This is a genomic window from Pseudoalteromonas arabiensis, assembly GCF_001550155.1.
GTDB classification, from domain to species: domain Bacteria; phylum Pseudomonadota; class Gammaproteobacteria; order Enterobacterales; family Alteromonadaceae; genus Pseudoalteromonas; species Pseudoalteromonas arabiensis.
Genome location: NZ_LRUF01000018.1, coordinates 1 through 57,671 on the forward strand (window position 1 = coordinate 1; position 57,671 = coordinate 57,671).

General features: G+C 40.9%; 54 protein-coding genes (1 of these 54 running past the window's edge). 23 read left to right on the top strand and 31 right to left on the bottom strand.

Annotated features, from left to right (window positions below):
* Nucleotides 1-236: 236 nt before the first annotated feature.
* A complete protein-coding gene (locus tag PAARA_RS07445) occupies nt 237-770 on the top strand; it encodes a gamma carbonic anhydrase family protein (RefSeq protein WP_062568427.1) in 534 nt (177 codons plus the stop codon).
* Here PAARA_RS07445 and PAARA_RS07450 read toward each other — a convergent pair.
* Together PAARA_RS07450 and aroE are read right to left on the bottom strand one after the other, a co-directional pair.
* On the bottom strand, nt 767-1,021 hold the full coding sequence (locus PAARA_RS07450; RefSeq protein WP_062568428.1) for a DUF1488 family protein: 255 nt from the start codon (nt 1,019-1,021) through the stop codon (nt 767-769). The genes PAARA_RS07445 and PAARA_RS07450 overlap by 4 nt on opposite strands.
* Nucleotides 1,018-1,842, bottom strand: coding sequence for a shikimate dehydrogenase (gene aroE, locus PAARA_RS07455; protein ID WP_062568429.1), 825 nt, complete (start codon nt 1,840-1,842; stop codon nt 1,018-1,020). The genes PAARA_RS07450 and aroE overlap by 4 nt, the downstream gene beginning before the upstream one ends.
* Nucleotides 1,843-1,883: 41 nt before the next feature.
* Between aroE and PAARA_RS07460 the strand changes: the two genes are divergently transcribed.
* Together PAARA_RS07460 and PAARA_RS07465 are read left to right on the top strand one after the other, a co-directional pair.
* Nucleotides 1,884-2,315 (top strand): group II truncated hemoglobin, encoded by a 432-nt coding sequence (locus PAARA_RS07460; RefSeq protein ID WP_062568430.1) that lies wholly within the window; start codon nt 1,884-1,886, stop codon nt 2,313-2,315.
* A gap of 76 nt (nt 2,316-2,391) precedes the next feature.
* On the top strand, nt 2,392-3,984 hold the full coding sequence (locus PAARA_RS07465; RefSeq protein WP_062568431.1) for a methyl-accepting chemotaxis protein: 1,593 nt from the start codon (nt 2,392-2,394) through the stop codon (nt 3,982-3,984).
* Between the two features lie 57 nt (nt 3,985-4,041).
* On the opposite strand, the gene hemF is transcribed toward PAARA_RS07465, so the two are convergent.
* The 6 genes from hemF to PAARA_RS07495 all read right to left on the bottom strand — a co-directional run bounded on the left by hemF (nt 4,042) and on the right by PAARA_RS07495 (nt 8,949).
* Nucleotides 4,042-4,992: an oxygen-dependent coproporphyrinogen oxidase gene (hemF, locus tag PAARA_RS07470; protein WP_062568432.1), complete on the bottom strand. Its 951-nt coding sequence runs from the start codon at nt 4,990-4,992 to the stop codon at nt 4,042-4,044.
* Between the two features lie 2 nt (nt 4,993-4,994).
* Nucleotides 4,995-5,567, bottom strand: coding sequence for an L-threonylcarbamoyladenylate synthase type 1 TsaC (tsaC, locus tag PAARA_RS07475; RefSeq protein WP_420806952.1), 573 nt, complete (start codon nt 5,565-5,567; stop codon nt 4,995-4,997).
* A 28-nt stretch (nt 5,568-5,595) separates the two neighbouring features.
* Nucleotides 5,596-6,165 (bottom strand): DNA topoisomerase family protein, encoded by a 570-nt coding sequence (locus tag PAARA_RS07480; RefSeq protein ID WP_062568434.1) that lies wholly within the window; start codon nt 6,163-6,165, stop codon nt 5,596-5,598.
* Between the two features lie 71 nt (nt 6,166-6,236).
* On the bottom strand, nt 6,237-6,710 hold the full coding sequence (locus PAARA_RS07485; protein ID WP_062568435.1) for a DUF494 family protein: 474 nt from the start codon (nt 6,708-6,710) through the stop codon (nt 6,237-6,239).
* Nucleotides 6,703-7,800 carry a DNA-processing protein DprA gene (gene dprA / locus PAARA_RS07490; protein ID WP_062568436.1) on the bottom strand — a complete coding sequence of 366 codons (1,098 nt, stop codon included), beginning with the start codon at nt 7,798-7,800 and terminating at the stop codon, nt 6,703-6,705. The genes PAARA_RS07485 and dprA overlap by 8 nt, the downstream gene beginning before the upstream one ends.
* Before the next feature lie 30 nt (nt 7,801-7,830).
* On the bottom strand, nt 7,831-8,949 hold the full coding sequence (locus PAARA_RS07495; RefSeq protein ID WP_062568437.1) for a LysM peptidoglycan-binding domain-containing protein: 1,119 nt from the start codon (nt 8,947-8,949) through the stop codon (nt 7,831-7,833).
* 118 nt (nt 8,950-9,067) lie between these two features.
* Between PAARA_RS07495 and def the strand changes: the two genes are divergently transcribed.
* From def to trkA, 4 genes are read left to right on the top strand one after another with little or no spacing between them, the layout of a single operon-like run.
* The gene (gene def / locus PAARA_RS07500; RefSeq protein ID WP_062568438.1) at nt 9,068-9,577 is read left to right on the top strand and encodes a peptide deformylase; all 510 of its coding nucleotides are present in this window, start codon (nt 9,068-9,070) and stop codon (nt 9,575-9,577) included.
* 20 nt (nt 9,578-9,597) lie between these two features.
* On the top strand, nt 9,598-10,551 hold the full coding sequence (gene fmt, locus PAARA_RS07505) for a methionyl-tRNA formyltransferase (protein WP_062568439.1): 954 nt from the start codon (nt 9,598-9,600) through the stop codon (nt 10,549-10,551).
* Nucleotides 10,544-11,830, top strand: a complete 1,287-nt coding sequence (gene rsmB, locus PAARA_RS07510; RefSeq protein WP_062568440.1) for a 16S rRNA (cytosine(967)-C(5))-methyltransferase RsmB — start codon at nt 10,544-10,546, stop codon at nt 11,828-11,830. The genes fmt and rsmB overlap by 8 nt, the downstream gene beginning before the upstream one ends.
* Nucleotides 11,831-11,842: 12 nt before the next feature.
* Nucleotides 11,843-13,219: a Trk system potassium transporter TrkA gene (gene trkA, locus PAARA_RS07515; protein WP_054563775.1), complete on the top strand. Its 1,377-nt coding sequence runs from the start codon at nt 11,843-11,845 to the stop codon at nt 13,217-13,219.
* A 72-nt stretch (nt 13,220-13,291) separates the two neighbouring features.
* Here the strand turns inward: trkA and PAARA_RS07520 are convergent, their stop codons facing one another.
* From PAARA_RS07520 to PAARA_RS07565, 10 genes are all read right to left on the bottom strand, one after another.
* Complete coding sequence (locus PAARA_RS07520) at nt 13,292-13,510, bottom strand: EF-hand domain-containing protein (RefSeq protein ID WP_062568441.1); 219 nt, start codon at nt 13,508-13,510, stop codon at nt 13,292-13,294.
* An 81-nt stretch (nt 13,511-13,591) separates the two neighbouring features.
* Entirely contained in the window at nt 13,592-13,807 is a 216-nt protein-coding gene (locus PAARA_RS07525) for an EF-hand domain-containing protein (RefSeq protein WP_062568442.1), read from the bottom strand.
* Nucleotides 13,808-13,955: 148 nt separating this feature from the next.
* On the bottom strand, nt 13,956-14,168 hold the full coding sequence (locus tag PAARA_RS07530; RefSeq protein WP_062568443.1) for an EF-hand domain-containing protein: 213 nt from the start codon (nt 14,166-14,168) through the stop codon (nt 13,956-13,958).
* Between the two features lie 67 nt (nt 14,169-14,235).
* Nucleotides 14,236-14,448, bottom strand: coding sequence for an EF-hand domain-containing protein (locus PAARA_RS07535; RefSeq protein WP_062568444.1), 213 nt, complete (start codon nt 14,446-14,448; stop codon nt 14,236-14,238).
* A gap of 67 nt (nt 14,449-14,515) precedes the next feature.
* A complete protein-coding gene (locus tag PAARA_RS07540) occupies nt 14,516-14,728 on the bottom strand; it encodes an EF-hand domain-containing protein (protein ID WP_062568445.1) in 213 nt (70 codons plus the stop codon).
* Between the two features lie 480 nt (nt 14,729-15,208).
* Complete coding sequence (locus PAARA_RS07545) at nt 15,209-15,862, bottom strand: flagellar brake domain-containing protein (protein ID WP_062568446.1); 654 nt, start codon at nt 15,860-15,862, stop codon at nt 15,209-15,211.
* A gap of 31 nt (nt 15,863-15,893) precedes the next feature.
* Nucleotides 15,894-17,345: a TrkH family potassium uptake protein gene (locus PAARA_RS07550; RefSeq protein ID WP_062568447.1), complete on the bottom strand. Its 1,452-nt coding sequence runs from the start codon at nt 17,343-17,345 to the stop codon at nt 15,894-15,896.
* 89 nt (nt 17,346-17,434) lie between these two features.
* Nucleotides 17,435-18,058 carry a YigZ family protein gene (locus PAARA_RS07555; protein WP_062568448.1) on the bottom strand — a complete coding sequence of 208 codons (624 nt, stop codon included), beginning with the start codon at nt 18,056-18,058 and terminating at the stop codon, nt 17,435-17,437.
* A 56-nt stretch (nt 18,059-18,114) separates the two neighbouring features.
* Nucleotides 18,115-19,437 (bottom strand): Xaa-Pro dipeptidase, encoded by a 1,323-nt coding sequence (pepQ, locus tag PAARA_RS07560; protein WP_062568449.1) that lies wholly within the window; start codon nt 19,435-19,437, stop codon nt 18,115-18,117.
* Between the two features lie 88 nt (nt 19,438-19,525).
* On the bottom strand, nt 19,526-21,412 hold the full coding sequence (locus PAARA_RS07565) for a transglycosylase SLT domain-containing protein (RefSeq protein WP_062568450.1): 1,887 nt from the start codon (nt 21,410-21,412) through the stop codon (nt 19,526-19,528).
* Nucleotides 21,413-21,607: 195 nt separating this feature from the next.
* On the opposite strand from PAARA_RS07565, the gene fadB reads away from it, so the two are divergent.
* Entirely contained in the window at nt 21,608-23,767 is a 2,160-nt protein-coding gene (gene fadB / locus PAARA_RS07570; RefSeq protein ID WP_062568451.1) for a fatty acid oxidation complex subunit alpha FadB, read from the top strand.
* Between the two features lie 5 nt (nt 23,768-23,772).
* Nucleotides 23,773-24,939, top strand: a complete 1,167-nt coding sequence (gene fadA, locus PAARA_RS07575) for an acetyl-CoA C-acyltransferase FadA (protein WP_062568452.1) — start codon at nt 23,773-23,775, stop codon at nt 24,937-24,939.
* 68 nt (nt 24,940-25,007) lie between these two features.
* Here the strand turns inward: fadA and PAARA_RS07580 are convergent, their stop codons facing one another.
* Nucleotides 25,008-26,972: an RNA-binding domain-containing protein gene (locus PAARA_RS07580; RefSeq protein ID WP_062568453.1), complete on the bottom strand. Its 1,965-nt coding sequence runs from the start codon at nt 26,970-26,972 to the stop codon at nt 25,008-25,010.
* 141 nt (nt 26,973-27,113) lie between these two features.
* Between PAARA_RS07580 and tusA the strand changes: the two genes are divergently transcribed.
* Nucleotides 27,114-27,353: a sulfurtransferase TusA gene (gene tusA, locus PAARA_RS07585; RefSeq protein ID WP_062568454.1), complete on the top strand. Its 240-nt coding sequence runs from the start codon at nt 27,114-27,116 to the stop codon at nt 27,351-27,353.
* A 73-nt stretch (nt 27,354-27,426) separates the two neighbouring features.
* Here tusA and PAARA_RS07590 read toward each other — a convergent pair whose 3' ends face one another.
* The 7 genes from PAARA_RS07590 to dnaA all read right to left on the bottom strand — a co-directional run bounded on the left by PAARA_RS07590 (nt 27,427) and on the right by dnaA (nt 37,115).
* Complete coding sequence (locus tag PAARA_RS07590) at nt 27,427-27,876, bottom strand: early set domain-containing protein (RefSeq protein WP_062568455.1); 450 nt, start codon at nt 27,874-27,876, stop codon at nt 27,427-27,429.
* A gap of 61 nt (nt 27,877-27,937) precedes the next feature.
* Nucleotides 27,938-30,007 carry a glycine--tRNA ligase subunit beta gene (gene glyS / locus PAARA_RS07595; protein ID WP_062568456.1) on the bottom strand — a complete coding sequence of 690 codons (2,070 nt, stop codon included), beginning with the start codon at nt 30,005-30,007 and terminating at the stop codon, nt 27,938-27,940.
* 8 nt (nt 30,008-30,015) lie between these two features.
* The gene (glyQ, locus tag PAARA_RS07600) at nt 30,016-30,915 is read right to left on the bottom strand and encodes a glycine--tRNA ligase subunit alpha (RefSeq protein WP_062568457.1); all 900 of its coding nucleotides are present in this window, start codon (nt 30,913-30,915) and stop codon (nt 30,016-30,018) included.
* A 142-nt stretch (nt 30,916-31,057) separates the two neighbouring features.
* Complete coding sequence (gene gyrB, locus PAARA_RS07605) at nt 31,058-33,484, bottom strand: DNA topoisomerase (ATP-hydrolyzing) subunit B (protein ID WP_062568458.1); 2,427 nt, start codon at nt 33,482-33,484, stop codon at nt 31,058-31,060.
* Between the two features lie 12 nt (nt 33,485-33,496).
* On the bottom strand, nt 33,497-34,591 hold the full coding sequence (gene recF / locus PAARA_RS07610) for a DNA replication/repair protein RecF (RefSeq protein WP_062568459.1): 1,095 nt from the start codon (nt 34,589-34,591) through the stop codon (nt 33,497-33,499).
* Between the two features lie 6 nt (nt 34,592-34,597).
* Nucleotides 34,598-35,701: a DNA polymerase III subunit beta gene (dnaN, locus tag PAARA_RS07615; protein ID WP_062568460.1), complete on the bottom strand. Its 1,104-nt coding sequence runs from the start codon at nt 35,699-35,701 to the stop codon at nt 34,598-34,600.
* Between the two features lie 13 nt (nt 35,702-35,714).
* Nucleotides 35,715-37,115 (bottom strand): chromosomal replication initiator protein DnaA, encoded by a 1,401-nt coding sequence (gene dnaA / locus PAARA_RS07620; RefSeq protein ID WP_062568461.1) that lies wholly within the window; start codon nt 37,113-37,115, stop codon nt 35,715-35,717.
* Between the two features lie 505 nt (nt 37,116-37,620).
* On the opposite strand from dnaA, the gene rpmH reads away from it, so the two are divergent.
* The 4 genes from rpmH to yidC all read left to right on the top strand — a co-directional run bounded on the left by rpmH (nt 37,621) and on the right by yidC (nt 40,226).
* Nucleotides 37,621-37,755, top strand: a complete 135-nt coding sequence (gene rpmH, locus PAARA_RS07625) for a 50S ribosomal protein L34 (RefSeq protein WP_045980711.1) — start codon at nt 37,621-37,623, stop codon at nt 37,753-37,755.
* A 7-nt stretch (nt 37,756-37,762) separates the two neighbouring features.
* Complete coding sequence (gene rnpA / locus PAARA_RS07630; RefSeq protein ID WP_062568462.1) at nt 37,763-38,185, top strand: ribonuclease P protein component; 423 nt, start codon at nt 37,763-37,765, stop codon at nt 38,183-38,185.
* A gap of 128 nt (nt 38,186-38,313) precedes the next feature.
* Nucleotides 38,314-38,586: a membrane protein insertion efficiency factor YidD gene (yidD, locus tag PAARA_RS07635; protein WP_054554794.1), complete on the top strand. Its 273-nt coding sequence runs from the start codon at nt 38,314-38,316 to the stop codon at nt 38,584-38,586.
* A gap of 8 nt (nt 38,587-38,594) precedes the next feature.
* Complete coding sequence (gene yidC, locus PAARA_RS07640) at nt 38,595-40,226, top strand: membrane protein insertase YidC (protein WP_062568463.1); 1,632 nt, start codon at nt 38,595-38,597, stop codon at nt 40,224-40,226.
* Between the two features lie 56 nt (nt 40,227-40,282).
* Here the strand turns inward: yidC and PAARA_RS07645 are convergent, their stop codons facing one another.
* Both PAARA_RS07645 and PAARA_RS07650 read right to left on the bottom strand, forming a co-directional pair.
* Entirely contained in the window at nt 40,283-41,488 is a 1,206-nt protein-coding gene (locus PAARA_RS07645) for a PepSY-associated TM helix domain-containing protein (RefSeq protein WP_062568464.1), read from the bottom strand.
* A gap of 9 nt (nt 41,489-41,497) precedes the next feature.
* Entirely contained in the window at nt 41,498-43,645 is a 2,148-nt protein-coding gene (locus PAARA_RS07650) for a TonB-dependent siderophore receptor (protein ID WP_062568465.1), read from the bottom strand.
* 209 nt (nt 43,646-43,854) lie between these two features.
* Here PAARA_RS07650 and mnmE point away from each other — a divergent pair, with 209 nt between their 5' ends.
* Nucleotides 43,855-45,219 (top strand): tRNA uridine-5-carboxymethylaminomethyl(34) synthesis GTPase MnmE, encoded by a 1,365-nt coding sequence (mnmE, locus tag PAARA_RS07655; RefSeq protein ID WP_062568466.1) that lies wholly within the window; start codon nt 43,855-43,857, stop codon nt 45,217-45,219.
* 176 nt (nt 45,220-45,395) lie between these two features.
* Entirely contained in the window at nt 45,396-46,529 is a 1,134-nt protein-coding gene (locus tag PAARA_RS07660) for a tyrosine-type recombinase/integrase (RefSeq protein ID WP_062568467.1), read from the top strand.
* A gap of 449 nt (nt 46,530-46,978) precedes the next feature.
* Here PAARA_RS07660 and PAARA_RS07665 read toward each other — a convergent pair whose 3' ends face one another.
* Nucleotides 46,979-49,522 carry a S8 family peptidase gene (locus PAARA_RS07665; protein WP_062568468.1) on the bottom strand — a complete coding sequence of 848 codons (2,544 nt, stop codon included), beginning with the start codon at nt 49,520-49,522 and terminating at the stop codon, nt 46,979-46,981.
* A 12-nt stretch (nt 49,523-49,534) separates the two neighbouring features.
* Nucleotides 49,535-50,485 (bottom strand): AAA family ATPase, encoded by a 951-nt coding sequence (locus PAARA_RS07670; protein ID WP_245219925.1) that lies wholly within the window; start codon nt 50,483-50,485, stop codon nt 49,535-49,537.
* Nucleotides 50,486-51,478: 993 nt separating this feature from the next.
* Here PAARA_RS07670 and PAARA_RS07675 point away from each other — a divergent pair.
* Nucleotides 51,479-52,345 carry a phage integrase N-terminal domain-containing protein gene (locus PAARA_RS07675; protein ID WP_062568470.1) on the top strand — a complete coding sequence of 289 codons (867 nt, stop codon included), beginning with the start codon at nt 51,479-51,481 and terminating at the stop codon, nt 52,343-52,345.
* Between the two features lie 69 nt (nt 52,346-52,414).
* Here the strand turns inward: PAARA_RS07675 and PAARA_RS20525 are convergent, their stop codons facing one another.
* A complete protein-coding gene (locus PAARA_RS20525) occupies nt 52,415-52,564 on the bottom strand; it encodes a hypothetical protein (protein ID WP_006793968.1) in 150 nt (49 codons plus the stop codon).
* A gap of 285 nt (nt 52,565-52,849) precedes the next feature.
* On the opposite strand from PAARA_RS20525, the gene PAARA_RS07680 reads away from it, so the two are divergent.
* The 6 genes from PAARA_RS07680 to PAARA_RS07705 form a co-directional block, all read left to right on the top strand.
* Nucleotides 52,850-53,050, top strand: coding sequence for a hypothetical protein (locus PAARA_RS07680; protein WP_024601501.1), 201 nt, complete (start codon nt 52,850-52,852; stop codon nt 53,048-53,050).
* A 28-nt stretch (nt 53,051-53,078) separates the two neighbouring features.
* Nucleotides 53,079-53,441 carry a hypothetical protein gene (locus tag PAARA_RS07685; RefSeq protein ID WP_245219926.1) on the top strand — a complete coding sequence of 121 codons (363 nt, stop codon included), beginning with the start codon at nt 53,079-53,081 and terminating at the stop codon, nt 53,439-53,441.
* Nucleotides 53,442-53,909: 468 nt separating this feature from the next.
* A complete protein-coding gene (locus PAARA_RS07690; RefSeq protein ID WP_062568472.1) occupies nt 53,910-55,604 on the top strand; it encodes a DUF927 domain-containing protein in 1,695 nt (564 codons plus the stop codon).
* Between the two features lie 63 nt (nt 55,605-55,667).
* On the top strand, nt 55,668-56,006 hold the full coding sequence (locus PAARA_RS07695) for an excisionase family DNA-binding protein (RefSeq protein ID WP_062568473.1): 339 nt from the start codon (nt 55,668-55,670) through the stop codon (nt 56,004-56,006).
* An 80-nt stretch (nt 56,007-56,086) separates the two neighbouring features.
* Entirely contained in the window at nt 56,087-57,283 is a 1,197-nt protein-coding gene (locus PAARA_RS07700) for a phospholipase D family protein (protein WP_062568474.1), read from the top strand.
* A gap of 286 nt (nt 57,284-57,569) precedes the next feature.
* Nucleotides 57,570-57,671 carry the 5' end (the start) of an isocitrate lyase/PEP mutase family protein gene (locus PAARA_RS07705; protein ID WP_062568475.1) on the top strand. It continues 639 nt past the right edge of the window, so the window shows 102 of its 741 coding nt (coding positions 1-102); it begins with the start codon at nt 57,570-57,572; the stop codon falls past the right edge of the window.

A 57,671-nucleotide genomic window follows, 5' to 3' on the forward strand; every position in this document is an offset into this window, starting at 1 on the left:
TGTTCAGCGTCTTTCGTTGCTGCCCGCCGTGTCAGTGGGGTCGCATTATAGGGAGATGGATTTTTTACGCAAGCACTTTTTTCAATAAAATTTAAAAAAAACTGCTGTTCGCTCAGCTTTTGAACTAAACACCCTAAAACTGGGTGTTTTGCAGTCAATTTAGGCCTGTTTTGGTGTATTTATTTGCTTCGCTGTTACACTAGACTGAGCACATTTTAAAATTAAAAGGTGAATTTATGACTATCCGTTCTTATAAAGGGATCACTCCGACATACGATAATAGTGTTTATATTGATGAGTCATCGGTTTTAGTCGGTGATATTTCGCTTGGTAAAGATTCAAGTGTATGGCCTCTTGTTGCTGCGCGAGGTGATGTTAACTATATACGTATTGGTGAACGTACGAACATTCAAGATGGCAGTGTTTTACATTTAACACGTGCCTCTAAGTCAAACCCCGATGGTTACCCTCTTATTATTGGTAATGATGTCACTGTGGGTCATAAAGTTATGCTACACGGCTGCCAACTTGGTAATCGTATACTTGTTGGGATGGGTGCAATTGTGATGGACAACGCTATTGTTGAAGATGATGTGATCATTGGTGGTGGTTCGCTGGTACCACCTAACAAGCGTTTAGAGTCTGGCTACCTCTATGTAGGTAGCCCAGTTAAGCAGGCTCGCCCTTTAACAGAGCAAGAGCGCGCCTTTTTAAAAATATCAGCAGATAATTATGTTCAGCTTAAAGATGAATACTTAGTAGAGGGCTAAAACACCTCGGTTAATTCAATTTGCCCTGCCGAGTTATACTGCTGATCTTCGATCAGTTGCTCGGCGAGCTCTTCATAATCGAAACGATAAGATTCAAAGTAATTAACCGCACTGCTTTGATCAGCAAAATCATACTTGCTGGTATCAATAACACACTCCACCATCAAGCCACTTACTTGAGCAAAGAACAGCAACTGCTTTTCTTCTGGCTTAAATTCGAATCGGTCGATAAATTGGATAGCTTGATTCACGCTACTTCTCCTGCTTTAAGCGCGGTAACAACGGGGATGATTTCTGGCATTTTATTGCGCCATACAAAATAAGCTTGTGCCGCTTGGCCAACCAGCATGCCACAACCATCGAGTGTTAAACATGTCGAGTTAATCGACTTAACCCAACTGATAAATGCCGTATCGTCATCCGCGTAAAACATATCGTAAGCACACTGACACTTAGCAACATACTCTTCTGCTATACCTGGCAAGTCGCCAGTAACACTGCTTGAGGTAGAGTTAATAACCACGTCATAGTTGTTTGCTGGGATATCAGTTAAAGCAAAGCCTTGCACATCTATTTCACCATTAAAATGACTCGCTAGTGCCTTTGCTTTTTCAGCGGTACGGTTGGCTATTGTTAAGCTTCCGATTTGCTCATTCAATAATGGCTGAATGACACCTCGCGCCGCCCCCCCCGCTCCAATAAGGAGTACTCGCTGCCCTTTTAAGGTGACATTGTTGGCTACAAGATCTTTAACAAGCCCTACACCATCGGTGTTATCACCGAGTAAGCGGCCATCTTCGAGTTGTTTAATAGTGTTTACTGCTCCAGCTATTTTCGCTTGCTCTGTTAGTTCATCGACCATAGCAAACGCCTGCTCTTTAAATGGCAAGGTGACATTAGCGCCTTTACCACCCGTAGCGAAAAACCCAGCGACAGTTTTTTCAAATGCATCTGTTGGTGCTAAAATGGCGTTGTATTGTATTTGCTCGTTTAATGATGCAGCAAATTGTGCGTGTATTGCGGGTGATTTCGAATGTTTGATTGGATTTCCAAAAACCGCGTATTTGTCCATAGTGAAGCAACCTCTTCGCCCTGTAGAGCTTTATTAATATTATGATTAAACGACTTTTTTCTAAATCGAAACCAACGCCTGAAACACCTACTCCAGAAAAAACACCTTACGAAATTATCGGCGGTGAAGCAGGCGCTCGCGCAATTGCAAATCGATTTTACGACATAATGGCCACAGATGAATACGCCAAACCATTATATGATATGCATCCTCAGCCTTTAGATAGAATTCGCCAAGTATTCTTTGAATTTTTATCGGGCTGGCTAGGCGGCCCTGACCTTTTCGTTGAAAAATATGGTCACCCAATGCTAAGAAAGCGTCACATGCCTTTCCCTATTGATCAAGACCTACGCGATCAATGGATGCATTGCATGAATAAAACGCTCGATATCGAAATTGATAACCCACTACTTCGCGAAGGGTTAAGACAATCTTTATCGCAACTCGCCAGTCATATGATCAATCAACATTAAGCTTGAGTTATATCAATGTATGCTTTTTCTAAATAAAGATAATACTCTTTCCTTAGTTTAGAAAAAGCGTCGTTGAATGAAGTCTATCCAATTTAAAATTTATGCCTTGTTGGCACTGACAGGTGTCTTGGTATTATTTGCCAGCATATTTAGCAGCGCCCAGCAACAACACGAATTAGCGCAAGATACTGTTGAAAGCAACATAAAATTACTTGCCGATAATTACTTTGATTCTATTAACACCATGATGCTCACAGGCACCATGGCAAACCGTGAAATTCTTAGCAACAAGCTTAGAAGCCATCCAAATATCAAAGATGCACATATTATTCGCAGCCCCATTGTTAATAAAATTTATGGACCAGGCAATGCCAATCAAGTTGCCACAACCGATACCGAACAAGCGGCACTGGCAGGTACAGAAGCATTATATATAGATAACAACAGTACGATGACCTATCTTAAACCTATGTTTGCTAGCAGTGACTATAAAGGCACCAACTGTTTAGGATGCCATCAAGCGCAAGAAGGCGATGTGCTTGGGGTCGTTAAAATCAGTTATTCATTAGCCGATATTGAACATGAAGTATCACAAAATACGTTAATGAACACTTTACTGTTAGCAACTATATTCATAACTGCGTTCTCCTTATTAGCAGTCATGTTTAGAAAAGTATTTATTAAACGCTTGAAGATGATTAGCCATACGATGCACTTGGCAACCACAAACAAAGATTTGAGCCTTAAAGTTAATGATGATAATAACGATGAACTTAGCTCACTCGCCACCAGCTTTAATCACATGATTGGTGCGTTTAAAGATAATATTGCCCAAGTATCACACTCATCAAAAGTGTTAATCCATTCAGCGGAGAGTATATACACTTCAGCAGATGCCACTGAGCAAGCCATAATACAACAAAAGCAAGGTACTGACTCCGTTGCAGCCGCAATAAATGAACTTGAAAGTTCATCAAGTGAAGTTAAAAATACAACGCATTTTGCATCTGAAAAATCAGAACACAGTAATCAACTTGCACAGCAAAGCTTGCAAGTTGCAGAGCATACCGAACATAGCATTAACCAACTTGCGACAGATGTCCGTGCAGCCGCAGATCAAGTCTCTGAACTTCAGGCGCAAACTTTAGAAGTCGGTAAAGTATTAGAAGTGATCAGTAGTATTGCCGAGCAAACTAACTTACTTGCACTCAATGCTGCTATTGAAGCTGCGCGAGCAGGCGAAGCCGGTCGTGGTTTTGCAGTAGTAGCAGATGAAGTTAGAACGCTTGCGAATAGAACCCATGACTCCACGGATGAAATTCGCCGAACAATAGATAAGCTACAGAGCGAAGCGGCACAAACAGTTAGCACTATGAATAATTCATGTGAAGAAGCTGATGAACGTGCTGTACAAGTTAAGCAAGTTGCTAAAGCCTTGCGTGATATTTCTTTGCAAATGAGTGAAATAAATCAACTCAATGTACAAATAGCCGATGCCACCGAGCAACAAAATCTTGCCGCAGAAGAAATAAATAGGAGTGTGGTCGCTATCAGTGATAACGCAGAGCATTCGTTGGTTGATGCTCATGAAAATCAAAAAGTCAGTGAAGAGCTCTTATCATTAGCACGCTCTTTAGATGAGCAAGTTAGACGCTTTAAATTTAACTAGATAAAATACTTGAACGTGCAGGTTGTCACCTTTATATAAAGTGACAACCTAAGCACTTTAAAGCTGCCATTCACGCGCAACTAACTCAGATTCCTCTGTATTTAGCCATTCTTGCGGTCTTAAGTAATATTGATAAAGCTTTGCTTCAGGGCTATTTTCAACAGGGGTATAACTATACTCCCAACGAGCGAGTGGCGGCATAGACATTAAAATCGATTCTGTCCGTCCACCAGTTTGTAGACCAAATAAAGTACCACGATCCCACACTAGGTTAAATTCAACGTAGCGGCCACGGCGGTAAAGCTGAAAATCTCGTTGCTGCTCTGTAATTGGCGTATTTTTACGACGCTCAATTATAGGTAAGTAAGCATCTAAAAAGCCATTTCCAACAGCTTGCATAAAAGCAAAACTCTGCGCAAAACCGAGCTCGTTTAAATCATCAAAGAATAAACCACCTACCCCACGTGTTTCGCTGCGGTGCTTTAAATAAAAATACTCATCACACCATGTTTTATACTTATCGTACACATCTTCACCAAATGGCTGACATAAGTCACTTGCTACTTGATGCCAATGCTGTACATCTTCGAACACCGGATAAAAAGGTGTTAAATCAAAACCACCTCCGAACCACCAAATTGGCTCCTCGCCTTCTTTTTCAGCAATAAAGAAACGCACGTTAGCGTGGCTAGTTGGAATGTGTGGGTTATTAGGATGGATCACCAATGATACACCGCAAGCATGAAAACTACGACCAGCGAGCTCTGGACGATGCGCGGTTGCAGAGGCTGGCATTGAAGCGCCAAACACATGCGAGTAATTTACCCCGCCCTGCTCAATGATATTGCCACCTTGAATAACGCGAGTACGACCACCACCGCCTTCAGCTCGTTGCCAATTATCTTCAACAAACTTTGCTTTGCCGTCAGTATTCTCAAGGCCCGCACAAATTGTGTCTTGTAAAGCCATTAAATAGGTTTTTACTTGTTCGAGTAGCTCGCTTTGCATGGTTATCCTCTGAAAACTTTTCCGGTCATTGCGTCTTTAATTACACTGGGGTTCACGTTCCCACCAAGCGGCTCATCAACATAAAAATCGACGCTATCAGCAAATTCGCTTTTTGCTTGCGTGATACTCATTACTGTTGGTCGGCCAGTTAAATTTGCACTTGTTGAAACCAGTGGTTTGCCGAATTGCTGGCACAGTTTTTTTACCGTTGGATGGTTCGTTACACGCACAGCAATAGTATCAAACTGACCCGTTAACCATTTTGGTGTCTGCTTTGCGGCTGGCATTACCCATGTAATCGCCCCTGGCCACTGCGAGAAGATATCTGCCCGTTTATCCATTGGGATTTTAGCATCATCAACATACTTTAATAACTGACCATAGTTATCAGCAATTAAAATTAAGCCTTTTTCAATTGGCCGCTGCTTAATTGCTAAAAGCTTTTCTACAGCTGCTTGGTTATCAGGATCACAACCAAGACCAAATACAGCTTCAGTTGGATAAACAATCACACCGCCTTGGTTTAAGGCTTCAATAGGATTAGCTGGTTGAGCAACAGGATCGGACAAGAATATCTCCTAACTATAATAGGGAACGAATATGTTAAGACTCTGCAAGCTTATGCATACAGGCTTTTTGTGGGCATTGTAACACAACGCCCGATGCAGTTTTCTTCTCTGTCATTATAGGCCAATCACAAGCGGGACACGTCTTAGACACAGGTTTGTTATTAAGGGTATATTTGCAACGAGGATAACAGTCGCATGAGTAGAATGTTTTACCAAATTTATTGCTACGGGAAACCAACTTGCCTTTTTTGCATTTTGGGCAGCTAGGAAGCACCTCTGTATTACTAGGCTCTTCATCATGCGCAATATAATGGCAATCAGGATACCCTGTGCAACCAATAAACATGCCATAGCGGCCATTTTTAATCACCAATGGCTTGCCACACTCAGGGCATGCACTGTCTTCGAGTACTTTAATTTGCTGACTATCATGATGAGCCAAAGGACGAATAAAATCACACTTAGGGTAGCTTGCACAGCCTAAAAAAGGCCCTGACTTTGAATTTCGCATGACCAATTCAGAACCACATTTAGGGCAAACCTCATATTCTTTCTCTAATGCGTGTTTATCTGCAGAAAAAAGAGAATGATCGATTTTACTCATAAGGTTCCTGTTAGGCTGGCTAATTTTCGCCTAATATACCCAAACTCAACAAAGATACAAGCAAAGTCGAACTAATGAAGCACATCAGCGGGCTCATCAAAGATCAAATCTTCCATTTGTGCATATGCTTGCTCAGATCCTGGCACATTAAACAGCACCATTAACACCACCCATTTTAAGTCCTCAAGTAAAATAAACGGTTTATCAAGCGCGCATAATCTATCTATTACCATTTCACGCGTAATGCTATTTATGACGCCTATTTGCTCAATAAACATTAAAAAGCCGCGGCACTCCGTGCAAAGCATTTGGCATTCACTGTCGGTATAAATACGCATAGCATGTTGCGGCTGCGCGTTTAGGTACGGATACACGTCACTTTGCTGCAAGTCAGCCAATTGCTCAAGCCAGTCAAGTGCTTTATAAATTTCAGGTTTATTAAACCCTGCTCGAACCAACTCATCAGTAAGCTCGTTTTCTTCAGTAAAAATTTCAGCTTCACTATGGATATAGTTTTCAAAAAGATACATGAGGATGTCAAACATATTTATGTCCTCCAAGTCTTATATAGCCATCTAGCACTCGCTCTACTTTATCTGCGAGCTCTAGGTCAAGTAACCGAGCTTGTACTTCATCAACAGGTAACTGAGTGCGTTGAGTAATAACATCGACACTTGTTACCTCAAATCCTATACTTTGAAACACAGGGCAGTCGTGTTCTTCGATGATAGGCTCTTCTGTTATATATAGACTGTTTTCACAAAAAAAGCTCACTTCATCAAGAATATCACTTATATTTTCGACTAATTTAGCACCTTGCTTTATCAAAAAATGGCTAGCTTCTGAAAGCGGGTTTTTAATTGAGCCGGGCACTGCAAAAACATCCTTATTTTGCTCAAGTGCATAACGTACCGTGACTAAAGAGCCGCTTTTTATTTGTGCTTCGACAATTAAAACACCAAGTGAAAGACCTGATATTATTCTATTTCTACGGGGGAAGTTCGCTGCATTAGCAGCTGTACCAGGCAAGAACTCCGATATAAGCAATCCGCGTTCTGCTACCTGTTTTGTCAATAGTTTATGACGCTTAGGGTAAGCAATATCTAACCCTGTACCAAGCACAGCAATGGTTTTTCCAGAACCAGCCAGAGCCCCTTTATGAGCGGCACCATCAATGCCAAGTGCCATACCAGAAGTAACTGTGATGCCAGCACAACTTAATTGATGTGCAAACTCAGCTGCGATCTCGAGCCCTGTAGGAGTTGCATGTCGGCTGCCAACAATCGCAACTTGTGGTGAAGTTAAAAGCTCAATATTCCCCATACAGAATAGTAATAAAGGTGCACTGGCAATTTCCTTTAACTGTGCGGGATAGTGATCATCAAAGTAACAAATGGTGGTTATTTGGTAAGCATGAATAAGTTCTTCGTAGTAAGCGACTTTTTGCCAATCGGTATTAGCGAGATTATCAGCTTGGTTTTTTGTTAAACCTAAATTCTGCAGCTGTGTACTTGTAAACGAAAAAAGCTCACTTAAGACGTGGTTTTGGGCCAATGCTATAAGGCTTTTAATTCCCAGCCCTTTACATAAATAAAAGGCAAGCCAATGAGATAGCTTGCCTGAAATCTGTTCCATGCTCCCTCCTTAGAGCATCCTGAGTGTGGGTTAGTTTATGACAGCATAGTCACCAACTCGAATAGGATGCTGATTTTTCACAATCAATGCATAGCTCACGTTATCGTATACCTTAAACACCATGAGTTCGCCTACTTTCTCTTTAGGCATGTGCCATACCTTGCTATCTTTGTCTGCTTCCACACCAAAATACTCATTAGTATCCGTGATTAGCTTCTCAAGACTCGTTGAGTCTTCACGATAACGAGGGCCACTTCGACCATCAAACACCTCTGGAGATTGACGTTCAATATCAAGTACAAAACCAGGCTTGACCTGTTCTGCACCTAAATTTAAAACAACAATATCCATGGTGCTAAATTCTCGCAGCTCATTTGCTGACGCGATAATTGTACCGTTAAGCTCACCTTCTGGACGTTTCATATTGAAATAGGCTGGTAACATTTGTCCGTCCATTGCAGGCATTAAGAAATCATTCGGTTTAATTTCTTGTTTTACCATCTCAATCTTAACGGACGCTGGTACACCATGTTCAACATCACCACTTCTAAAGGCACGTACAATTGCAACTAATTCAGCTTTATTGGCTAACACTTCATTTGTATTAGGGTCTACTAACTCATTTCCTTTACGATAAACGCCATATGCTTCATTTAAATTTAAATTACCTTTCACATAAAGAATATGACCCATGGTATTCATTTTTGTATTCACACTGGCACCTAAAATATATGGCTTATCTGCCATAACCTGATGACCGATTGCTTGCTCGTAGGTCAAATATGGGCGCAGCAGTTCAAGGGGTAATGTGGGTACAGCCTGTTTACCTTTAGGTGTAATACGCCCTTCTGGAGAGAGTTTTTTATACCGGCTATTTTTAACTAAACGCGGTTTTCCATCTTGATCATAAATTAAAGTAAGCGCATCACCTGGGTATATCAAATGAGGATTGGCTATTTGAGGATTCATTTGCCATAACTCTGGCCATTGCCATGGATGATTAAGATATATGCCTGATATATCCCAAAGCGTGTCCCCTTTTTTTACAACATATTGTTTTGGAGCATCTTTTTTTATTGTTAACACATCAGCTGCTGCTGAAAATGCACAGCTAATGGCTAATAAAGCCGCAACTAACGGATATTTCATTTGGCTTCCTAGTGTTGTTTTTAGATTATTATCAACCAAAACCTGTTAAAGGTGAACACGAATGGCTAAAATAAAAGCATACAATACCCTAAATGAATCACAAGTGTAAAAGGTAACTATGGCTAGGTTAGATGTTTTAAGATTTCCGGATGAGCGTTTACGTACAATCGCGAAAGAAGTACCAGAAGTAAACGATGATGTTCGTCAAATCGTCAAGGACATGCTTGAAACTATGTATGACGAGAACGGTATCGGCTTAGCAGCAACGCAAGTAGATATCCACCAGCGAATTGTGGTGATCGATGTCTCAGAAGAGCGCGACCAACCGCTAGTACTAATCAACCCAGAAATCACCAAGAAAGATGGCTCAACGGTGAGTGAAGAAGGTTGTTTATCTGTGCCTTATTCTTATGCGAAAGTTGACCGTGCAGAAACAGTGACTGTTAAAGCACTGAATGAAAATGGTGAGGAATTCAGCCTAGACGCTGACGAGCTCTTAGCGATTTGTATTCAGCATGAGCTTGATCACCTAAAAGGCACTCTATTTATTGATTATTTATCGCCTCTAAAGCGCCAACGTATCCGTAAGAAGCTTGAGAAAGAAGCGAAGCTGGCAGCTAAATCATAAATCAATCAATAGGAATACCTGTGACACAACCATTACGTATTATTTTTGCTGGTACGCCGGATTTTGCTGCGCGCCACTTACAAGCCTTAATAGACTCCGAGCATGATATTGTTGGTGTTTATAGCCAACCAGATCGCCCTGCAGGCCGTGGCAAAAAGCTTAAAGCCAGTGAAGTAAAAGAACTCGCACTTGCTCACGATTTACCCGTATTTCAACCGCAGTCATTAAAATCTGATGAAGCACTTGCAGAGCTTACCAGCCTGAACGCAGATATTATGATTGTGGTGGCATACGGCTTACTGCTTCCAAAAGCGATTTTAGATGCACCGCGCTTAGGCTGCTTAAACGTGCATGGCTCTATTTTACCGCGCTGGCGTGGTGCTGCACCGATTCAACGCGCGATTTGGGCTGGCGACAGTGAAACTGGTGTAACAATAATGCAAATGGACGAGGGCTTAGATACCGGCGATATGCTGCACATCAGCCGCTGCCCTATTGATAACACAGAAACCAGTAGTTCTTTATACGATAAACTGGCTGCACTTGGACCTGATGCTCTGATCAGTACCATAAATCGTCTCGCTGCAGGTGAAATCACCCCAGAAAAGCAAGATGACGCACTAGCAAATTACGCCAAGAAGCTATCAAAAGACGAAGCTAATATTGATTGGTCAATGGATGCTGTGCAAATTGAGCGTAATATCCGTGCCTTTAATCCATGGCCTGTTTGCTTTACTGAAATGGCAGGACAAACGGTAAAAATTTGGCAAGCAGACGTTGTATCGCAAACTGCACAAGCAGGTAAAATCATTGCTGCTGATAAGCAAGGTATTACCGTTGCCTGCGGGCAAGATGCACTTAAAATCACCCTTCTTCAACCACAAGGTAAAAAACCAATGGCTGTCAGTGACTTTTTAAATGGTCGCAGTGATTGGGTAGAGCCTGGTTCAGTATTAGGTCAAAGCAATGAGTAATGTAAGAGCACTGGCTGCTGAAACTCTCTACAACGTGGTCGATAAAGGCGCGTCGCTTAATCAAGAACTGCCTTTTGCAAGCCAAGGTTTATCACCGAAAGATAAAGCCCTACTGCAACAAATTTGCTATGGTGTGCTGCGCTATTTACCTAGTTTAGAGAATTATTGCCAGCAACTTTTAGATCAACCGCTAAAAGGCAAGCGCCGTATTTTCCAGTTTTTGTTGTATGTGGGTATTTACCAACTCCAACATATGCGTGTACCGCCTCATGCGGCAATCAGCGAAACAGTTAATGCGCTTCAGCAAATGCGTGCACTGGGTTTAAAAGGCCTGATTAACGCTATTTTACGTAGTTTCCAACGTGAACAAGCTGAGCTTGAAGAAAAAGCGCAGCAAATTCCGGTTTGCAAATTTAACCACCCTGGTTGGTTTATCAAACAAGTAGCCGCGGCATACCCTGATAACTGGCAAGAAATTCTTGAAGCGAATCAGCTACAAGCACCTATGTGGTTACGGGTCAACCAAGCGCAATACAGCACTCAAGAATACAGCGAGATGCTTAAAGCGAATGATATTGAGCATACCCTTAATGCTGACTTTCCTGATGGTATTAAACTAGCTAAACCGTGTGATGTATACGCATTACCAGAATTTGATACCGGAGCCTGTTCTGTACAAGATGCTGCGGCACAATTAGCTGCACGCTTTTTAGAGCCACAAAATGATGATGTCATTTTAGATGCGTGTGCTGCACCTGGTGGTAAAACGTGCCATATTCTAGAGCTTGCCGATGCCGATGTATTAGCACTTGATAGCGACAGCGAACGCCTAGAACGTGTTAAACAAAACTTAGTGCGTATTGGTTTAGCTGCCGATCTACAATGTGCCGATGCTTCACAACCGCATATCTGGTGGGATGAGCAGCAATTCGACCGTATCTTGCTTGATGTGCCTTGTTCCGCTACCGGCGTTATTCGTCGTCACCCTGATATTAAATGGTTACGTCGTGCATCTGATATTGAAGATCTGGCTAATTTACAAGGCGATATCCTAAATAGCATCTGGCCTCTACTTAAGCCAGGTGGTACGTTAGTTTATGCGACCTGCTCTGTATTACCGCAAGAGAACCAACAACAAGTTGCTAAGTTCCTTGCCAATAATCAAAGTGCTGAACACATACCTCTGCATGAAAACGATACGCCTGCGTTACCTGGCCTACAATTACTGCCTGGTGAAAGTGACGGTTTCTATTATGCAAAGCTAGTTAAAAAACACTAATAAGAACACGCTATGAAAATAATCATACTCGGTGCCGGACAAGTTGGTGGCACATTGGCAGAAAACCTCGTAGGTGAGCAAAATGAGATCACCGTTGTTGATATCGACGGTAACCGTTTGCGAGAGCTACAAGATAAGTACGACTTACAAGGTGTTACTGGCCACAGTGCGCATCCCGATGTATTGCGCCGTGCAGGTGCAGAAGACGCCGATATGATTATTGCCGTAACCAGTTCTGATGAAGTGAACATGGTTGCTTGCCAAGTTGCTTATAGTATTTTTAACACGCCAACCAAAATTGCCCGTATTCGCTCAGAGCAATACTTAAAGTACCGTGAAAAGTTATTCCATAACGATGACTTACCTGTTGACCACTACATTGCTCCAGAAGCACTCGTTACTAAGTATATTCGTCGCTTAATCGACTACCCGGGTGCTTTACAGGTATTACAATTTGCCGATGGCATGTTATCGCTGGTTGCGGTGAAAGCCTATTACGGTGGTTTGCTGGTGGGTTATGCGCTTTCAGCCTTGAAAGAACACATCCCGAATGTCGAAACCCGTGTCGCGGCTATTTACCGTCAAGGTAAAGCGATTAAACCGCTTGGCACCACGGTTATCGAAGCAGACGATGAAGTGTTCTTTATCGCTGCAACAAAGCATATTCGCGCAGTCATGAATGAGCTTCAAAAACTCGAACGTTCATACAAAAAAATCATGATTGCCGGTGGTGGTAATATCGGTGCGGGCCTTGCGCGTTCACTTGAGAAAAACCACAGCGTTAAGCTGCTTGAGCGCAATAAAGAGCGCGCAGCCCAGCTTTCTGAAATGCTTGATAATACAGTAGTATTTTGTGGCGATGCCTCAGATCAAGAGCTGTTATCTGAAGAACATATTGAGCAAGTGGATGTATTCATCGCAGTGACTAACGACGATGAAGCAAACATTATGTCTGCGATGCTGGCAAAGCGTATGGGCGCACAAAAAACCATGGTGCTTATTCAGCGTGGTGCCTATGTTGACTTAGTACAAGGTGGTGAAATTGATATTGCTATTTCACCTCAGCAAGCCACTATATCGGCGCTGCTAACACACGTTCGCCGTGGTGACATCGTTAATGTTTATTCGTTACGTAAGGGCGCAGCAGAAGCCATTGAGGCTGTCGCTCACGGTGATGAGCATACTTCTAAAGTGGTTGGCCGAGCAATTGCTGATATTAAGCTACCAGCAGGCACAACCATTGGTGCTATTGTGCGTAATGATGATGTACTGATTGCTCATGATGATACGGTGATTCAATCGGGAGATCATGTGATTATGTTCTTAATCGACAAGAAACACATTACTGTTGTTGAAAAGCTATTCCAAGTAAGCGCTATATTCCTTTGACTTTTGGCATAAAAAAAGCAGCAAATCTTAACGATTTAGCTGCTTTACGACTCTTGAAGTGAAAAAACTTAACTATTGAATCTGTGCAAATTCTTCTTTAGAAAGCTCACCATTGCCATCTGTATCTAGCTCTGGGAATAGTTTCTCTAGTTGCACATTTGCTGATGCTTCTTCTTTACTGATAACACCATCACTGTTAGTGTCAAACGTTGAGAAGCTTACACCTTGTGCAAATGCCGCTGATGAAGTTGCTAGCGCTAAAATTGCAAGTGTTGTATTGATCTGTTTCATAATAATTACCTTCATTTTTTAAGAGTGAAATCCGTTTCTGAGATCCCTGTTTAATGGAAACTGGTTAATTGCGAGTTTGTTTTACTCTGCTTCTGAAAATTCGGCTTCAGTGAGTACGCCATCGCCGTCTACATCAAGGGTTTTAAATTGCGCCATGATGTTAGCATCGACAGATGCTTCGCTTTGACTGATAACACCATCTCCGTCTACATCTAATGTATCGAAATCTGTGCCTGCAAATGCTGCTGACGAAGAGGCTAATGCGATAAGTGCTAGTGCTTTGTTAACTGTTTTCATAATCATAATCCTTCAATATCTACTCAAAAAAGTGTTAGCTGATCACACTCTCCTTGCTATCCTTTATCATGGATTTCCTTATCCATTTAGGTTGTCTTTGGCAACTCAGAACTAATCAGCTAAATTAATGGGTTTACTAAATACATCATTAAGCTTTAGAGAACTCTTCTTTTGATAACTCACCGTTACCGTCTGTATCAAGTTCTGTGAAAATACTCATTAACTCTGCATCAACTGATGCTTCGCTTTGGCTGATGGCACCGTTTCCATCCACATCTAATGTGTCAAAATCGCTCATTGCAAATGCTGCAGATGAAGATACAAGTGCGACTAGTGCTAATGTTTTATTTACTGTGTTCATAATGTTATTCCTTCAAAGTGTGTTGTCTTGTGTAGAAAATCCTTTTCAGAGCTTCCCTACTGTAAAATTATGCTTTTGCGAATTCTTCTTCAGAAAGTTCGCCGTTACCGTCTGTGTCTAATTCTTTAAACTGACTCATTAAAGTTGCATCAACTGACGCTTCACTTTGGCTAATTACACCATCGTCGTTAACATCAAGTGTTTCGAAATCTGTCGCTGCAAATGCTGCAGATGAAGATACAAGTGCGACTAGTGCTAATGTTTTATTTACTGTGTTCATAATGTTATTCCTTCAAAGTGTGTTGTCTTGTGTAGAAAATCCTTTTCAGAGCTTCCCTACTGTAAAATTATGCTTTTGCGAATTCTTCTTCAGAAAGTTCGCCGTTACCGTCTGTGTCTAATTCTTTAAACTGACTCATTAAAGTTGCATCAACTGACGCTTCACTTTGGCTAATTGCACCATCGTCGTTAACATCAAGTGTTTCGAAATCTGCCGCTGCAAATGCTGCTGAAGAAGATACTAGAGCTAAAAGTGCAAATGTTTTGTTTACTGTTTTCATAATCACTATTCCTTCAATGTTGTCTTAACTGTGTTAGAGGTGTGAAACTTCTAATCACTTTTCTCTGTGTTCGCTAAGACTATTTCAACTTCGATGCCAAAGTTTAAAATCCCTTAATTTTCATTAAGTTAAAGCGAATTTGGTGATTTTACGTGGGAAATGAGCTAATTTTCTGTTGCTTTTTAGCAACACACATAAAGCTTAAAAAATTATTTCTTTATTAATCATGAAGTTAAAAAACATAAAACAGAGACATTGAGTGAAATTAGCTACCTAAACACTAAAAATGTTCGAACGTGAGTCTAAACCTTGTATGAACGGTGAAAATAATTAAAATAAATAAAAATATTTTTTAAATTTAACTAGCTGATTTATTTGAACTTTTAATAATTTACGAAAATTTTTTTAGTTTATTTTCAATAAAAGTATAAAAAACAACCGCTTTGTTGCAAAACGGCGGATCAGGGAAAGTGAATGGCTTCAATCAAGTACTGAAAAGTCTATCAGGTGCTCTTTCATGAATGACTTCATTTGTTCTTCACCTGTATTTAACTGAAGTCCTAGTTGGTAGCTAGACGCATTTTTACGAACACTGCACACCTTTCCAGCAAATTCATGCTTATTGAGTACAAGGTTACAGCTCTGTTCTTTTAAAAAGCTGAGATCGACATCACTTTTAATATCAAACTGTACGCCTGTAAGGGAGATATCCTTAATGAGTCCTTGGTATTTCTGCTCATCGGTGTTTAAACAAGCACTGAAGAGTGTTGGAATACGGGTTTCACTGCGAAGACTGAATAACTGAACGTGTTTCGGAAAGTCTAAAAATATTAAACGATACGGGTGTGAAGCGACGGCCTTAATTTGTTGGCGAAATGCAATCACCTGCCCACCGCCACTTTCGAGCACTGCGCGCACAATGACCATCACACCTTCTTTGATCAACTCGCCACTATTAATTAATCGCCTTGCTGAGGGGTAATTAAGAATAATATGTTGTTCGTTGAGTAAACCTATAAACTCCGTTTTAACTCGCTTACTATCTATCGGAGTGATTATCTCAACATCAACAATACTACCCGCAGGTATATAAGCGAGCTTATCTAAATTACGCTGTAGCTGTGTCTTTGCCATTCATTAAGTCCTTTTAAATATAAACGGCTCACTAGCCACGCCAGAATGTTGGAGTGAACAATACCAGTAAGGTAAATATTTCAAGACGACCAAATACCATTGCGATGGTCAATAACCACTTAGCAGTATCGGATATCGCCCCATAATGGGCGGCAACTTCACCCAAGCCAGGACCTAAATTATTTAGACACGCTGCGGTTGCTGAAAACGCACTAATGTTATCCATACCTGTGCCCATTAGTGCCAACATGATAATCACAAACACTAAAGCATAGGCTGAGAAGAATCCCCAGACAGCTTCTACCACTTTATCTGGAAGTGCTTTGCGGCCTAGTTTAATTGAATAAATTGCACGCGGATGTACAAGACGATTAAGCTCACGAATACCTTGTAAGTAAAGTAAGAACACACGCACAACTTTCATTCCACCACCGGTAGACCCTGCACAACCACCAATAAAGCTTGAGAATATTAATAAAATAGGCAAAAACAATGGCCATGCAGAAAAGTTATCGGTAGCGAAACCTGCGGTAGTACTCATTGACACGGCTTGAAACATAGCTTGATCTAATGTTTCGTCACCATCTGCATAAATGTTATTAGATGACAGCACAGTAAAGCAGACAATCACTAGAGCGAGCTGAATAAGTAAGAACACTTTAAATTCAGGGTCACGTAAATAAACACGAATACTGCGCGAGGATACCGCCGCATAGTGCAGCGAGAAATTTATTGCTGCAATAAGTAAAAACACCACACATATAAAGTTAATCAGTGGACTATCAAACTGCCCCATAGACGCATCGTAAGTAGAGAAACCACCAATAGCAATCGTTGAGAAAGCATGACAAATAGCATCAAACCAGTCCATTCCCGCTCCCCAATAGGCAAGCGTACATGCGATAGTCAGTGACACATAAATGTACCAAAGGTGTTTGGCGGTATCGGCAATGCGGGGCGTCATTTTTGAATCTTTAACTGGGCCAGGAGTTTCGGCACGATACAGCTGCATACCACCAACCCCAAGCATGGGTAACACAGCAACAGCAAGTACGATGATCCCCATACCACCAAGCCACTGTAGTTGTTGGCGATAAAAAAGCACTGATTTTGGTAGGTACTCAATCCCAGTTAACACGGTTGCCCCTGTCGTTGTAAGGCCTGAAAATGCCTCAAACACAGAGTCAGCTAACGACAAACTTGGCTCTTGTAAAAAAACTAAAGGCACAGCCGCAAAGCTGCCAAGTACCAACCAGAACAACACCACAATTAAAAATCCTTCGCGCGCTTTTAAATCGCCCCGCTCATGGCGGTTTGGATAATACGCTGCTAAACCAATCACAACACTAAAAATAAACGCAAGAACGAACGGCACACCACCACCATCTTTATAGATTAAAGATACCAGTGCTGGCGGCACCATGGTGATACTAAATAAAGCCACCAGCTGGCCTAGAATTTTTATTATGGTACGAAATTGCATCTGTGCGTATCGCTTTTTAAATATCTGATTTAGCTATTAGAGTTTATTGTCTTACAGGCTTAACTGTAAGTAAACGCTGTATGTTTATTTCATGGTGTATCTTTTTTAACGGCGAACTCAACGGCACCATGTGTTAACTCATGTATCTCTTTGATTGCCAGCTCTACTTGGCGACTATCTATTTGGATTTTCCAAGCAATATTTTCAGCAAACTGTTTTTCTATATTCAATACTTGATATTGGCTTTTCAATAACTGCTCTATAGCTCCCTGAGCACTGTAATCACTGTAGCCGACTAACTCAACGCTCGGTACTTTGGTGATTGTTTTAAGCTCACGCATGGCATTGTTTAAACTCCCGCCATAAGCACGCACGAGTCCACCGGTACCCAGCTTAATACCGCCAAAATAACGCGTTACAACAGCGGTGATCTCACCAATTCCAGACCCCGCCAGCACATTTAGCATTGGTTTTCCTGCGGTGCCATTAGGTTCTCCATCATCTGAAAAGCCATATACATGGCTACCACCTGGGTTTCCTGCAACATGTGCCCAACAGTTGTGACGCGCATCACTGTATTTATTTTGGATCTCTTTGATGAATGCTTTTGCTGACTCTAAGTTAGGAGTATGGGCAATATGCACAATAAATGTACTTTTTTTAATTTCTTCTTGGTAAAAAACAGGCTCTGCCGGATATTGATATTCAGACATATTCTTCTATCTAAAAAAATGGGGCCATTTGGCCCCTCTTGTTAATCTTGTTTTTATTAGTCTAGATGTAGATCACGGGTCATGTTTTCTAGGCTATCATCATGAACGATAATATTATCTTCAATACGGATGCCGCCGAATGGTTTAAGCGCTTCAACTTTTTCCCAGTTAATAAACTGTTTATTATCGGTTTGCGCAAGGTCACCCAGTAACGATTCAATAAAATATAAACCAGGTTCAATAGTAAAGACTTGGTTCTTTTCGATTAAACGCGTGCAACGTAAGAACGGGTGCCCTTCAGGTGGTGCTTGATGTGCACCTTTATCATCCGCCATAAAGCCACCCATATCATGAACTTGTAAACCTAGGTGATGGCCAAGACCATGCGGGAAGAAGGTTGATGTTATACCGCGCTCAACAATTTCAGCCGCCGATAGCTTCACAATATTAAAGTCGCTCAACACCTGCGCTACACGCTGATGACAGTCCAAATGCAATTCGCCATATAACATACCTGGTTTTAATGCTTTACCTAAAGCAATTTGATGCTCCGTCATGACCTTAATTAAGTCGCTAAACTCACCCGACTGATTAAAATCATAAGTACGCGTGATATCAGCTGCGTAGCCGTTAAAATTTGCACCAGCGTCAATTAGGAATGAGCGATGTGTCTCTGGCGCTTTAGGCTCAAAGTGCGTGTAATGTAAGATTGCACAGTTTTCATTAAGCGCAACAATATTACCGTATGGCATTTCATTTTCACTTTGACGCGTCGCCATTAAGTAAGCCTGTTGAATATCAAATTCAGAGCCACCTGCAAAGAAAGCATCACGTGCCGCTTTATGACCATCGACGGCAATACGGTTAGCTTGACGCAAACACTCAAGCTCGTATTGTGTTTTATATGCACGATGAAAGTGCAAATAGTTCATAACTGGCTCTGGGTTCATAATACTAAAGCCCAGTGCTTGCGCTACGTCTAAATATTCACCAATATAGGCAAATTTTGCCTTATCGTAAGGAAGCAGTTTTTCTACCTGATCTGGCTGTACTAATAATTCAATATCAAAATACTCAGCCCAAAAATCACGAGGCTCATCAGGTACTTTATGCCAAAAATCAACTGGGCGATAAAATATCAGCTTTGGCTTAGATGCACCGTCTACAACTATCCAACAATGAGGGTTATCAATTACAGGTAACCAAGCTTTGAATTGCGGGTTAACCTTAAACGGGTAGTACATATCATCTAAAAACTGGCGCTTTGCCTGACCAGAGTGAATAACAAGGCCTTCTAAACCTTCACGCTCTGTAATTGTACGCGTGCGCTGTTGCAAGGTTGCAATATGTTCGGCATATAACACCGCTAATTTATCCATAGTAAACCCATATAAGTAAATTCGACTTAGTCGCAGTCTATCATAGTCGACCTTAACGCCCAACACAGGGTATTAAGGTCAATTAGTATCAGCCGCCCATTTTCATATCTAAAATTGGCGCAAGCACATTACCATCTCGCCCTAAGCGCGTATGGTAAACTTGCCTGTAAGCAAATACATTCTTCACGTAGTTACGTGTTTCAGTATAAGGTATAAGCTCAATCCATAACTCCGCAGGCATTGCTTGTTCAGGGATCCAACGTTTAATTCGATGATAACCTGCATTATAAGAAGCGGTGGCTAATATTTCGTTGCCGCGATTTTTCTTTTTTAAATACTTTAAGTATTCACTCCCTAAACGAATGTTCGTTTTAGGGTGAAACAACTTTCTACGCGAAACAGTACTTCTATTAATGTATTTAGCGGTGCTCGGTAATAGTTGCATTAAACCATAGGCATTGGCATGAGAGCGGGCGTCAGGCGCAAATGAGCTTTCACGACGTGAAATTGCAATACTCCATGCCATGTCTATATGATTACGGTTACTATAGCTCTCAAATACATCTTTAAACGCAAATGGGAAACGCAAATCAACATAATCCCATTCTTTAATTTGTGCCAAGGTATAAATAGTGCTGTCATACCAATCAAGCTCAGCAGCAAGCATTGATGCCGCGAGCTTTTCTTCTTTGGTTGATGTACCTGTTAAGTAATTCCACTCCCTGCGAGCTGACGTGTAGCGCTCAAGCTCATAAAGTGCACGCGCACGCTTAAAGCCTGGTGCATTTGCGACTTCTAGTTGGAGCTTATCAGAAATTTGCAACTGTTGATTATTTAAACTAACCGGAATACCTAATCGAGCAGATGCTAAAAAGCCGTAATAATCGCGCTCTTTGGCAACTTTTTGCCAAAGAGTGCGGGCATCTTCAACTTCGCCACGCTGATTTAAGCTATATGCTAACCAATATTGCTGACCTAGGCTTAGGTTTTCTTTACCAGTAAAAAACGCCACGATACCAGACCAATCTTGCAGTTCGAGCATATTAGCAAGCTGCCACTGCATTAACTTCGTTGTTTGACGCTCTTTAGGCACCTTATTTAACCAAAAGCGAGCTTGTTTATGCCCGCTTGAGGCAAGCGATAGTGCAAAGTTGTAGTACACATCCGCTTTTTGTTCTTCCGTGTAAACAAACATTTTTTCAAGCTTTTCCCATGCTCGAAGCGCTAACTCTTTATCACGCCAAACTAAGCGTTTCACCCCGTATAATGCTATTTGCCCTTCTTTGGCTGTCTTTTTCTTGAAGCGATATAAACCAGCCGAAGCACTCGGGTCTTTGCGTACTTTTAAATATAAATCAGCCAAGTACTGCTCATCTTTAGGGAGTAATGACTTTAGGTAAGGCAATAAGCTTGACGTACCCCCTTCTGCAGCGAGAGAAACTCGTTGCCAAATGCGTTCTTGTGTTTGATAACCTTCTTTTTTCCAAAGTGAAAAAAGTGTGTCGCATTCTTTTGGTTGAGAATGCCCTACCACCCATAAATCACTAACTTGATTCATTATTGCTTCTTTAGGCGCACCTAAGTCCAATTGAAAGCTTAAATAAGGACAAGTCAATTCGTTATTACTGGTCTCTCTGTAATTACGAATATAAGCGGCTTTTTTATTGTTCTGTTTTAAGTAGTTAAGCCATGCTTTACGCACAGGCCACTCTAATGGCGTATTACGATAAACATTAAGATAGTTTTCTATTTCTGTTTGATGCTTCAAACTTGGGTTTCGTTGCCAATAGGCTTTTTCGACGTAAGGCTTTAGCGGGTGGTCTAATCCATTGGCCGCCTCTTTCATATCGTCATAATCACCGTATCGCGCCTTTTTTTCTGCTTTTAAAAAAGCGTCATGTTTGTCGTTGGCTTCAGCTGCAAAAAAAGGAAAAAGTAATGCGGCAGCTGTCCAACCAAGGAGTTGTTTTTTCATGATGACCTTTAACAAAAATTAAAGAATTAATAACAAAAAACTTCTTCTACACCTTAGCACCAAACCAGCTATATTTTAACCAATAGCGATAAAGCGCAGTAAATTTTTCGTTGCATTTTCATTTTAAAGCAAGCACACTGATTGAAATGCAAACTCATCGTACCAGTCTTAGTTAATAAACTAGGGAGAATAATAATGTTATATAAAAGCGATTCATTTGAAGTTGCTTTCATCAAGGACAACATCGCCGAGTTTAAGTTCTGTGCAGACGGCTCAGTAAATAAACTTTCGCAGCAAACCTTGCAAGATTGCGCTTTAGCATTAAAAGAATTGGCAACAAACTCAGATATCAAAGGCATGGTGTTCACCAGCGATAAAGATCATTTCATTATCGGTGCCGACATTTTCGAATTTTTACCTACTTTCACTAAACCGCAAGAAGAATTGGTTGCATGGATCAAAAATGCAACTGACGTTTTTGACGCGATTGAAGATTTACCTTTCCCAACGCTAAGTGCTGTAAACGGCATGGCGCTTGGCGGCGGGTGTGAGTGGGCACTTGCTACCGATTATCGCGTTGCTAGCTCTAACGCTAAAATTGGCCTACCTGAAGTTAAACTAGGCATTATGCCTGGTTTTGGTGGCACAGTTCGCCTTCCACGCCTTATTGGCGCTGATAATGCGATGACATGGATCACTACAGGTAAAGAAAACCGCGCTGCTGATGCCCTAAAAGTAGGAGCATTTGACGCGGTAGTTAGTGCTGACAAACTTTTAGAGTCAAGTATTGCAACACTTGAGCAAGCAATAGCTGGCAAGCTAGATTGGCAAGTAAAACGACAAGTAAAATTACAGCCACTGAAAATGAACCGTGTTGAGCAAGGTATGAGCTTTGCGATGGCTGAAGGCATGGTAATGGGTAAAACGAAAGGTCACTACCCAGCACCTGTTATGGCTGTAAAAACAATCAAAGCTGCAGCAAACTGTGAACGCGCTGAAGCAATGGCAATTGAAAACGCTAACTTTGCTAAACTTGCAGCAACAAGTGAAGCTGCCGCGCAAACAGGTATTTTCTTAGCTGACCAATACATTAAAGGTAAAGCGAAGAAGCAAGCTAAACACAGTGAACTTGAGATCAAACAAGCCGCAGTATTAGGTGCAGGTATTATGGGCGGTGGTATTGCTTACCAATCGGCTTATAAAGGCACGCCTATTATCATGAAAGACATCAACCAAGATGCACTTGATTTAGGTATGGGTGAAGCATCTAAGCTACTAGGTAAGAAAGTACAACGTGGCCATATGGCGATGGATAAGATGGTTGCCACTTTAGGCAAGATCAAACCAACGCTAAACGATGCAGACCTACAAAGCGCTGACATTGTTGTTGAAGCCGTGGTTGAAAACCCTAAAGTGAAGCAAGCCGTTCTTGCGGGTCTTGAAAAAGACTTACCAGCAGGCACTATCCTAACTTCAAATACCTCAACAATTCGTATTGACGAGTTAGCGTCTGCACTTGAGAAACCAGAAAACTTCTGTGGTATGCACTTCTTTAACCCAGTGCCAAAAATGCCACTAGTAGAAATCATTCGTGGTGAAAAAACATCAGAAGCAACAATTAATGCGGTTGTTGATTACGCATTAAAACTGGGCAAATCACCAATCGTTGTAAACGACTGCCCTGGCTTCTTTGTAAACCGCGTACTATTCCCTTACTTTGCAGGTTTCAGCAAACTTGTTGTTGAAGGTGCTGACTTCACGAAAGTTGATAAAGTAATGGAAAATGTATTTGGTTGGCCAATGGGTCCTGCGTACCTTCTTGATGTGGTAGGTATTGATACAGCTTACCACTGTACTGGTGTAATGGCTGACGGTTTCCCTGAGCGTATGGCTCGCCAAGATAAAGACCCTGTTACTGTATTTGCAAACGAAAAACGCTTTGGCCAGAAAAATGGTGCTGGTTTCTACCAATATGCACCAGACCGTCGTGGTCGCTTGAAAAAAACTAAAGATGCAACAGCAACTGAGCTACTAAGTGCTATCACTGATGCACCGAAAGATTTCGATAAACAAGAAATCATTGACCGTTGTATGATCCCGATGATCAACGAAGTTCTACTTTGTTTACAAGAAGGTATCGTAGCGTCTCCACAAGAAGCTGACATGGCGCTAATTTACGGCATTGGTTTCCCTCCATTTAGAGGCGGTGCATTCCGTTACTTAGATCAAACTGGTTTAGCGAACTTTGTTGCAACAGCAGACAAGTACGCTCACTTAGGTGCGATTTACCAAGTATCAGATGAAACTCGCAAGTGGGCCGAAGAAGGCCGTGTATTCTATAAGGTGGAAGGATAAGAAACATGAATAATCCAGTAATCGTAGATTGTATCCGCACACCAATGGGTCGTTCAAAGAACGGCGTATTCAAAAACAAGCGTGCGGAAGATTTAAGTGCTCACTTAATGAAAGGTTTGTTAGACCGTAACCCAGCCGTTGATCCAGCATCAATTGATGATATTTACTGGGGCTGTGTACAACAAACTTTAGAGCAAGGTTTTAACATTGCTCGTAACGCAGCACTCCTTGCCGGTATCCCTCACTCAGTACCAGCAGTAACAGTTAACCGTCTATGTGGTTCATCAATGCAAGCTCTGCACGATGCAGCACGCGCTATTATGACTGGCGCTGGTGATACCTATATCATTGGTGGTGTTGAGCACATGGGTCACGTACCTATGACTCACGGTAATGATTTTCACCCAGGTTTATCAACGTCTGTGGCACAAGCTGCTGGCGTAATGGGTTTAACAGCCGAGTACCTTGCAACGCTGCACGGCATTAGCCGCGAGCAACAAGACGAATTTGCTTACCGCTCACACCAACGTGCACACGCTGCAACAGTTGAAGGTCGCTTCCGTCGTGAAATCCTAGCAATGGAAGGTCACGATGCAGATGGTTCTTTAATCTTAGTTGAAGACGATGAAGTAATCCGCCCAGAAACAACTGTTGAAGGCTTATCGCAACTACGCCCTGTATTCAATCCAGCATCAGGTAGCGTAACTGCAGGCACTTCATCTGCACTTTCTGACGGCGCGTCAGCAATGCTTGTAATGAGCGAAGAGAAAGCTAAAGAACTTGGTTTACCAATTCGTGCGCGTATTAAATCAATGGCTGTAGCAGGTTGCGATCCATCAATCATGGGTTACGGCCCTGTTCCTGCATCGCAAAAAGCACTTCAACAAGCAGGTATCACTATTGACGATATCGATGTTGCAGAGCTTAACGAGGCATTCGCAGCACAATCTCTACCAGTATTAAAAGACTTAGGTCTGATGGATGTGGTAGATGAAAAAGTTAACCTAAATGGTGGTGCAATTGCACTTGGTCATCCACTAGGTTGTTCTGGTTCACGTATTAGCACAACGCTTGTTCACCTAATGGAAGATAAGAATGCTAAGTACGGTCTAGCAACAATGTGTATTGGTTTAGGCCAAGGTATTGCAACTGTATTTGAGCGCGTAGAATAACGAGCTCACACCAAACATCTTGGTGATAAAAAGGCGCATTGATTTACTCAGTGCGCCTTTTTTATTTGCTATAAAGCCGTATAACCTTGCATAGGCGAATTTGGTTTATGTGGAAAGGCCATTTTTAGAACCCCTTCGGACACCATCGGCTTTAAGTAGTTTTGCCTTAGGCTTTGTGGTTTACGATCAAGCAAAACCTCAAGCACAGCAACCGATATATAATGCCCTCTACAAAGATCTTTTATCAACATTTTCATAGTATCTATATCAAGGCGCCTCTGTTCTCGAGCTCTTACTCCTAATGCGTTAAGCTCAGTTCTATAATGCTCGGTCAATGAATCTAGTTCATCAACAAAAGGCTTATCAAGCATATCACTGATAAATCTACCTTTTTCATCTCTGTCATCAGATTTCTTTTCCGCATTCAGCTCTTTATGCGTTAAGCCATCTTCACTATACGTTAAGCTATTAACGTTATGCGTTAACCTATCAATAGAGGTTAACACATTTGTAAATACATCCTCAGGAGATGGAGGCTCCATACCTGGTAAACTATATGATTTATCTTTCTTCTCTCCACTTGATACTAAGAAGCCTTTATCAACTAATCTTGGTAAAGCTAGTGTAACATCCCGGGAATGTTTGCTTGTAAGCTGGCAAGAGCGCTCATGATTTACCCACCCTTCAATAGCAGCAGTGGTTACAATCATTTGCTCCAACTCACCTAATGAGTAAAAAGAGTCACCAAAAAGAGAACCTAAAAGTTCTGTAATTTCTTTAGGTATTAAGCTTACAGTAGATAGTTCTAATAACGTTTGTTCAGACGGAGTTTGCTTTTCATATAATTTGGGTGTTCTCCAATTGGCCCATCTCCAACCACTATATATCTTCGGCACACCTGAACCAGCCCTCTCACCAGCCCCTATCATAAGAAACATTTGGTGCATTCTCCGATTCCGGCAATCACTTTCACCTCCCTTAACTGCTAGTTCGGGAGGGACTCTCATTAATCCAGGATTACGAAATCCATATAAATCAGGACGTTTTACAATTAAAATAGAGCTTCTTCCGGTATAATCGGCATGAACAAGTGTATTAACTAAAGCCTCTCTTATAGCTTCATGCGCCTTTGATTCATCAAGGCGTACACCATCTTGAAGCTCAAATGGCACTTTTAGATCATTAGTTAATTTTCTATAAGTACGGCGATAGAAGTCAAAAATATTCCCGGACCATGAACCATCAGGGTAAAGCCTATCGACCCATCTCTCTGTATTCGCTTCATCACGTTCTCGATAATCAACAAAATAATTGGGGAGGGCCTCTTGAATTGCATCCCAATTACCGAACATCAAAATCCCTGCTAAAGTTAATCCTTCCTCTCCTGAAGCCCTATCTTTTCTCCAACCACCAAGCTTCTTAAACATATCAAAAAGATCTAACTCTAACCAAGGGTGCTGAGGTTTTGCAACTGCTAATAGATTCTTATATGCTCTTAAACTTTCAAGCTCTATATCATCAAAATTATATCCAATTAATATTTTGTCATCCCTACAACTTTCAATTTGCTCAGCCATCATTCTTTTCACTTGCTCTTCATCACAGTGTTGATCACCTTCATGAAGCCGAATGTATGTCTCTTTCATTGGTTGATTATTAAGATAAACGGGTTTATTTTCACGTTTAGCTGATGGGATTCTAATCACTAGCAACAGCTTATTATCAATATTTATTTGCTTAACATCTTCGTTAGTTAATAAGTTGATGTTAACCTTCGCCTTATTATTTGCTATATCAAACAATTGTTTCTGTACTGTATTTATATCTTGAATTCCAACAACAGTTAAAGAGCCTCTCTTTTCTTTTACGCCTAATACAACATACCCACCACGAGTATTTGCCATTGCACTATAGGTAGGCCAAAAATCATCCGGTAATTTCCCACGACCGTCCTTACCTTGAGCTAATTTAAACTCCAGCTCCTCAGACTCAGAGAGTGCTTGCAAGTCCTTTTCATCTGTAATCTGAAACATTCTGTAAACCCCTAGTAAATCAATACTGTAAATACATACTTAAAATTACATACACGACAATTGTTGTACAACTTTATTTATTATTTTTTGAAAGTTAAAATAGCCGCTTATTAATCGTCTCTTTCATCCAAAAGGTCAGCCATGAGTTTTGATAATCCCGATCACCAATTAGATGCACTTGGCCTTCGTTGTCCAGAACCTGTCATGATGGTGCGTGGCGCAGTACGTAAAATGAAAGATGGCGAAACATTACTTATCATCGCCGATGACCCATCAACCACCCGCGACATTCCAAGCTTTTGTACTTTTATGGATCACACGCTAGTGGCTAAAGATGTTGAGCAAGCGCCATTTAAATATTTGCTGAAGAAAGGACTATAGGCTAGATAAATAAGATGAGAGTGAGCATTTAATTGTTACCTTTATCAATTAAAAACCCACTCAAAAACTCCAGTTACTTTTTAGTAACTGTCACTTTTGGCTTATTACTATTGCGGTAATCAAAGCTCACTACATACACGCCTTTTGTCGCTGGTTTAAAACTAAAGTAGTTGTAAATAGTATTACAATCGGCAATGGCAGCCTGACCTAATAATAGTACTTGTCCTGCGGGGTCCATGTCACTATAACCACAGTTATAGCCTTGACTAAAGTTAGCATCAGCCACTTTAAATTCATAGATTTTTCCTGGTGTTGAGAACGTTACTTCTGCTTGGAAGATACCTGATGCAACTTGCTCAAGTATATATTGTGGTTCAGCATCCCATAACGTAAAGTCGCCACGCAGGTACATGGTACGGTCTAAGTCTTTGCTTGGCAGCATGTCGTCAATGCTTGGCATTTGTATTTGGCTCGTACAGGCTGTTAATAAACCTGCTAATGCTAAAGTAATTACACGTTTCATTACTGTTCCTTATGCTACTAAAAAGCCAGCACAAAGCTGGCTTTTTTTAATTGACTACTACTTACTTCTGAAGTACAGAAATATCAGCAATATCTAAAAACAGACGGCTTAACTGACTTAATAATGCTAAACGGTTTTGTTTAACCGCTTCGTCATCTGCCATTACCATGACATTATCGAAGAAGTTATCAACACTCTCACGGATACCTGCAAGTTGTGATAATGCTTCTTGGTAATCGCCATTTGCATACAAAGGTGCAAGCTCGGTTGCAAACTTAGCAACGTGTGACGCTAATACTTTCTCTGCGTCATCGCTTAATAGGCTCTCTTTCACATCACCTTGTGTTGTGATGTCATTCTTAGCCAAAATGTTGCTTACACGTTTATTTGCCGCTGCAAGTGCTTCTGCTGCGTCTAATGTACGGAAGTGACTTACCGCTTTAACACGACGATCGAAATCAACTGGTTTAGTTGGACGACGTGCTAGTACCGCTTGAATGACATCAACTTCGATACCTTCGTCTTGATACCATGCGCGGAAACGCCCTAGCATGAACTCAAACACATCCGTTGATACATTCAGGTTAGTTAGCTTTTCACCGAATAGCGTTTGTGACTTAGCAACAAGATCTAAAATATCTAGCGGTAATGATTTTTCTACCATGATGCGTAAAGCACCAATGGCAGCACGACGAAGTGCAAATGGATCTTTGTCACCTTTTGGCGCTTGGCCAATACCAAAAATACCTACCAGCGTATCAAACTTATCCGCAATAGCGACCGCACAGCTGATCACATTTGTTGGTAAGTTATCGCCCGCAAAGCGAGGCATATATTGTTCGTTTTGCGCCAGTGCAACTTCTTCGGCTTCACCGTCGTGACGAGCGTAATGCATACCCATTACACCTTGTACGTCGGTAAACTCCATGACCATTTCGGTCATTAAGTCTGTTTTACTTAGAAGACCTGCACGCTTAGCAAGCTCTGCGTCGGCACCTAATTGCTCTGCAATGTAACCTGCAAGTTCACTAATACGCTCAGATTTATCTTTCAGCGTACCAAGTTGCTTTTGGAATAAAACAGTATCTAACGACTCTAAACGACTCTCTAACGTTTTCTTCTTATCAGTTTCGTAGAAGAACTGCGCATCAGCTAAACGAGGGCGTACAACTTTTTCGTTACCAGCAATTACCACGCTCGGATCTTTACTTTCGATATTAGAAACAAATAGGAACTTGTTAAGTAAGTTGCCATCTTGGTCTAATAACGGGAAGTACTTTTGGTCGTCCTTCATGGTATAGATAAGCGCTTCTGAAGGAACATCTAAGAATGCTTCTTCGAATGTTGCTGTCAGCGTTACTGGCCATTCAACCAACGATGTTACTTCTTCAAGTAAGTCTTCATCCATCGCTACTTTTGCATTTACAGCGCTAGCTGCTGCTTCAATCTGTTCGCGAATTTGTGCTTTACGCGCTTCGAAGTCAGCGACAACGTAAGCAGATTTCAGCACATCAAACACATCATCAGCGTGGTTGATTGTTACTTTTTCTGGGTGATGGAAACGGTGACCTTGTAATTGGTTGCCAACTTGCTTACCAAGGATTTCGCCTTCAATTAGCGTGCTACCAAACAAAATAGTTGCAGTGTGTACTGGGCGAATAAATTGTGTTTTATTTGCACCCCAACGCATTGGTTTAGGGATAGGTAATTTAGCAAGTGCTTTGTTTACAGCATCACTCATAAGCGATGTCGTTGCTTGACCTTCAACCTGTGCTTTATGTAATAACCAAGCGCCTTTATCTGTTTCTAGTGTTTGCGCATCGCTTACATCGATACCACAACCACGAGCCCAACCCATTGCTGCTTTAGTTGGATTACCATCGGCATCAAACGCTGCTGTAACTGCAGGGCCGCGCTTTTCTACCACCTTATCACTTTGTTTAGCTTCAAGTGCAGTCACACGTAAACCTAAGCGACGTGGTGATGCGTACCAGCTAACGCCTTGATGATTTAACTCTAAGCTTGCAAGCTCAGCTGCTAAGTTCTCAGCAAACGACTCAGCAAGTTTACGAAGTGCTTTCGGTGGCAACTCTTCAGTGCCAATTTCTACTAATAAATTTTCTGCTGACATGCTAATTCTTAATCCTTACAAAGCGGGAAACCAAGAGCTTCACGGGCATCATAGTAACTTTGCGCACATGCTTTTGATAAAGCACGAACACGTAAGATATAACGTTGACGTTCTGTTACTGAGATAGCGTGACGAGCGTCTAATAAATTAAACGCATGTGATGCTTTCATTACTTGCTCATAAGCTGGTAATGGTAAGCCTGCTTCAATTAGCTTTTCGCTTTCTTTTTCACAATGATCAAACTGTGCAAATAAGAACTCAACATCCGCTTGTTCGAAGTTATAAGCTGACTGCTCTACTTCATTTTGATGGAATACATCACCGTATGTCACACGACCCATAGGACCGTCTGCCCATACTAGGTCATAGATACTATCTACGCCCTGAATATACATTGCTAAACGCTCAAGACCATAAGTGATTTCACCGGTTACTGGTGAGCACTCTAATCCACCAACTTGTTGGAAGTAAGTAAACTGAGTTACTTCCATGCCGTTTAACCAGATCTCCCAACCTAGCCCCCAAGCACCTAATGTAGGTGACTCCCAGTTGTCTTCTACAAAGCGAACTTCATCAGTTAGTGTATCGATACCAACAGCAGCTAATGAGCCTAAATACAGCTCCTGGATGTTTTCTGGCGATGGCTTTAATACTACTTGGAATTGGTAGTAGTGCTGTAAACGGTTCGGGTTTTCACCATAACGACCATCAGTTGGACGGCGGCATGGTTGAACATACGCGCTCGACATTGGCTCTGGGCCAATCGACTTTAAGAAAGTTAACGGATGAAATGTCCCTGCTCCCACTTCCATATCGAATGGTTGAGCAATCACACAGCCTTGCTGTGCCCAATAGTCCTGTAAAGCCAGGATCAAACCTTGAAAGGTTTTAACGTCATATTTTTGCATATTTGGCTTATAGTATCTGGTGCGTTTAGTCTGAAAATTGCTCTCAGTATACCTTGTGTGCAGTAAGGTTTTAAGCAGTTTGTGCTTTTTCAGTAATAAAAAAAGGAGCCAGTTGGCTCCTTTTTAAATATCAATTTTAACTTTATACGTCTAAGTTAACTACGCGTAGCGCATTCGTTTCGATAAAGTCACGACGAGGTTCAACTTGGTCACCCATTAATGTCGCGAACAATTGGTCAGCTGCAACAGCATCTTCAATTGTTACTTTCAACATCCGACGTGCACCTGGGTCCATGGTGGTCTCCCAAAGCTGATCTGGGTTCATCTCACCGAGTCCTTTATAGCGTTGGATGTATAGTCCACGCTTCGATTCAGAGATTAACCACTCTAATGCATCCACAAAGTTATCAACAGCTAATGTTTTCTCACCACGTTGAACATAAGCGCCTTCTTCAAGCAAGTTTGCAATGTTTACACCTGTCGCAGCAATACGCTTATAATCACGCGATGTAATGAAGTCGAAGTTCAATACATGTGCTTTATCCACACCATGCTGGCGAATATTCACAACAGGATAATACATATTGCGCTCAGTATCGTACTCAGTGCCCGCGTGGAAAATAGTTGCATCTTCATCACGTGCAATTAAGTCGTCAACTAGCGTGTTAGTCCACTCTTTAACTTTTGCTTCATCTGCTAAATCTGCTTCTGTAATTTCGCTTTGATAAATTAAACGTTCCATAACCGAGTTTGGATATTTACGTTTTAAGCGCTCAATTACTTTAACTGTATTTTGATAGTCGTGAACAATTCTTTCTAATTCTTCACCTTCAAGTGCAGATGCCCCTTCACTTGTATAAAGTGCAGCATTGTTTAATGCTAATGATGTTAAGTAATCAACTAACGCTGGGTCATCTTTAATGTAGCGTTCTTGCTTACCTTTTTTCACTTTATAAAGTGGCGGTTGTGCAATATAGATAAAGCCTTTTTCTACAATCTCTGGCATTTGACGATAGAAGAAAGTCAGTAGTAAGGTACGAATGTGTGAACCATCCACGTCCGCATCAGTCATGATAATGATACGATGATAACGTAGTTTTTCTGGGTCATATTCATCACGACCAATACCACAACCTAATGCAGTGATTAGAGTTGCTACTTCTTGAGAAGAAAGCATCTTATCAAAGCGTGCTTTTTCAACGTTAAGAATCTTACCTTTTAGTGGCAAGATAGCTTGGTTTTTACGGTTACGACCCTGCTTAGCTGAACCACCTGCAGAGTCACCCTCCACTATGTATAGTTCAGAAAGTGCTGGATCTTTTTCTTGGCAATCTGCCAATTTACCAGGTAAACCAGCTAAATCCATTGCGCCTTTACGACGTGTCATTTCACGTGCTTTACGCGCTGCTTCACGAGCGCGTGCCGCATCAATAATTTTGCCAACAACTGTTTTAGCATCAACAGGGTTTTCTAATAAGAACTCGGTTAGTTTTTCTGCCATAGCTTGTTCTACAGCAGATTTCACTTCACTTGATACTAGTTTGTCTTTAGTTTGTGATGAGAATTTTGGATCGGGAACTTTAACGCTTACAACCGCAGTTAAGCCTTCACGAGCATCATCACCCGTCGCATTGCTTGTTGTTTTCGCTTTTTTGTTAAAGCCTTCTTTTTCCATGTAGTTATTTAGCGTACGCGTTAATGCTGCTCTAAAGCCAGCTAAGTGCGTACCACCATCACGTTGGGGAATATTATTTGTAAAACAGTAAATGCTCTCTTGGAAACCATCGTTCCACTGCATTGAAACTTCTACACTAATACCGTCTTCTTCACGCTCATGGGTAAAGTGGAAAACACTTTTATGCACAGGTGTTTTATTGCGGTTTAGATATTCTACGAATGCTTGAATACCGCCTTCATATTTGAAGTGGTCATTTTTAGATTCTTCACGCTCATCAGTAAGAATGATACTTACACCAGAGTTCAAGAACGAAAGCTCACGTAAGCGCTTTGCTAAAATATCATAGTGAAAGTTTAGATCAGTGAATGTTTCACCACTTGGCCAGAAACGTAGTTCAGTACCTGTGTCAGTTGCATCACCAATTACTGCTAATGGCGCATCTGGTACACCCATTGTATAAGTTTGTTGATGTACTTTACCTTCACGGCGAATTGTTAGTTGTAGTTTTTCAGATAGTGCATTTACTACCGAAACACCTACGCCGTGTAAGCCGCCCGATACTTTATATGAGTTATCATCGAACTTACCACCAGCATGAAGTACCGTCATGATAACTTCAGCCGCTGACACACCTTCTTCTTCGTGAATAGATGTAGGAATACCACGACCGTTATCTCTTACAGAGACTGAACCGTCTAAGTGAATCGTTACAAAAATATCATCACAATGACCAGCTAAGGCTTCATCGATAGAGTTATCAACAACCTCAAACACCATGTGGTGTAGGCCTGTACCGTCATCGGTATCCCCTATATACATTCCTGGACGCTTTCTTACTGCGTCTAATCCTTTAAGTACTTTAATACTCGACGAATCGTAATTCTCAGACATGGTTAATCCCACTTATCTTGTTATTAGGTTGCCATGTTTCACGTGGAACATTTTTAGTTCTCGTTGCATGGGTTCCACCACAGCAGAAATACTTTCAGATAAAATTGATGAGATAAAAAGTTGCGAATCGCAATGAGTCAAAAGCTGACCCACTTTTTCTTTTGTATCTTCACCTAGTTCTGAAGGTAAGTCATCTATTAGCAATATAGATTGCTTATCTGTTTCTGACTCAATTAAGCTATTTTGCGTTACTTTTAACGCATAAAGCAAGAGCTTCAATTGACCGCGAGAAAATGTATTTTCTACACTGTTACCAGAAACACTAAAACTAAAATCAGCTTTATGCGGACCTTTACTTGTGAAACCTTGTTTGGCATCACGTTCAAAGCTTTGCTCAAGCGCCTCTGAGAGCGTTTCACTCTCTTTCCAACCCGCATGAAAGTTAATTTCTAAATCGCTAACAAGCGTTAATTCTGCACACATTTTATCAAAAAACTGCTGCTTAAACCTACTTATATACGCGATTCTTAAATTATTTATTTGTTCAGCTAGTCTAACAAATTCTTTGTCCCAAAACTTGATCTGTTCGAAATAATCTCGAGGTTTACTTTTCAGTAAAGCATTACGTTGTTTCAGTACTTTATTAAAGGACTGCCACAAATAAAAAAAGTCATGTTCCACGTGGAACAATCCTAAATCGAGAAATTTTCTGCGCTCTTTTGGTCCACCAAAAAATAATGAATAGCTTTCAGGAGTAATAACTTGTACAGGTATTAGCTGAGCTAATTCAGAAATTTTACGGCTCGTTTTACCCTGAATCTTTAAAGATGTTTCACCCGCTTGGTTTTTACTTATACCAATTGGAATAGACAAATCATGTAGCGTTTTGCGTCCATGGATAACAAACTTGTTTTGTTGATGCTGAATAATATTTTTATGTTTGGCGGTACGAAATGATTTACCGTGAGAAAGGAAATATATCGCCTCAAGGAGGCTGGTTTTTCCGCTGCCATTCTCGCCATAAATTATATTAATTCCATTTACAGGCTCAAGTGTCAGCGCCTCAATATTACGAAAATTATTGAGGCTTAAATGACTTAAACTCATACAAGCTTATAGGCGCATCGGCATAACAACGTACATAGCTTCTTCGTCGCCCGCACCTTCAATCAGCGCACTGCTATTTGAGTCTGCAAGCGTAAACGTAACATCTTCTGTTTTTAATGTGTTAAGTACATCAAGAACATAAGAAACGTTAAAGCCAATTTCAAGTTCGCCGCCTTGATACATTACTTCAACCACCTCTTCAGCTTGTTCTTGCTCAGGGTTATTTGCTGTAATTTTCAATAAACCTTCAGACAGATTTAGTCGTACGCCACGGAACTTTTCATTTGATAAAATAGACACACGTTGGAATGCACTGCGTAACCACTCTCGATTAGCAGTAATTACTTTGTCTCCTCCACGCGGCAATACTCGACGATAATCAGGGAAACGACCATCAACCAGTTTACTGGTAAACGTAAATTCAGTATCAATAATACGAATATGGTTAGCACCAAATTGAATGGTAACTAGCTCATCATCAGCCACCATTAGGCGCATAATTTCTTGCACACCTTTACGTGGAATAATTAACTGACGCTGCGTATTTAAAGATTGTGGTAATTGTTTTTGCGCAATCGCCAAACGGTGACCATCTGTGGCCACTGTTTTAATATCTGCGTTATCAACTTCAAATGACATACCATTTAAATAATAACGGACGTCTTGATTCGCCATAGAAAAATGCGTGCTTTCTAAAAGCTTACGTAGCTCTAAACGCGTTAGTTGAAACTCTACTTCACCATCCCACTGTTCAAGGTTAGGAAAGTCTTCAGCAGCCAAGGTTGTTAAAGAGAAACGGCTTTTACCACTTGTTAGTAGAAGCTGATGATCTTGACTGCTCAGTGTAAGGTCAGAGCCATCGGGTAAACTTTTACAAATATCGAGTAATTTTTTAGCTGGTAAAGTTAACTGTGTATCTGGCGTATCTTCACCAACAAAAACACTGGCTACTAACTCAATTTCAAGATCTGTACCTGTCATCGAAAGCTGTCCGTTTTCAACAACTAGTAACACGTTCGATAAAATTGGTAAGGTGTGCTTACGCTCAATCGCACCTGACACTTGAACTAAAGGTTTTAAAAATTGCTCTCTTGATATTGTTATTTGCATAATAAAGTCGGCCTTAAGATGACAAGGTTCTTATTAAGTTTTGATAATCTTCTTTCACTTCGTGGCTTTCATCACGTAGTGATTTAACTTTACGACAAGCGTGTAATACAGTTGTGTGATCACGACCACCAAATGCATCACCTATTTCAGGTAAACTATGATTTGTTAGCTCTTTTGACAATGCCATCGCCACTTGGCGTGGTCTTGCGACTGAACGGCTACGACGTTTAGATAGTAAATCTGACACACGAATACGGTAATACTCAGCAACAGTACGTTGAATATTATCTATCGTTACCAGTTTATCTTGCAGCGCAAGTAAGTCACGTAGCGCTTCTTTTACAAAATCGATCGAAATCGGACGACCAGTAAAGTTTGCATTAGCAATAACGCGGTTTAACGCCCCTTCTAATTCACGCACATTTGAGCGTAATTTTTTCGCGATAAAAAAAGCCACTTCATGAGGTAAATTTATTTTACTTTGCTGGGCTTTTTTCATCAAAATAGCAACGCGCGTTTCAAGTTCTGGCGGCTCAATAGCAATGGTTAAGCCCCAACCAAAACGTGATTTAAGGCGATCTTCAACCCCTTCGATCTCTTTTGGATAGCGGTCTGAAGTTAATATAATCTGTTGATTTCCTTCAAGTAAAGCGTTGAAGGTATGAAAGAACTCTTCTTGTGAGCGTTCTTTATTAGCGAAAAATTGAATATCATCGATCATCAATGCATCAACACTTCGGTAATAACGTTTAAATTCTTCGATGGCATTATTTTGCAATGCTTTTACCATGTCTTGCACAAAGCGTTCGGAGTGCATATAGACAATTTTCGCATCTGGCTTATTAGCCATAATACCGTTACCCACAGCATGCAATAAATGCGTTTTACCTAGACCCGTTCCACCGTAAATAAATACAGGGTTAAATGCTGAGCCTGGGTTATCTGCAACTTGAGTCGCTGCAGCTTTTGCTAATTGGTTTGATTTACCTTCAACGAAGCTATCAAAGGTGTAATTTTCTTTAATGTTTGATTTATAGCCTGATTTAGGAGCAGGCTCTACTGCTTTTTTCTCAGCCTTAGGCTGTTGTTTTTCAGTTGCGTGTTGTGCATTCACTGGCGCACTTACTTCAGCAGCAGCGGGCATCGTTGCCGCTTGGGCATTTAAAATCGGTTTACTACCAACATCAAAACGAAGTTCAGGTGCTTCATCACCACAAATTTCAACAAGCAATTCATTAATACGGTTTAAATATTTTTCTCTCACCCAATCTAATACAAAACGATTCGGTGCATATATAGTTAACGTATCTTCGGTACTTTCTGCTTGAAGTGGTCTTACCCACATACTGAATTGCTGCGACGGCAATTCATCTTGCAATACATATAAACAACTTTGCCAAACCGACAGATACACTATTAAACTCCTAGAGATTTAATTTTATTCCCGTTCATCTTAAATGATGGAAAATCAAACATTTATTGCTAATCTTTGACCGATTTTATCGACCCAGACCGACTATTATGAAGGCACTTTATCCACAAGTACAAGATTGATTTTTCTGAAAAATATGATCTCGCGCAAAAAAACAAGTAACACCATGATTTATAGAGTATTTATTTTTTAAGCCTGAACACTGATCATAGCAAATTTGCAGGCGGATCGCGATCGAAATCTACGATCTAATTTACTTTTCCCAAGCTTTTATTCACTTTTTATACAGAGGCTGTGGAAAACTTCTTATTTATGATGATCCTATATGATCAGGATAAAGGATCCTTTATAATTACTACCTCTGCAGCGTTTTAATGATTGACTTTTGTGGTCTTCATCTATAATATCTCGCGCTCGCAATGGCACCTGTGCCAGGATCGCGACCTGCATAGGATGTTTTAACCTTAACCGATCGGATGGAATTGTTATGAAAAGAACTTTTCAACCTAGCGTTTTAAAACGCAAACGTACACACGGTTTCCGTGCTCGTATGGCATCAGCAAATGGCCGTAAAGTATTAGCTCGTCGTCGTGCTAAAGGCCGTAAAGTACTTTCTGCTTAATATATAAGTGGAAGACTTTAGCTTCAGCAGGGAGTTACGTTTGTTAACTCCCTCGCATTACTCCCGCATTTTTAATGAACCAGCACGCGCTGCGACTCCTTTCTTTACTTTATTAGCCAAACGCAATGACCAAGCTAATCCTCGGTTAGGTCTTACGGTTGCAAAAAAACGCGTTAAAAAAGCCTGTCAACGAAATCGAATTAAACGCCTTGCTCGCGAAAGTTTCCGTTTAAATCAACATAAACTCGATAACATTGATATAGTGCTTATGGTTAAAAGTGGTATTGATGAGCAGTCAAACGCAGAGCTAACCAAACAATTGGATAAATTGTGGCGAAAAATTAATGAACGCTGCAAGCCAGGTGCACCAAAGCCACCTCCTTTTAAAAAACGCCCCAATAAATTGGCTAAATCTAATAAACAAGCCTGATAGCAATAGAATTACAGTCTTAATTAGGGTATCTTTAGCTCACCTTTTAATCATGCATTTAAAATTCTATATTGGGAATTTAAATTCATGGTATCCATTGACTAAATTAACGCAGGGGCAGACACATCATGAGGTTACTTAAGCCACTTGTTGCTATTCCAAAGCGCTGTTTAGTCATGCTTATACGCGGCTATCAAAAATGGGTAAGCCCGTTATTAGGCCCGCATTGTCGTTTTAATCCAACCTGCTCAAGTTATGCTATTCAAGCAATTAATTTGCATGGAAGTGTAAAAGGCAGTTGGTTAGCTGTTAAACGCATATTAAAATGCCACCCTTTACATGCTGGTGGGGATGATCCCGTACCGGCAAAAAATCATATTAACCACCAACACGAGAAATAAGAGCTGTTATGGAATCGCAACGCACGTTTTTATTAATCGGCTTGATGCTTGTGTCGTTTTTATTATTCCAAGAATGGAATAACGACTACAATGCACCAAAAGCTGATCCAAGTGCCACAACACAAACACAAGGCGCAACAACACCAGAATCAGATGAGTTTATTCCGGCATCATCTGACGGTGATGTACCTGCAGTTACAACTGCAAAGCGCTCAGTTATTGATGTAACAACTGATGTGTTTACTGTAAAAATTGACACCCGCGGTGGTGACATTATTGAAGCAGACCTACTTCAATATGAAGAGACAAAAGGAAGTGATACTCCTTACATGCTCCTAGGTGTGTTTGACGGTAAACAATACTTCTCACAAAGTGGCTTGATAGGCTTAAATGGCCCCGACGCAACAGTCAAAGGCCGCCCTGTTTACAAAACCACACAAAAAGCATTTACATTAAATGGTGATGAGCTGCGTGTTCCACTTGAATTCACTGACAGTAAAGGTATTACGTTTACTAAGACTTATATTTTCAAAAAAGGTAATTACGCCGTTGATTTAGAGTACACAGTAAACAACGTAACAGCAGAGCCTATTCAAGTTCAGCTATACACGCAAGTTAAGCGTACTGTACAAGAAAAAGGTAGCTTAGTTGATCAAAACTACCTAGGTGCAGCTTACGGTACTGAAGAAGAGCCATACGAAAAGTACAGCTTCTCAGACATGGCTGATAAAAACCTCAACATCACTACATCTGGCGGTTATATCGCATTTATCCAACATTACTTCGTAAGTGCATGGGTGCCAAAGCAAGATCAACAAAATACCCTTTACAGCAAACTAGTTGCTGGTAATGCAGCCATTATTGGTACTAAAGGTGAAGCGGTAAATGTTCAGGCAGGCTCACAAACGACTCTTTCTTCTACGTACTACATGGGCCCAAAAGAGTCTGATGTACTAGAAGCAATTCACCCAGACTTAGACCTCACAGTAGACTATGGTTGGTTATGGTTTATCTCTCAACCATTATTTGTATTACTGAAGTGGTTACACAGCATCCTAGGTAACTGGGGTCTGGCAATCATTGCAATTACGGTTATCGTTAAAACTGCAATGTACCCACTTACAAAAGCGCAATATACGTCGATGGCGAAGATGCGCGCATTACAACCTAAAATGGCTGCTCTAAAAGAGAAGTATGGCGATGATCGTCAAAAATTCGGTCAAGCTATGATGGAAATGTATAAGAAAGAAAAAGTGAACCCTATGGGTGGCTGTTTCCCTCTTTTACTACAAATGCCTATTTTCTTAGCCTTATTCTACGTATTCCTAGAATCAACTGAGCTACGCCATGCTGAATTCGTTTTATGGTTAAATGACTTATCAGCAATGGACCCATACTATGTATTACCAGTTCTATTTGGTTTAAGTATGTTCGTTACTCAGAAGCTGCAACCTATGACAGTTCAAGATCCTATGCAGCAAAAAATGATGACCTTTATGCCTGTAATCTTCTCAATTTTCTTCTTATGGTTCCCATCTGGTCTAGTACTTTACTGGTTAGTATCGAACCTTATCTCAATCGCACAGATGCTAATCATCTACCGCGGTATGGAGAAAAAAGGTATTAAGGTAAGAGGCTAAACTCTTAACCCAACAAAAAAGGCGCTAACTGCGCCTTTTTTCATACCTGAAAATAGCTAACCCAGAATCGGAGAATAAACCTGATTGGGTACACTGCGCTCAGTAAAGCTCAAACTTGTTGTTAGTAGCGAAGCAACCACCAAACCGATTGCAATCATCCCTGATAATCCAAGCCACTTTACAGCCGTTGTTTTACGCTTAACCCTAAGCCAACTCATATAGATGCCAGCAGCGCTTACAAAGCTCATCAATGCACCAAATAACCCCCAAATAAGCTTGGTACCAATTCCTGCAAAGTTACCAAAATGCAAAGGATCAGCGGTATCGGTGATTCTTGCGACAATAGGTAATTGTTCCCCTTTTTGTATGCCAAGAACTTCACCGGAGCTTGGCTCCAAATACACACGATTAGCACGTAGACGAAGTAAAATATCATTGTTATAACCACGCACTTCAATAGGTTGATCCGCTTTATTAGGATAACGAATATAGCGAATATCAAGGCTGGGAAATGCCTGTTGAGCGGCCTCATAAGCAGCAGCTAAACTAATTGGCGATACATCTTTACGAGGACTTTGTTTTTTAAACTCACTCACAGCTGGTGGAGCAGAAACAGTGTGTGGCACTTTTGCGGTTTGCAGCCCATGTTCGACTAAATACCAAATCCCTGTAATTGCCATCACAGCAATAAACCATAAACTCCAAAGCCCTAACAGCTTATGCCAATCAGACCAACTACTGCGCTTATCAAGGCTAAGCGCAGCAGGCTTTTTTATAAAGCCTTGCCACCAGCGCCGATACACATAAAAACTCGAAACCAATAAAATAACGAGTAACATACTCAAACTGGTGACGATTAATTTACCTGTCCAGCCCATCGACAAGTTCATATGCCAGTTACGTAAAAACCGCGATATCCGCGCCCACTCTCCTCCACCGAGTAAGGTGCCGGTTGCTGCATCTAAATAAACAAAACGAAATGAGTCACCAACTTTAAGGGCCGCTTCAGTGGCAAGGTAATCTTGCTTATGACGTTGTATATAGAGTATCTGAGCTTGCGGATAATGCTTATTAAGGGTGTTTTCGAGAGCAAGGTAGTTAGTAGAGGAAGAAGAACTTAAAGCACGGTACTTAGCGCCTGTTAAGTACTCGAGTTCATGGCTTAACGTAGCGAGTGTGCCCGATACGCAAGTAACAAAAAGCAGGACTCCAACAAAGAGTCCTGCCCAAGAGTGTAAGTTAAACCAACTTTTAGCGTTCACACGCCACCATTAAAAGCTATATTTAGCACTTAAATAGACACGGCGTGGTTCACCAGGAAAGTGCCCTGTTCGCTCGATAAAGCCGCTGCTTGCGTATTCTTTATCAAACACGTTCTTAACTGATAGCTGCCATTGCCAGTTATCGACCCTTGTTTGCCACGCCATGTTGTAAACAGTGTAAGGTTTAACGTGTTGGCCACCTAAACTAAGCTGTTCATCAACATAATCTAAGCCAGCAGAAATGGATGACGATAAGCTAGGTAGCTCATAGCGTGTCCATATACCTAGAGTATTTTGCGGCGCGTTAGCAAATTTATCGCTATCAGGAATTTGGTTAGTAATACTATCATTTGCTTCAGTGATACGGGTATCATTATAAGCATAGCTTGCAGTAACTACCCAGCGCTCAGTGATGTCACCAACCACTTCGAGTTCAAAACCTTTACTTTGTACTTCACCAACGGCAACTAAATCATCAACGCCGTCACCTGCAACATCACCTAATAAGCTAGGCTGCAGGATATTTTTGCGGACAATATCGTACACAGCCATATTAACAGCAAGTGTGTCTTCTAATAATTTAGTTCTTAAACCCAACTCATTAATACGGCTAGTCTCTGGCGAGAATGGGCCGCCTTTAGCTGTTTCTTGATTACTGGCACTTTGCGGTACAAAGCCAGTACCATGTAACGCATAAGGGAAGAACATATTGTTAATGTTATAGCTGGTACCAATTCGGTAGGTTAAGTCGCTATCAGAAAACTCTGTTTGATTTAACAAATCTTTATCTTCAAAACGATCATACCTTAAGCCAGCAGTCACACTCCAATTTGCGGTGATATCTAGCTGGTCTTGCAAGTACGCACCAAAACGGGTGCTATTCGTTTTGCCAAGCCTTGGTGTAATACTATCAAGGTCATAATCATCAGCAGAGGTTAAACCATATTCAGGGTTGTTAAGAGCAAGACCAGGTACAGGGCCACCTTTACTTTGTTGTGTAGCTGTACGGTAAACGCTTTCAAAATCATGTTCATACCAATCACTACCAAACAGCACTTGATGCTGCATGTCTGCCACTACAAATTCTGCAATCGCATTAGCTGTTAAGCTAAAGCCTTTGTTCTCACGTACTTGATCACGAAACTCACGGTGGCTCCAATCAACAATACCGTCGTCATCTGTATCAACGAGGCCTCTTGGTTCATGGTAGTTTTGCACTTCTTTGTTATCAAAATAACGTGCTGTAACATCTGTGCGCCAAACATCATTAAACTCATGTTTTAAAGTAGCCTGATAAACATGGGCTTCAACATTTTGAAAGTCTGTCGCCTCGTTATGATTCCAGCTAATATCAGTTAGAAAATTGCCATTATCATCGGCAGGTACACCACGTAAACGTGCTCCACCCAACTCTTGCTCTATATAGGTATACTGAGTGGTCAATTCGGTTGCACTATTTATAAACCACGTATAACCAAGATCAACAATGGTATTATCGCTGCTAGTATTAGCGCGGAATGGTTTTTCAGTATCACGGTAAAGACCAATACGATAAGCATGGTTATCAAGTGACTCACTTAAAGTCCCCGTGCTTTCTAATGCGCCACTGAAGAAGTCATCATTCCCCACTTCCACTTCAATACTGTGCTCACTGGTGAATTTAGGCTTCTTAGTTACATAGTTAATAATACCGCCTGGATTACCACTGCCGTATATAGCACCAGCAGGCCCTTTTAAAACCGCAACTTGTTCAATATTAAATAATTGCGGTACAGCAAAGCCATTGAAAGGATCGCCCTTCACACCATCGTATAAAATCTCATCTTGGCGAAAGCCACGGAATGTCACGCCCGAATAACTAAAAGCATTAACACCAGCAATATTGCTATAAAGGTCGGTAATTTGCCGAGCAGCCTGATCGCTAATCAGCTCCTGCGGCAAAATTTGAATTGACTGAGGAATTTTCTCTAAAGGTGTATTGGTACGAGTAGCAAAGCTAGACTCGGTTGGCCGATATAAAGAAAACGCACGACCAACAACTTCTATTTTTTCGAGTTCTTTTAAATCATTTTGATCAGAAGTAGCAACTTCAGTTTGCGAATGAGCAATACCTGAAAAACCCGCAGCAAGAGCAATAAAAACAGCAGAAAAACGCATAATAAAAAGGGACAAGATTAATAATGCGCAACATGTTAATGAATATAATTATCATTTGCAATATGTGTTTATTATTAATTAAAGCTAAATAAAGTATTACTTACATCAGGCTTTTGCTACTTCATTACTCAAACAGCTATTCGCATGAAATTAAGCCATAGGTTACAATAGAGCCAGCATTCATTCTTTTATTGGCATTATTTCATCGCATGATTAATCAAGACACAATTGCAGCACAAGCGACCGCACCTGGACGTGGTGGGGTTGGTATTATTCGCGTCTCTGGCAGCTTAGCTAAAACAGTGGCAGAGCACATTATTGGCCGTTGCCCTAAAACACGTTACGCAGACTATGTGCCCTTTAAAAGCTTGAGCGGTGAACAGCTTGACCAAGGTATTGCTATTTACTTCCAAGGGCCAAACTCATTTACCGGCGAAGACGTACTTGAACTACAAGGTCACGGCGGTCCTGTTGTATTAGATATGCTATTAAAAGAGATTAGCCAAATTGACGGTGTTCGTTTAGCAAAACCAGGAGAGTTCTCTGAGCGCGCATTTATGAATGACAAGCTTGATTTAACTCAAGCTGAGGCAATTGCCGACCTCATCAATGCAACCAGTGAACAAGCTGCAAAAAGTGCACTCCAATCTCTACAAGGTGAATTTTCTAAGCACATCGAAACGCTGGTGGAGAAAGTCATTCACCTACGTATGTATGTTGAGGCCGCGATTGATTTTCCAGATGAAGAAATCGACTTCCTATCAGACGGTAAAGTATCCGCAGATCTCAATGCTATTATTGATCAATTAGAGAATGTAACTCAGCAAGCTAAGCAAGGTAGCATCATGCGTGAAGGTATGCGTGTTGTTATTGCCGGTCGCCCTAATGCTGGTAAATCAAGCTTATTAAATGCGTTAGCTGGCCGAGATGCAGCTATCGTTACCGAAATAGCAGGCACGACACGTGATGTATTACGTGAGCATATTCACATTGACGGTATGCCACTGCATATTATTGATACCGCAGGTCTGCGTGAAAGCCCAGATAAAGTTGAGCAAATTGGTATTGAGCGCGCATGGGATGAAATTAACCAAGCCGATCGCGTACTATTTATGTTAGATGGCACAGATACATCAGCCACTGACCCCCATGATATCTGGCCGGAGTTTATGGCCAAGTTACCAGAAGGTATGGGCGTTACTGTGATCCGCAATAAGGCCGATATTTCTGGTGAAAATGTCGGTATGGATGAACATGATCAATATCCGGTGATCCGTTTAAGTGCTAAAAATGCAGAAGGTATAGAGTTAGTTCGTACTCACTTAAAGGCATGTATTGGTTTCCAAGGTGCCACTGAAGGTGGATTCATGGCGCGCCGTCGTCACTTAGATGCACTTGATCACGCAGCCTATCATTTAAACACGGGCAAAGAGCAATTAGAGATGCATATTGCTGGTGAGATCCTGGCTGAAGAATTACGCCTAACTCAACAGTTCTTAAATGAGATAACGGGTGAATTTACCTCTGATGACTTACTAGGGAAAATATTTAGTTCGTTCTGTATCGGTAAATAACAAGGTAAACCAAAGGAAACAAACATCCAATTAAAGTTAAAATACCTAATACATTCATACATTTAATAACTTTTTTATCTTTCTCTAGCTTCCTTTAGTTTCATAATATGGGCCTCGAATGGCCCACCTACTTCTTTGTTGTGGGCCACTATTGGTCCACCAAAGAGGAAGTTATTATGAAACTAACCATCGAGAAAAAATCACCTGATAGCACAGGCCGCCAACAACTACTGTTAACCAGAAATTATGGTTCTTACCTAAATGAAAATGGCAAACGAGTAAAACGCCGTAAAAGACAATCATTAGACTTGTTTATTTATGCCACTCCTAAAGACAAGTTCCAACGTGACCATAATAAAAAGACTCTAGATATTTCTGAAAAGATAAGAGCGCAAGCGATTGTCGATTTAGCTAACAACAAGCATCACTTTGAAGACTCAGAAAAACAGCAAGAAAGCTTTTATAGCTACATGCAGCAAATAATAAATGACAAAGAGCACACAGACAGCAAATCAAATGTATCGCTATGGGAATCATCATTAATCCATTTGCAAAAGTACTGTGAGGGTAACCCTTTATCCTTTGCTGACTTCGATGCTGATGTGTTATTAGGGTTCAGAACATACTTAATAAAACATGCACGAACAAAGTCAGATAAGCTACTTTCTTCAAATACTACATCATGCTATTTCAATAAAGTGAGAGCGGCTTTAAACAAAGCATTTCACGAAGGCATTATTCGCCGAAATCCTGTAAACGAAGTAAAAAGCATCAAGATAGAACAAAACCCTCGTAATTACTTAGAAGAGGAAGAAGTAACAGCTCTTTATAGAACAGAGTGCCGATATGATGTACTAAAGCGAGCATTCTTATTCGGATGCCTGACAGGTATGCGCTGGAGCGATATTCAAAAACTAACGTGGGATCGAATAGCTTTAAAAGAGCAACGCGCGACGTTCAGACATACGAAAACAAAACATCTCCAGTACCTTGATTTACCCGACGATGCGATCAGCTTATTAGGTTCGCAAGGAGAAGCCCATGAACGTGTTTTTAAAGGCTTAAGATACTCGAGCTATACTAACGTAGCCCTAACCCAATGGATGCTCAGAGCAGGTATTACAAAGCACATAACCTTTCACTGCGCGAGACACACATTTGCAGTCCGTATGTTAACTAATGATATCGATATCTATACGGTATCAAAGCTACTAGGCCACTCAGAGTTAAAAACAACACAAATTTACTCTGATATAGTTGAGCGTAAGCGAAAAGAAGCGATGACCACCCTACCTAGTCTATTTCAATAAAGGATATTAGGTTGGGAAATATGGGAAACTGGGAAAGTTTAATAAAAACAGTTAAATATAATTTTATTTACCTTCCCTCTTTCCCGTTTTTATTTGAAAAGCCAGTTGTATCCAGGAGGTGTGAAAGCGTCGAGTGCTTGCCACTCAGAGCGCCGCATACCTCTTGGATAACCTTCACTACGCAGAGAAAAGCCCGTCAAGCTAGAAATCGCCCGCAGGGTTGCGAAGCAAGGGGGCCCCGCTTGCGGGGTTCCGATTTATGGCTTTAAGGGGTTTGAAAGGAGTGGTTTCGGTCCTAATGTTGATCTTCCATTTCTACTTAAAAATCATAATCAATTTGTGCTGGCAATCCACCGTATTTCGAATTAGTGTTATGGTTACATAAATTATGTTACGAAAAATTAATTGCCTTACCACTGTAGAAATGTATGGGACCGCTTAATACGCCCTTAATTAGTAACTTCCACCGCGGTAGGGGTGGCAACCTCAGCCTCAATGATAGTTTGTACTTCGGAATACAAATCCACATCCACCTGAGGTACAGACAATGAAACCACTAACGCGTATCGCGCCTTGGAGTCATACCTCTCATGAGCTTTTCGAGTTTTCCACCATCCACCAGCAGGATAAATAGCTATCTTCCCTCTAGCAGCTAAGTCAGCGGCACTACCACGCCATACATCTTTATGGATAGAGCCTTTATGACGTTGCTGCTTACCGATAAGCCAGTTCGCATCTTCTAATGAATCCGGCTTATCACCATCTGCTTTTGCGTTGATTCTGCGCATGAACTGAGCATCAGACTCGCTGTGGTGCTTAACGTCGAACCTCAATTGGTGACTTGCATAATTGTATTTATTCAATACATTGCGGCTAGAGGGATTAGGCTCGATAAAATATGAAAGTGTAACCGTCAATTCAACATCGGCCTCACCTATTTTTAATAGCTCTTCCTGTGGCCAAGGTAAGTCATGCATATGCATATCCTTCGTTTTCGTATCCCCAGAACGAGGTTTGACATAAGGTTGCAGCTCATCTTGAATTACCATTGATAGTGAGTTATCAGCGCTGTTTAATGCTTTTTCAAGGTTGGGCACACCATATCCAACTTTCCTGACTAATTTAACCATATCTGACTTTCTGATTGCCTCACCCCGTTGTGCAGAAATTAATGCATACATTGCATCAGTCCAATCTGCGGAATGCACGGTTAAAGCCCTGACTGTTTCAGGCCATATATCATTATACTGAGTTTTAATCTGCGCAGAGAACCTTGCTGCCAAAGCAGTAGCTGCGCTAGTTGCGTGCGTTGTCGTAAAGTGCCGCTGAGAGTAATCACTATTCGTCGTCAAAAGGTGCAAATCGGGTTCATCACCACAAAATCCATCCTTAGCTTTCGCTAAGTTGCCACCTTCAAACACAACCTCTGGTTTGAATGGGGCATTATTCTTATCCCAGCCGAGAGACGTTGTCGAGTATGGAGACAAACCACCGCAAGGAGCCAAAGGAACTAAATCTGCCGAGAAGGAAAGCTGGTCTTTTTCTGTAAATGCACCAACAGTAAGAACATTCCATGCCTGAGCAGGGTCATGCACATTACTCAAGTAATTGGTATTAGGGTAATCTACATTTGCATCTAACTTGGCATTCCCTGCACATACAGTAAACAAGCGTGGTGTTAGGCCTTCACCTGAAAAATCTACTGCTAACATATCCATTGCACTAGACCATGATGATGGGCGCCCTCTATCTGTTCCTATACCTGACGAAAGCGACATAGAGAAAACCCTAGACCTTTCAGGCTTATATATCTCCATTTCAGATACAGCATTAGTTGTCACTATACCCAGAGGTTTATCAGCATTATCCCCATTAAATCTCATAGTTTTGACAGATTCGAGTCTATGACTAACTACTTCAACACTAGATGAGCTCAACCGTTCAGTCATATCTCCCCACATAGCAAGGCCAGCCATTTCGGTTCCATGACCCAGTGCATCTGTAGGGTCACTGTCTTCTGTAATAGTTCTCTGGTCAGATGTAGTTGAAAAGGGAGCAAGCAATGGGTGTTCGACATTAACACCTGAATCTATAATACAGACGTAAGGTGTTTCATCAGAGGTGTTAAAACTAAGACGCTGTAACAGTTCTTCTGTCCACTCCTCTTGCTCCTCATTCGGCATTGCAGCAAAGAATTCAGCGGTAACTTTCGGGAATCGAATCTCAGCAACTCGAAACAATAAAGCGGCGTTTTCTTCCAGTGTTCTTTGGCTCGTTTGCAACTGAATTACAGTATGCTCAGGGAATCGCAGCTTATGCTCCGACACTCTCATTTCAGCCATATTTGCCAATCGCGTAAAATCAGCCAAGATTTCTTGATAGTGGTTGTGCGTTTGGCGAGTCTTTCTTGGTGTAGCTAACCACACCTCCCACCACACTCTTTCATCTTTATTCTCAGGCAGCAATGTTTCATCATCAGCCCAAATTGCAGCAAAAGTAGCTCGCTTAATATTTTTTATTGAGTCAATGAGTTTCTGGTGATCACCAGCCCTTCCCCCAGACAGCACCCTACGTTCCTCATACTCATTGAGCTTCTTCTGGTAAAAGCTCAGTTTACCTTCAGGAACAAACGCAGTTGCTATTGTGGTTTTGTGTCCTTCTTCCAGCTCCACGGTCTTGACATTATGCAACACAATACCTTGTGGGTCATTCGCCAAACTCTCTACTGCCATCGCCACATCAGGGAAGCTTTCAAACTCAACTTGAATACCCACTCCCATACTCAGTTCACTAGAAGGTACGGATCGTTTCAGATCGGAGAATTCGCTCGCAACAGATTGAATATTTTGGCGTAGGTGAGCACTATGTGTGGCTCGGTCCTTGGCGGGAATTGTTACTGGTCCACCACCACCTCGACTCGGTGAGGTGAACTCGTGGGAACTAGCTGAGGAACTAATAAAGAAGTGGGGTTTATCAAATTCGTTACGAGCCATTAAGGTTCCTTCTTACTCCATAAAGTGTTGGCTTATAGTCTTTCTGTCTTCAATTGCCTGTTGAAGCATTGTGATGGTAATTGAGCTGTGTTCATGAATAAGCATTTGTTTAATTGCATCATTTGCAGCTAATGTAATTTCAGCATTACTTAACCCATCTGCTATCTTTGAAAGCTTCTTCCATGAGAAGTTCTTCGCGACATAAGAGTGCAACCGCGTTTTGAAAAGCTTGATAATTTCCTCTTCTGATGGAAGTTGATACTTGATGACATCATCAAAACGGCGGAAAAGTGCGTGGTCTAATGCTTCAATGTGATTTGTAGCGCAAACGATAACACTATTAGAGTTATCTTGTTCAATCATTTGCAAAAAGCTATTGAGAATACGTCTAGCTTCACCTACATCATTACTTGAGCCACGATGAGAGCCCAAGGCATCAAACTCGTCAAAAAAGTATACCCCTCTAACTTCTCGAATAGCATCAAAAATCTGGCGTAGCTTAGCTGAAGACTCCCCTAGATACTTTGTGATTACCGCATCAAGGCGAACCTCAAACAAAGGAAAATTTAGCTCGCCCGCCAAAACAGACGCTGTAAAGGTTTTACCTGTTCCTGGCTTACCTGCAAGTAACAATTTTCTACGAGGAGAAAGACCATGATTTTTTAAGGTAACGAGATGTTTTTGCTCTTTAACTAACCTTTCAAGCCGGCTCTTAACAGAACTTGAGACAATAAGGTCAGAAAAGCGAAGTTTGGGATGAGTTGTAGCTAATAGACCTGAAGTGTCCTTAACACTACTAGCAATCGAAACAGGTAGGTTTTTAGCACTATTTTTTTTTGCCTGCTCAACTAACCCTTTTAGCTCTTGCGCAAGTTTTCCATGACCATTTCTCGCTTCATGAGCAGCAACCTGAAGCGCGACAGATAAAAATCTATCGTCATCTTTGTCGATATGAGATTGCATCAAAGCTTTAATTTGCGTCGAGCTAGCCATGGGTACTTTCTAAAATGAGTGAATGATTACGATGTAATCATACATTGAAAAGTCGATTTATTCTATCATCTGATAGTTTAATAATCGTTTAACATATACAGGAATAACTTAGCTTGGAGAGTGGGTATTAACGCAATATTTAAATTTGTGAATTAGCAACTTAATCATATTTGAATAATTTTTAGAAAAACAGCCCAATATAATTGGCTACGTATGTAGGAGCTACTTGACTACCCACGAAGACTACATTGATAAATTATGTGCTTCCATGGCCGCACCCTGATGCACCATAGCCCAGTTTCATGAACCCAGATGTGGGCCGTTATTATCGATAACGAATCGCGGTGTACGCTGCCAATCACAAAGTAAACCATTTTCAAAAAAAATGTTTGGAAAAACCCAGATAAGATTGCCGGGGGTTTTCTTTTAAGGCGGGTTGGTGACGAGTCGTCCCTACTCGAAAGAGGTAGGGACGACTCGCAGAGTCGCCCATCAAGGCCACTGCTCATGATGCCTCTACACCAAATCCGCCCTGTAAAATTGCAGGGCCAGAAGAGGGATGGAGATTTGAGCACATCAAAAAGGTGTTGCAATCTCTGATCACTGTGATAATTTCATTTATGAACTAGCTCGGAGTGAGCTTCAAGAAAAAGGGCGTTCTCACTGCCCGCAACACGTTCCTGAGGAGCTGCATTCGCAGCATTATGGGTCATACGACCAACCCCCTATACACAACACAAATATAAACCACAGTAGTTCGCGCTGTATTTCAACAGAAATCACACGGCTCAGCTTTGTTGCTTTAGGCCAGTTAGCCTTTATGTCTTTCGACAATATGCTCGGTTACGCACCGTTCATATGGCTTTAAAACTTACCTATTTTGGCGTTTCGCCCCCTGGTCTTCGGTTTGGTGTTTTTCTCAATACTTTCAAAATTACTTTTTAAATTTATGAGGAACATGAAATGAGCCAATTAGGATATCGTCTTCACCAAATGGTGAACGACATACACCGCGAAAGTAGCTTTAGCACTAGAGCTACCCGAAGCAAAGTTTTAAACCTTGCAGCAGCACAACTACTTAGCCATGGTTATAGATTAAGAGATCCATCAGGTCTAAAAACCAAACATATCAATCACCTTGTAACGCGTTGGCAAGATGAAGGTTTAGCAGCAAAAACGATTAAAAACAGAATGGCTGCACTGCGTTGGATTGCCGAAAAAATAGGTAAACCTAATATCTGTTCACGTAGCAATGATGATTACGGCATTCCAAGAGTTCGTAACAACCCCATTGGCAAGTCAAAAACGTTAGACATGGATAAGCATGCCAAGATCAAGAGTGACTTAATCAAGCTTTCCCTGCGTTTGCAGCAAGAGTTTGGGCTTAGAAAAGAGGAGTGTATGAAATTCAGCTTATCTTATGCTTTGATAGATCCTAACACTCTGCAAATAAAAGGCTCATGGGCTAAGGGTGGTAAATACCGCAAAATTCCGATCTTAAAAGAATCTCAAAGACAGCTCATTCGTGATATTGGTGCCGTAACTAAAGGCGCACTTATCGAACCTGACAAAAACTATAAGTCACAAATGGAACAGTACGACCGCGAAACAATTCGAGTTGGATTAAATAAAAATCACGGACTGCGTCATCATTACGTAAGGGAGCGTTATTTAGAGCTTACAGGCTGGAAATGCCCTGCCGACGGTGGCTCACATAGAAGAGAGCTCTCGCCAACCGATTATGAGCACGATACCAAAGTCCGTGAACAAATTAGCCAAGAGTTAGGTCATGAACGTTTGAAGATAACCTATGCTTACTTGGGCAGTTAAAATTAGGCATGCCTAATTTTGAATGGGCGAATAAACTAACTTCGCCCTAGTTTATTGCTCTACTAAACCTCAGTTTTTACATCCGTTTTTATCACAGTTGATTTTAGAGTGGGAGTCTACCCAGTGGGTAGCTTCCTTTTTAGTATCAAAACCACATCCTGTTGTTCCACCTTTACTTCCTTTGTGAACAATTCCAGTTGGCACATGTTTAACAGCCATAATTCTACTCCATCAGATTGATTTAAAAATTAACGCTTATAAGTTAAGCATTAATAGGATGGCAATTATTGAGCAAAAAGCTAGTTGTTTATTCTTATTTTTTGAAAAAAGTAAAAGTATAGGTTTTGAATAATTAACTATAACCACATGAAAGTTATTGTTTTTAGTGTTTCAAATTTTAACGTGTGAGACATCTTCCATATTGATTTATAAGGATTTATTGGCTTAACTAAAAGCAACTCAATTATCGGCCAAATTAGGCATGCCTAATTTTAGGAGTCTCCTATGTGGAAAAAAGCGTTAAAAGTAACAGGGTTGGTGGCACTGGGTGTTGTTGATGTTTTGCTATCAGTTTCTGAAGAAAATGACCAGCTAGATGAATTGGATGATGGTATGGGTAACATTATTGCTGATGGTGAAGAGATGACTCGCGCAGAAGCTGAAGACGCTAAAGCGCGTGGCGAGCTCTACGATACTTATCTGTAAATTAGGCATGCCTAATTTAAAAGGGGAAATGATGACGAGTAAAGAGCTTTGGCCATTTAAGCCTGTATATGATGAGCTGAAGAGCCGCTTAGCTGGTATCGAGGATGAGTGTGAACCATTAGGTTTAGAGCTTAATCTTCGCAATGAAACAGAAGAAGAGATGTTCATTGCTTTAACCACACAAAAAGCATTTGCATTTGATGTTATGAATGAGCATGACGATATTTGGGATATTCGACTGGAACCCTTTTCAACGTTCAAAAGGCGTAGTGCTCAAATTTTCTTTCCTTTCACAGGCCTTAATCCATCTAAGCGGTTGAAAATTAGTAACTGGATTTTAGAGCTTTGCAATTGGGAAGGTAATATCTATTTAGGTAATACAAGACATTAAGGTGTACTTATGACTGATTATGACTGGTTTCAAATGTGGGTGTTAATGGTGCTGGCTATTCGCGCTACTCGGCACTACGACAAACTGAAACATGACTTATTTGAAGCAATTAAAGAGGGGAAAATATAGCAATGGCTCCTTTACTAACAGGCTGTGTTTTAATTCTAGCTATGGTGATATTTTTTGCTGTTCTATTCTATTTAAATCGGAAAAACCTCAATAAATTCGACTGATGTCCAATTTTTTGAATCAAGAAATTAGGCATGCCTAACTTTTTGAACACAAAAACATCATTTCACCCACTTTTTAATGCAAAAATACAGACCCCATATCAGGTAAACCCTAGGTTTAAAGGGGGCTAAGAAAACCCCCAAAAAGTTCGGGTAGCTTTCTCCAGCATTCATTTTTGATATTTGCTCAAATAACTCCAAACGAAACTAAAAGAAATCAAAGTAAAGGAGCTTTATTATGTTTGAGCTTAGAGATTCAGGTTTATTTTACACCCCGACAACTGATTCAGAATCGAGGTTCTTGTGTGGCCCAATTCAAGTACTTGGCATTTCAAGGGGAGATAATGGCACAAAGGACTATGGCTTGCTTGTTGAATGGAAAAACTTAGACGGTATTTGCATTCGCAAGCTGATACCTCGACGTCGGATAATGAATGAAAAAAGTAACTTCGTAAAAGAGCTACTTTTGGATACGGGACTTGTAATATCAAGCCGTAAAGGAGTTTGGGAGCCAATAATATCTTACCTTATCCAGGCAAGGCCAAAGCAGAGGTATAAAAGCTCGAATCAAGCTGGCTGGCTCAATAATAGCTTTGTTACACCGAGCTGGTGTGTTAGCAATGGATCTGAAAAAGTTATTTATTCAGGAAATAAAAGCAACGAATTCCTCAGTACTTCCGGCACTCTTTCTGGTTGGCAAAAAGAAATAGGAAGTCTGTGTATTAATAACCCTATCTTGGCCTTCACAGTCTGTGTCGGGTTAAGCGCCCCACTGCTTCATTGGCTAAACTGGCCTAGCAGTGGTGTGCATTTATTCGGTAAATCAAAAATATCCAAAACAACCATACTAATTCTAGCAGCTAGCCTATATTCCGGTACTAACTTTTACTATACGTGGAGAGCAACAGAAAACGGGCTAGAAGCCACAGCTGTTGAACATAATGACTTGCTCCTTTGCCTTGATGAGCTTCATCAGGCCCCCCCTGAAGTCGTCGACCAATCTATATACACCCTCGCAAATGGACTGTCTAAAATGCGCAGTAACAAAACCATTACTCAAGACGACATAAAAAACTGGCGTCTACTTTATTTAAGTACCGGAGAAATGGGGCTAGAGGAGAAGTTGGCACCAATTCAAAAAGGTGTCAAAGCTGGGCAGGAAATTCGCTTTTTAGAAGTGCCAGTCCAGAGAAAATATGGGGCCTATGATGAACTTTACTGTCACAAAACGATGAATGACTTTTCAGACTCTATCTGGAAAGCAATAAAAGAGAACCACGGTACTGTCATGCCAAAGTGGATTGAATACTTAAGCTCAATTGGCGATCTTTCAGGCTTGCTAGCTTATCGAGTCCATGAACTTCGCGATAAATGGCAAATAAGTAAAGACAATAATCATGGCAGCCAGGTACTTGAAGCAGCCAAGCGTTTTGCACTGTTTGGGGTTGCTGGGGAAATAGCTATATCAGCAGGGTTAATGCCTTGGCCAAAAGGCTGCGGAGAGCATTCAGCGAAAATAGCGTTTGACTCTTGGCTTGAGATGCGAGGCTCTTCCAATGACTCAGAGGATGAAAAGCTGCTTAAAGAAATACCTATCGCATTAAAGCGCTGGCGCAACAAACTATTACCTGAAGGTCAGCCGCTGAATGATAACTATGGTTACGCATTAGATTCAGACGGCAAACAAGCATGGTTGTTAACACGCCAAGCATTTCTGGAAGGACTAAGTATTAAGTACAAGCAGCAAATATCCCAAGCGGTGAAATTTATGGAAGAGAAATCTTGGATGGAAACGAGTGAGGGACGCGATACGTTCAAGCGTGTTGTGGATGGCGGGCCAAAGGGTGGCCGCTACTACAAAGTTATTCCACATCGCATTACCGAAGAACTCGCGCTAGATGAGGCGCTTTCGCGAGCCGCTTTCCCATGTTAGTGGCTTGAATTTAAAACAGTTTCCCAATTTCCCGTTTTCCCAAGAGATTTAAGAGAGTAGACCATGAAAAATGATATAAGTGATGCACTACGTAAGAATGACGAATTACCGGATATCCGAAATACAATTGAAGAGATGATCTTGAAAAGTCACTTATGCAACAAAGCCGCATTAACAGTTGAAGAATGCGCACTTTATACAGGTATGGCAAAAAGCTACATCTATAAACTAACCCATGAAGGCATTATTCCTCATGCAAAACCTAATGGTAAAAAGATCTTCTTCGATAGGTTAGAGCTTGATCAATGGCTTCTTGGTAACAAGATAAAAGGTGATATAAGCGAAAGTGATTTCATCAAAAAAAAGGCTGAATCACTCAACAAGAAAGCATCTATTAAATAAAGGAAATTAGATGAAAGATATCAAATCCTATACCATCATCACTGACATGATGATTCAGTTAATAAAGTAAAGGAATACAAATGAAGTTAATTTCAGATCCAGTTGAGTTTTGCAATGTTTTTGAAAGACTATGCAAAGAGTATGATGAGTTGTTGATGTTAGTTGCTTGGATAGGTAACCCACAAAACTCCATTCCTTATAAATACTTAAAACACTTAAAAAGTGTCAACGCAATTGTAGGCGTAGACTTCTATCAAACGCATCCGGATGGTTTGAATTATTTTTTAAATAATTCCAATTGGAAGTTAAAGGTATCACAACAAAATAGTGGCATTTATCATCCTAAAATGTACCTTTTTACCAAAGATTCAAAGGCATCTTTGATTATTGGAAGCAGTAACTTTACATTCAATGGCTTTACAAAAAATACTGAAATTAGCGCTCTCATTGAAGGTAAAACCTCAAATGAATATGTAATTGATGCAATGAAAACTTTTGAAGCTTTAGATCACTCCGATAATTCATTTGTCCCAGATGATAAATGGCTAATAATGTATGAGGAACGTTACACAAAGTTAAAAGCGAAAGCTTCACCTTCAGTTTTCCCAATAATTGAAATGGACGAGGAAAAAATAAATTGGCTCCTGAATGCTAGCTGGAAATCTTACTATGAAGAGGTAGAGAATAGCTTCCTTAAACGCCCCCTTTCGAATGAAAAATACCAATACCTCTTTAATTCAAGGGAAAAACTGTTGATCTCACCATGGACGAGAGACTACTTTCTAGCTAAAGAAACCCGAAAATTGATTACTGGAAAGTCACCATATGGATATTTAGGGAATACTAGCTCATATGGTAAATACATTGGATGGTACAAAAATGGACCAGAAAATGAACATAACATAGCTCTTTCTGTTATAAAAACCATAGAAAACATAACCTCACCAATGAATTTCGATATTATAGAGCAAGAACTAAGTCGATTGTTTAATTTGGGAGTAGGTTTCAGGATGTGTAACTGGGGTAGGATGATTACACTGATAAGGCCTGATCTTTTTACTACTGTTTCATCACCTGGTTTACGAAAAGAGCTAGCTTCAATAATCAATGTAAAACCCGACAGTCTAAACTCAGTTAATGGATACTTAGATTTAATAAAACAGATACACAAGACGCCATGGTTTCAATCTGAACAACCAACTAATCCTAGAGAGTTATATATTTGGAAGCATAGAGTTGCGTTCTTAGATTTAATTTACTACTCAAAAAGGAGTTAGTGTTCTAAGAATTTTACTCTTGCTTTCCTTTAGTTTACTTGCACGATATTTTCTAATGCGAAAGTGGGCCACCACAGCCCCACCAATAAAACATAAACCTACTGTTTTTATTGACTTTTTTACTTATTGTATCGGTAAATAAATTCCGGTCATCAATATTTAAAAAAAGAGTCGTAAGACTCTTTTTTATTTTAATCCTGCAATCAATTATCGGTTCAGGGCCGAAACCAGCCAGTAATTAATTTCATATCAATTAGTCTAGCGATGTCATTAAACGGAGGACATCATGGACAAATATCAACTCTTTCACCAATTACACCACCAGCAAAAGGGCTTTGTACTCGCTAATGCGTGGGATCTAAGTTCTGCACAATTCATCCAAGCTGCG

Coding starts and splice junctions, on each gene's coding strand:
- PAARA_RS07445 (WP_062568427.1), top strand. CDS start 237: ATGACTATCCGTTCTTATAAAGGGATCACTCCGACATACGATAATAGT.
- aroE (WP_062568429.1), bottom strand. CDS start 1,842: ATGGACAAATACGCGGTTTTTGGAAATCCAATCAAACATTCGAAATCA.
- PAARA_RS07460 (WP_062568430.1), top strand. CDS start 1,884: ATGATTAAACGACTTTTTTCTAAATCGAAACCAACGCCTGAAACACCT.
- PAARA_RS07465 (WP_062568431.1), top strand. CDS start 2,392: ATGAAGTCTATCCAATTTAAAATTTATGCCTTGTTGGCACTGACAGGT.
- hemF (WP_062568432.1), bottom strand. CDS start 4,992: ATGCAAAGCGAGCTACTCGAACAAGTAAAAACCTATTTAATGGCTTTA.
- PAARA_RS07480 (WP_062568434.1), bottom strand. CDS start 6,165: ATGAGTAAAATCGATCATTCTCTTTTTTCTGCAGATAAACACGCATTA.
- PAARA_RS07485 (WP_062568435.1), bottom strand. CDS start 6,710: ATGTTTGACATCCTCATGTATCTTTTTGAAAACTATATCCATAGTGAA.
- dprA (WP_062568436.1), bottom strand. CDS start 7,800: ATGGAACAGATTTCAGGCAAGCTATCTCATTGGCTTGCCTTTTATTTA.
- PAARA_RS07495 (WP_062568437.1), bottom strand. CDS start 8,949: ATGAAATATCCGTTAGTTGCGGCTTTATTAGCCATTAGCTGTGCATTT.
- def (WP_062568438.1), top strand. CDS start 9,068: ATGGCTAGGTTAGATGTTTTAAGATTTCCGGATGAGCGTTTACGTACA.
- rsmB (WP_062568440.1), top strand. CDS start 10,544: ATGAGTAATGTAAGAGCACTGGCTGCTGAAACTCTCTACAACGTGGTC.
- trkA (WP_054563775.1), top strand. CDS start 11,843: ATGAAAATAATCATACTCGGTGCCGGACAAGTTGGTGGCACATTGGCA.
- PAARA_RS07520 (WP_062568441.1), bottom strand. CDS start 13,510: ATGAAACAGATCAATACAACACTTGCAATTTTAGCGCTAGCAACTTCA.
- PAARA_RS07525 (WP_062568442.1), bottom strand. CDS start 13,807: ATGAAAACAGTTAACAAAGCACTAGCACTTATCGCATTAGCCTCTTCG.
- PAARA_RS07530 (WP_062568443.1), bottom strand. CDS start 14,168: ATGAACACAGTAAATAAAACATTAGCACTAGTCGCACTTGTATCTTCA.
- PAARA_RS07535 (WP_062568444.1), bottom strand. CDS start 14,448: ATGAACACAGTAAATAAAACATTAGCACTAGTCGCACTTGTATCTTCA.
- PAARA_RS07540 (WP_062568445.1), bottom strand. CDS start 14,728: ATGAAAACAGTAAACAAAACATTTGCACTTTTAGCTCTAGTATCTTCT.
- PAARA_RS07545 (WP_062568446.1), bottom strand. CDS start 15,862: ATGGCAAAGACACAGCTACAGCGTAATTTAGATAAGCTCGCTTATATA.
- PAARA_RS07550 (WP_062568447.1), bottom strand. CDS start 17,345: ATGCAATTTCGTACCATAATAAAAATTCTAGGCCAGCTGGTGGCTTTA.
- PAARA_RS07555 (WP_062568448.1), bottom strand. CDS start 18,058: ATGTCTGAATATCAATATCCGGCAGAGCCTGTTTTTTACCAAGAAGAA.
- pepQ (WP_062568449.1), bottom strand. CDS start 19,437: ATGGATAAATTAGCGGTGTTATATGCCGAACATATTGCAACCTTGCAA.
- PAARA_RS07565 (WP_062568450.1), bottom strand. CDS start 21,412: ATGAAAAAACAACTCCTTGGTTGGACAGCTGCCGCATTACTTTTTCCT.
- fadB (WP_062568451.1), top strand. CDS start 21,608: ATGTTATATAAAAGCGATTCATTTGAAGTTGCTTTCATCAAGGACAAC.
- fadA (WP_062568452.1), top strand. CDS start 23,773: ATGAATAATCCAGTAATCGTAGATTGTATCCGCACACCAATGGGTCGT.
- PAARA_RS07580 (WP_062568453.1), bottom strand. CDS start 26,972: ATGTTTCAGATTACAGATGAAAAGGACTTGCAAGCACTCTCTGAGTCT.
- tusA (WP_062568454.1), top strand. CDS start 27,114: ATGAGTTTTGATAATCCCGATCACCAATTAGATGCACTTGGCCTTCGT.
- PAARA_RS07590 (WP_062568455.1), bottom strand. CDS start 27,876: ATGAAACGTGTAATTACTTTAGCATTAGCAGGTTTATTAACAGCCTGT.
- glyS (WP_062568456.1), bottom strand. CDS start 30,007: ATGTCAGCAGAAAATTTATTAGTAGAAATTGGCACTGAAGAGTTGCCA.
- glyQ (WP_062568457.1), bottom strand. CDS start 30,915: ATGCAAAAATATGACGTTAAAACCTTTCAAGGTTTGATCCTGGCTTTA.
- gyrB (WP_062568458.1), bottom strand. CDS start 33,484: ATGTCTGAGAATTACGATTCGTCGAGTATTAAAGTACTTAAAGGATTA.
- recF (WP_062568459.1), bottom strand. CDS start 34,591: ATGAGTTTAAGTCATTTAAGCCTCAATAATTTTCGTAATATTGAGGCG.
- dnaN (WP_062568460.1), bottom strand. CDS start 35,701: ATGCAAATAACAATATCAAGAGAGCAATTTTTAAAACCTTTAGTTCAA.
- rpmH (WP_045980711.1), top strand. CDS start 37,621: ATGAAAAGAACTTTTCAACCTAGCGTTTTAAAACGCAAACGTACACAC.
- yidD (WP_054554794.1), top strand. CDS start 38,314: ATGAGGTTACTTAAGCCACTTGTTGCTATTCCAAAGCGCTGTTTAGTC.
- yidC (WP_062568463.1), top strand. CDS start 38,595: ATGGAATCGCAACGCACGTTTTTATTAATCGGCTTGATGCTTGTGTCG.
- PAARA_RS07650 (WP_062568465.1), bottom strand. CDS start 43,645: ATGCGTTTTTCTGCTGTTTTTATTGCTCTTGCTGCGGGTTTTTCAGGT.
- mnmE (WP_062568466.1), top strand. CDS start 43,855: ATGATTAATCAAGACACAATTGCAGCACAAGCGACCGCACCTGGACGT.
- PAARA_RS07660 (WP_062568467.1), top strand. CDS start 45,396: ATGAAACTAACCATCGAGAAAAAATCACCTGATAGCACAGGCCGCCAA.
- PAARA_RS07665 (WP_062568468.1), bottom strand. CDS start 49,522: ATGGCTCGTAACGAATTTGATAAACCCCACTTCTTTATTAGTTCCTCA.
- PAARA_RS07670 (WP_245219925.1), bottom strand. CDS start 50,485: ATGCAATCTCATATCGACAAAGATGACGATAGATTTTTATCTGTCGCG.
- PAARA_RS07675 (WP_062568470.1), top strand. CDS start 51,479: ATGAGCCAATTAGGATATCGTCTTCACCAAATGGTGAACGACATACAC.
- PAARA_RS20525 (WP_006793968.1), bottom strand. CDS start 52,564: ATGGCTGTTAAACATGTGCCAACTGGAATTGTTCACAAAGGAAGTAAA.
- PAARA_RS07680 (WP_024601501.1), top strand. CDS start 52,850: ATGTGGAAAAAAGCGTTAAAAGTAACAGGGTTGGTGGCACTGGGTGTT.
- PAARA_RS07685 (WP_245219926.1), top strand. CDS start 53,079: ATGATGACGAGTAAAGAGCTTTGGCCATTTAAGCCTGTATATGATGAG.
- PAARA_RS07690 (WP_062568472.1), top strand. CDS start 53,910: ATGTTTGAGCTTAGAGATTCAGGTTTATTTTACACCCCGACAACTGAT.
- PAARA_RS07695 (WP_062568473.1), top strand. CDS start 55,668: ATGAAAAATGATATAAGTGATGCACTACGTAAGAATGACGAATTACCG.
- PAARA_RS07700 (WP_062568474.1), top strand. CDS start 56,087: ATGAAGTTAATTTCAGATCCAGTTGAGTTTTGCAATGTTTTTGAAAGA.